The organism is Aurantimonas litoralis (genome assembly GCF_026153195.1).
Lineage (GTDB): Bacteria > Pseudomonadota > Alphaproteobacteria > Rhizobiales > Rhizobiaceae > Aurantimonas > Aurantimonas coralicida.
Genome location: NZ_JAPFBM010000009.1, coordinates 112284 through 167127, shown reverse-complemented (window position 1 = coordinate 167127; position 54844 = coordinate 112284). Strand labels below are relative to the sequence as shown.

Below are 54844 nucleotides of genomic sequence, written 5' to 3'. Positions count from 1 at the left end.
GGTCGCCAGGGTCACGCTGCGACAGGCCGCCGAGGCGCAGGCCGAGCACCAGCGCGCCGCCGACCGCGACGAGAGCGGCGATCATCAGCGTCTGCTGCCAGACCGGCCCGTCCGACGGCAGGGTCGAGACGATGCGGATCAGGGCGCCCGCAACGCCCAGCGCGAGCGCCTCGAACAGCCCGTCGAGACGCCGCGAGAACAACAGGGCGGCGACGCGGAAGGCGGCGACCAGCATCAGCGTCTGCCCCAGCAGCGCCAGCGCCGGCGTGCAGCGGATCATGTTGCCGAGGCTCGCGGCATCCACGACGCAGACGCTGTCGGTGAACAGCAGCATGTAGAGCTTGAGGATCAGCGCGATGGCAAGGCCCAGCCCCAGGAGCATCTGGCACACCACGAGGACGATCTGGGCCGGGCGCTCAAAGGCGCGATAGAGCGACAGGGCCGCCGGCGTGGCCTGGCGGGGTTCCACGTCGCGCTCGTCGTCGCGCCACCGCTCGTCCTGCATGCTTTCGCCCCTCCGTCCTGATACCGGCCAAGCGTCCTCGCCCGGTCGCATAGGCTCAAGCCCGGCGCGCGGCATGCCGTACCCAGGCGTCTGATAAATCGCCTCCGTTTGGCTAGTGGGCGGGAAGACCGGCACGCCTCCGCGTCCCGGCATCGCGCCACACGATCGCGCGATCAGCGGTATCGGCGCTGGTCCGGCGGAGGGTTCGGCGGGCATAATGATCGGGACGCGGTCGCCGCACATCGGCGGGCTGCGATCGAGGGAGTGGTGCCGGTTTGGGCTTGCGAGCGACGACAGATGCGGGACGCCGCTGCGCGGAGGGTATCGGCAGGCGCCCGGCGCGGTGCGCGACAGGCTGGCTGGCTCCGGCCGGCGCCTGGGGATGCCGCCTGCTCGCGGCAGGGATCGCGCTGACGATGACGACAGGGGCCGCTGTTTCAGCGCCGGCCTGTTCCGGGGAGCCGCGCTTGCAGACCAACGGCGTCAATCTGATCCGCACCGAGAATGCGCCCTTCGGGTCGCCGGCCAGCCGCGAGAGCCTTTCCCGGCTGGCGAAGCTCGGCGCCAACAACGTGGCGATCGTGCCGTTCCTCTGGCAGCCGGGGCCTGACGATCCGCAGATCGGGCTCGGGTCCGACATGAGCCTCGACGAGCTTCGCGTGGCGATCGCGGCGGCGCAGGCGGCGGGGCTCGACGCCTTCGTCAAGCCGCATGTGTGGGTGCCTGAGACATGGGCCGGCGCCATATCGATGCCCGACGATGCGGCGTGGACCACCTGGTTCGGCCATTACCGCACGGCGCTGATCGACATTGCCCAGGTGGCGGCGGATGCGGGCGCCACCTCCCTCGCCGTCGGCACCGAGCTGGTGCAATCCACCGGCCGGCCGGAATGGCCAGGGCTGATTGCGGAGATCAGGGCGATCTTCCCCGGCACGCTCGTCTATGTCGCCCACAATGCCGACGAGGCCGAGACGGTGCCGTTCTGGGCGCAGCTCGACCGGATCGGCGTCAGCCTCTATCCGCCGCTCGGCGCCGACGACGCACGTCAGGACTGGGCCGCAGCCATGGCCGACCAGCTTCGGCGTATCGCGGCCGTGTCACGAAAGAGCGGGCGGAAGGTCTGGGTGGCGGAGTATGGATTGCGGTCGGCCGTGGGCGCAGCGGCCAAGCCCTGGGAGAGCGCCGAGGAACGCGACGCGGCGCCCGACGACGTATTGCAGGCGACAGTGATCGCCGAATGGCATTGCCAGTTCGACCCGGCCGTCGTCGAAGGCGCCTGGGTCTGGCGGTGGTTCACCGATCCCGACGCCGGCGGGCGGGCCGACACCGATTTCACGGTGCAGGGGAAACTCACCGAAGGCGTGCTGTTCTGCCACTGGCGCGGCGGCTGCTGAGCCGCCGGACGGCTCAGAACCGGTGCCAGACAGCGGCGACGAGGCCGCGTTCGCGCAGGGCGTTCTCGCCGGCGATGGTGGCCACACCGCCGAGCTGCAGCGACCAGCTTTCATTGACGTCCCAGACGCCGCTGAGCTGCAGCTTGTGTTCGCTGCCGCTGACGAAGAACGATTTCTCGCTGCCGTCGCCGATCGAATTGAACGACTGAACCAGAAGCAGGAGATCGTCGGCCGGGCGGGTGCCGAAGGTCACGTCGGCCTTGAACTCGCTCGGCGGGTCGCCGAAGCGGGCGCGATAGCCGAGCTGGACGTCGAGGAAGGACGACCAGCTTCCGATGCCGAAGGAGCGGCCGTAGAGCATCCGCATGTCGAGCTCGGGATCGGTGTTGCCGATGGAGGCCGGATCGTCGTCGTCATAGGTGCCGGGAATGCGGGCGACAACCTGTCCCGACAATACCGAGACATCGTCGGACCACAGCCTGACGCGGCCGCCCAGCTCGGAATAGCCGAGCCCGAAGCGCGAGGCGTCGGTGGGCTGGCCGATATCGACCGACTGGATCTGCGGCTGCAGGATCGCCGTCACCGCGTCGGTGATGCCGTATTCGATCAGCGTGTTCAGCTCGAACTTGCGATAGTCGGGAATATCGACGGCGTTGCCATCGTCGTCGAAGCCCTTGGGCGAATCCGTATAGGTGCCCGAGACGATGATTTGACCGTGGCCCTTCGCCTGGGTCCAGGCGCCGGCATGCGCCGCGGCCGTACCGGCTCCAACAACCGCGGCGGCGAGCAGCGCCCGCAGGGCGACCGCGCCGATCATGGGACGAGCAGCGCGGTGCGGGTGACGACGCGGTCGCCGCCATCCTCGGCGGCGCGCTCGGCCGCGGCGATCGCGTCCGCGACCACGTCGCGCGGGGTCCGCTCGCGCCCGTCGGAAATGACCGTTCCGACGCTGAGCGTCGTGCCGGTGCCGGCGACGCCGGAGCGCGCGCGCGCGGCGAGCTCCGCCAGATCGGCCTCGGTGCAGTTCCTTGCAAAGGCGACGAAGATACCGTCGTCGTAATGCGCCAGATGATCGCCGATGCGGGCCGGCAGCGCCTGCAGGACGCGTGCGGTACTCTTGATCAGATCGCGCGCCGCCTGATCGCCATCGCGAACGCGCAGCCGGTCCAGATCGTCGATCTGCCAGGCCAGCGCCCCGAAGCGGGGCGCGTCGGCGGCGGGGGCTCGCTGGACCAGCGCCTCGAAGGTTTCCCAGCCGAGAAGACCGGTCAGCGGATCGACGAGGGTCATGTTGCCGGCGGCACTGCCGGCTTCCGGCTTGCGCCCGGTTTCCAGAAGCTCGGCCTCGCGGGCCTGGCGCAGATCGCGCTCGCCGCGCAGGCGGGCGATGCTGCGCACCCGCGCCAGGAGCTCGAGCCGATGGATCGGCTTGGTGACATAGTCGTTGGCGCCGGCGATGAAGGCCTGGGAGAGGGAGTCGGAATCGCTGAGGGAGCTGACCATCAGGATCGGCAGATCCTGGTGCCGGGCATCGGCGCGGATCCGCGCGCAGACCTCGATGCCGTCCATGCCCGGCATCATCACGTCGAGCAGCACGAGGTCGAAGGCGCCATCCGACCCGCTGCCGCCCTGCGCCAGACGATCCAGCCCCTCCTGCCCGGAGGTGACGAAGGTCAGATCCTCGTAGCCGCCGGAGGACAGGGTGACGGCCATGATGTCCCGGGCATCCTCGGAATCGTCGACCACCAGTATGCGCATCACTTCCCCCTTGAACGCGCCCGGCCCGTCCCGTCCCCGCTACAGCGCGGGCGCGGTGCGGGCCGCCGCGACCGCCCCTGTCTCATCCGGCAGGCTGCGGCTCCGGTTCCGGCCGGCGTGCATCGCGGACCAGTCTTTCATACACCCGCCATCCCTCGAAATGGTAAACGAGCCCATAATCGCGGGCACCGTTGCGGAAGAGTCGCGGAAACGCCTGGTTGATGCGATCGCGCACCACGATGTCGGCCGCCGGGTCGCGGACCGCGACGAAACGCGTCTGCAGCCGGGCCGCCAGGAGATCGAGTTCGAAGCGCGTCGAGCCCGGCACGACAAGGCCGGCACCGGTGCCGCGCAGCGCCACCAGCTCGGGATAGGCATTGGCGTCGACGAGGATCTCCGACCGGGAGGCGAGGAAGCCGGCGAGCTGCCCCAGCGGGGTCGGCGCGGCCTCGGACCGCCCGAGTGCGGCATCGCGCCACGCGGCGGTGTCGGCGGTCGGATTGTCGGCCAGCCAGAAGACGCTGCCGACGAGGCCGGCGGCGAGAAACAGGCTGGTGCGCATCATGCGCCGGCTGTTGCCCGAGGCAAAGATGGTGAAGGCGGCGGCAAGCCCGAGGACCGGCGCCAGCGCCACCGTCGGATCGAAGCGGGCGCCCAGGAGGCCCGACAGGGCAAATCCGAGGATCGGCAGGCTCAAAAGCGCGATCATCGGCACGAACAGCGCCGGATTGCGGCCGGCCCGCACGGTGGCGAAGATCAGGACCGGGGCGCACACCACCAGACCGCCGATCATGCGCAGGGCCGCCTGGCCCGGTGTCTGCGGCAGCGCATAGACGTCGAAGGGCGCGGCCAGCGTGCCGAGAAACGCCCAGGGCGCGTCGGCGAAGACCTGTCCGACATAGGCGAAAGCGAGGAAAGCGAAGCCGAGCGGGAAGAGCAGCGACAGATAGAGGCTGCCCGGCGTGCGCTCGATGAGATGCGGTGCGGAGGCCAGCGCCAGGAGCGGCAGGGCGGCCAGCGCGAGCGCGATGCCATAGGGGTGCGAGAAGGCCATCAGCGCCAGCGCGAAGGCCAGCGTCATCACGTTCGAGGCGGTCCCGTCCGCCCGCAGGCCGATGAAGCCGGCGGCGAACATGAAGACGGAGGTCACGAGCAGCACCAGGCCCGGCCCGTCGGCCAGTGCCCGCAGGAACAGCGGGTTGGCGACCAGAAGCAGGGTGATGATCGCGGTGGTTGCTCGCCCGATGCCGGCGCTGCCGAGGCTCGACGCGACGACGACCGCGAACAGGCCACCGGCCAGCGCGGCGGCCGTCAGGGCCGGCAGTTGCGACGGATCGCCGACGAGCGCGGTGCCCAGCGACAGGAGATAGGGCAGCGGCGGATAGGCCGTGGCGACCGCGCCGAAGCTGTCGCGCCCCTCGGCGGCGAGGATCGCCTGCCCCGAGGAGGCCAGCACGCCGGACGAGACATAGCCATGGGCGGCGGTCCACAGCAGCGCGGCGAGGCAGACCAGGAAGAAGACGGCCCAGATGGCGAGGAGGCGCAGGGCGGCGATCATGCCGCCACCGCCGTCGCCGCTTCGGGCTTCTCCCCGTCGGCGCTCTTGGCCTGTTCCAGCTCGTTGGCGGTGAACTTGGAAATGCCGTGCTGGGTCTTCTCCCAGTAGAACGGATTGACGATGAGCTGCCACAATCCCTTGTAGGCGGCGATCGAGGTCAGCACCCAGTACCAGACGACGGTGATGCCGTAGGGCGCGAGTTCGAGCCAGCCGCGGCGGAAGGGCGCGATCATCGTCAGGTAGATGAACAGGCCATTGCCGGCGAGGAGGTTCAGCAGGGCGAAATACAGGATCGTCTGCGGAAACAGCGCGTCGAAGCCGGTGGTCTCGGTCAGGAGCCAGCCGGCGAAGATCAGCCAGAAGATCGGGTTGAGCAGCCCCGACAACATGGTGCCGCCGATGAAGAAGACGAAGCCCGCCACGCCGAGCGGGCCAATGCTGCGGACGAGATGCAGCGGCCGGCGGGTGTGGACGAGGAAGGTCTGCATGTAGCCCTTGATCCAGCGCGAACGCTGCCGGATCCAGTTGCCGGTGTTGCAGTTGGCTTCCTCGAAGGTGGTGGAATCGATCACCCGGACCCGGTAGCCCTTCTGGGTCATGCGGATGCCGAGATCGGCGTCCTCGGTGACGTTGAACGGGTCCCAGGCGTGCAGTTCGCGCAGGACATCGATCTTGAAATGGTTCGAGGTGCCGCCGAGCGGGATCGGCACACCCAGACGCTCCAGGCCCGGCAGCATCAGGTCGAACCACAGCGCGTAGTCCAGCGTGAACATGCGCGTCAGCCAGTTTTCCTGCGCATTGTAGTAGTTCAGGCGGCACTGGATGCAGGCGGTGTTCGGCTCGCTCCGGCGGAAGGCGGCGACGACCTTGCGCAGCTGGTCCGGCTCCGGCTTGTCCTCGGCGTCGAAGATGACCAGGAGATCGCCGCGCGCGAATTTCAGCGCGTAATTGCAGGCCTTCGGCTTGGTCTGCGGCATCGAGGCGGGCACCCGGACGATCTCGAAGATGCCCTCCAGCCCCAGGGCCTTGGCCGCATCGATCGTCTCGTCGTCGGTCTCCTCCAGGACGATCTTGATGTCGAGCTTGGCCAGCGGATAGTCGAGATTGCGCAGGGCGTGGGCCAGGATCGGCAGCACTTCGGGCTCCCGGAACATCGGCACCAGGATCGTGTAGACCGGCAGGTCGGCCTCGCGCAGCAGCCGCGCGTCGACCTCGATGGTGCGGCGGCGCCGGGACTGGCCGAAGCCGCCATACCAGACGAGACCGGCCTTGAAGGCGAAATTGCCGAGATAGAACAGCGTCACGAGACAGTTGATGGCGATCAGCGTGCCGAGCGGAGCGAGATAGAAGCCGACGACCAGCAGCGTGAACAGGCCATAGGCGCCGACGATCTGATTGGTCGTGATGACCCGCTGGGCCGACATTTCCGGGTCGATCTCGGCGAGCTCGTAGACCGCCTGGTGGGACAGCTCCTCACGGAACACACGCTGCAGCGACCAGACGATGTCGAATTTCGACGTGACGACGAGGTCGAAGGCCGGTCCGAACTTGCGGCGCAGGAAGAGAATGACCTCCGGACCCGGCCGGGCCGTCGCGATCTGCAGCCGGCCGTTCACGCGGCGCCACGGCAGAACGAGGTTGCGAGCGCAGTCGTCATGGTCGGCCGGATCGAGCAGCGCATCGTCCGGCGGCTCGTCGATCAGGTTCACGAAGGGCAGATCGAAATGCTCGGCGACGGTCCGGTAGAGTTCGAGCGGCCGCGCCCAGGTGCGCGTCAACAGAACGTCGATCAGGCTGACATTCCAGGCTTCGGCGCGGGTGCGCGTCTCGTCCAGCTGGGCCAGCGTGATGAGCCGCTTCTGGACGAGACGGTTGCCGATCGCGACGTCGGTTGCGCTCAACGCCATCGCGGTCAGCCGGCCCGGCGACGCCGGTAGATGCGCGACAGGAGGGTGACGAAGACAAGCGTGCCGACGATCCAGAGCGCGCCGATGATCCACGGCCAGTATTGCCGCGCCAGATCCGTCAGCGAGAGGCGATCGGGATAGGTGACCTGAACCAGCTGGTCGCGCGTGGTCGAGAAGGCGAAGGCCAGGCCGGCCTCGTCGACGAGGGCGACGTCACCCCTGTCGAGGGCGACCGGCACGATCGGCGCGGCCGCGTCGCCGGACGCCGCATCGGCGTCGGGCCGGATCCAGAGGCCGGTGACATCGCCGGCCCGCACGATCTGCACGATGGTGTAGTCGTCGAGCCCGCCGATATCGAGCAGCGGATCGCCACCGGCATCGGTCAGCCGGACGCGCCCCTCGTCGAAGCGGACGGGGCTGTCGATCCCCTCCGGCAGCGCGTCCGCCACGAGGATGAACGGCGCCTGCGGCGCTTCACCGACCGGGCCGTAGCGCAGATCGAAGGGCGTCTCCGCCGAGATCAAGCCGGCGACCAGCGAGGCGGCGGCCGCTCCTTGGGACGAGCCGGCGGCGGCCTCGGGCATGAAGACCGTGACGCCGGAGCCGAAGGCCGAGGTTGCCTCGAAGAACTCCGCCGCCGGCCGGCCGAGCGCGGTCGTCTCGATGCTGCTCGTCGGCAGAAGCTGCACGGGAAATCCCTGCGGCGGGTTGGCGCAATCGCCGGTATCGGGCTGGCGCTGGGCCAAAACCCGCAATGCGTTCTCGCGGCCGGCGAGCCCGGCGGGAATCGATGCCGACAGGGTCACCGGATTGCCGCCCGGCGAGGTGGTGCTGGCCAGGAGGTAGTTGTTGAGGAAGGCGGCGATGGTGACGTTCGAGCCGCGGGTGTCGGTCGCCACCGCCAGATCGAGATGGAGCCGGGACGGGCGCATGCCGGCGGGCAATTGCGAACCGAGGAAGGCGGCGTCGAAGACGACCTGATCGACCAGGCTGGCGCTGGTGAGCGGGATGCCCAGATCGGCAAAGCTGGTCGCCGAAGCCGCGTCCTCGCCATCGTTTGCCGCCGCGACCGAAAGGGACGATCCGAGCGCCAGGGCCTGCCAGCGCGACGAGAGCAGCTCGGCGGCGGCCTGGGGACGATCGCCGCTGACCAGCAAGCCGGGCGCGTTGCCGAGCGACAGGACGGAGAGACCGCCTGCGCCGGCGAGCGCGGGGCCGGCATCGGCCGGCGGTTCGAAGCCGAGCGCAATCGTGCCGGTCGTCCACTGCGCGTCACCGGAGCCGTTCGCCCCCGCCGGATCGGCCGCGCGGTCGAAGGTGACACGGGCGTTGCGGGCGACGAGCGCCGCGTTGATGCGGATCAGCGCCGCCATCTCGGCTTCGCGCAGGTCGCGTTCGGGCATGCGAATGACGACGTCGTCCGGCATCATCGCAAGGACGCGGTCGATGGTGTCGAGCGCGGCCGGATTGAGCACCACCTCCAGCGCCGAACCGGGCAGGACCGACAGGAAGTCGCCGGCGACGCGCTGGTCGACGCAGCGATCCTCGGTGATCGCCCCGCTATAGCGCAGGGTCACCTTGACGAAGCCGTTCTCGATGCTCGCCGGATCGATGGCCTTCTCGACGGTGAAGCTCTCGTCCTCGTTGCCGAGCCCACGCGCGAAGACGATCTGGTCGCCGACCAGCACCTGCATGCTGCGCCGGCTGGCAAACGCACTCTGCGAGCGCAGCGACAGGCGCAGGACCATGTCCTGTGCGGCCTCCGCCACGACGGGGAAGAACAGTTCGCGCTCGCCGTTCAGCCCGGAGAATTGCAAACCCTCGTCGAAGCCGAGTTCGCCGAGGCCGATGACGCGTCGCACGCCCGCTGCGCGCGTTGCCGCGTCGTTCGTGGAGGCCGCGGTCCCGCTCGGCGCCGTCGCCGGTGCGCCCTGCACGGCCTGCCCGTTCTGGTCCGGCTGCCCCGCCGGTGCGGTCTGGGCCAGTGCGGTTCCGGAAGCGGCCGCACAAGCCATGACCGAGATCGCGACTGCGACCGTCTTGCGGGCAAGCATCATGAATATGTCTCGTTCTGTTCGTCCCGAAGCGTGCGAAGGTTTTCGAGGCCGTCCTCGACCTGTCGCTTCTCGTCGTCCGTCAGGCTGCGGTTTGTTTCGGCGGCCGGGGCGATCACCGCTTCAAGCCGCCGCGCCTGGGCGCCGATCTGCGGAAAGCCGAGGGTCGGCGCGTTGCCGGCCATGGCGTGAAGCGCCATGCGCAGGGAGACCACGGCCGCGGGGTCGGCGGTCGCCGTCGCCAGGGTCGTCTCGATCTCGGTCATCTGCCCCGGAAAGCGGGCATGGAACCGCTGGCCAAGCGCGAATATCCTGCTGCGGAAGTCATCCGTCCCCATGTCGCAGTATAACCTCGCCTTTCGATCACAAATATCGTGTGAACTCTTGGCTAATCCAGCCACGATGCGGCCCGTTGCTGGCATCACCGCAGAATTCGCGCGAATCCCTGCAGCGTCCGTCAGCACGTTTTCGGAGCTATCGGATATGGCGGGATCGGCAAGTCCGTAAATCTGGGGATTGACTTGTGCCGGCTGCGCACCGGTCGCATCCACCGCAAACCGGCGTGTGACGTGAACGAAAACGTGATGCCGGAATGCCTCACGATCCGGATCGCGATGGACCGTTTTCGCCTTCGGGTGTACCCTTGCGGCATGAGCGGCGGCGACGGGCCGGCAGGCGCTCAGGCCCGGCCGTTTCGCTTCATTCGACCACTTCTGAAAGGAGCTGGACGATGACGGCCGCACCAAGCATCCCGCATTCCGCAGAGACAATCGGCCCGGACATCCGCCGGATCGGCGCGGCCGATCTCGTCGCCTGCCTGAAGGCCGGCATCGCCGATTTCACGGCCCGGCCGACCCATTACGCCTTCCTGTGCCTGGTCTATCCGCTGATGGGCCTGGCGATCGGCGTCTGGGCGGCGGATCAGGACGTCCTGCCGCTGATCTTCCCGCTGGTCGCAGGGTTTGCCCTCATCGGCCCGGTGGCGGCGATCCCGCTCTACGAGATCAGCCGGCGGCGCGAGCGCGGGCTCGACGCAAGCTGGTCGGACGCCTTCGAGGTGCTGCGTTCGCCGGCACTGCCATCGATCCTCGGCCTGGCCAGCCTGCTGCTGCTGATCTTCGCGGCGTGGCTCTATGCGGCCCAGGCGATCTATATCTGGCTCTATGGCAGCCTGTTCGTGACGACGTCCTACGGCGCGTTTCTCGGCGAGCTGCTCACCACCACGCGCGGCTGGACGCTGATCGGCGTCGGCAATCTGGTCGGCCTCGGCTTCGCGCTCGTGACGCTGGCCATCACCGTCGTCTCGTTTCCTCTGCTGCTCGACCGCCATGGCGGCGTCGCCGAAGCGATGGCGACCTCCGTGCGGGTGATGCTGCACAATCCCGGCACGGTGCTTCTGTGGGGCCTGATGGTGGCGGGACTGGTCTTCGCCGGCTCGCTGCCGCTGCTGATCGGCCTGCCAATCGTGCTGCCGGTGCTGGGCCACGCCAGCTGGCACCTCTATCGCCGCGCGGTGGCGCCGGCCGACGACTGATCGCGCCGGGCAGCGGACAACGCGCGGCGGCGTTACGAAGCCGCCGCGACGGCCGTTTCGGTGATGACAGCCGAATCGCATCCGGCACCGGAGAAGGCGAAGACCTCCATGTCCTCGCCGACGCCGCGCAGCGGGAAGGTGCCGAGGCTTTCGAGGGCCGAACTGCAGCTCGCCCGCTCGGCGAAGGCCCGCGACAGGAGCACCGGCCGCTGCACCGTCTTGGTCAGGTTTTCCAAGCGCGCGGCGGCGTTGACCGCCGGGCCGATGACGGTGAAGTCCAGACGGTTGCGCGAGCCGATATTGCCGTACATCACGTCGCCGACATGGATGCCGACGCCATAGCGCAACGGCTCGCGGCCGGCCGCGACATGGCCGGCATTGAGGACATCCATCGCCTGCTGCGCTTCGGCCAGCGCCTTCAAAAGGTCGTCGCAGGCGGTCGGCCGGTCGAGGGGGAAGATCGCCAGCAGGCCGTCGCCGATGAATTTCAGGATCTCGCCGCCATGGCGCTCGACCGGCTCGCAGATCGCGTCGAAATAGCCGTTCAGGAGCTCGATCACGTCGTCGCGCGGCCACAGCTCGGAGATCCGGGTGAAGTCGCGAAGGTCGCAGACCATGATCGCGCCGGCGACCGTGGTGCCGCTGCCCCGGGTGATGGCGCCGGCGAGGATCTGGTCGCTGGCATGGGGGCCGACATAGGTTTCCAGGAGGGTGCGCGCGAGCCGGTTCTTCAGCCGGATCTCGCTGACCAGCGCAAAGGCCGGCAGCAAGTCGGCGAGGAAGGCGAGATCGGCGTCGGAGAAACCCTCCGGCGCATCACTGGCAAAGGACACGACATGGCGCCGGCCGAACGTGTGCTCCAGCGGCCAGGCGACATAGTCGGTCATGCCCTCGGCGCGAAGCTCGCCGAACAGGGAGTATTCGTCGGCGGCGGCCGGCTCGCGGGCAAGGCGCAGGCGCACTTCGCTGGCGCCGCCATGCACTGCGGCGATCGGGCTTTCGAGATATTCCGCCGTTTCCAGCGCACCGTGCTGATAGGTCTGGATGTCGGCATCAGGCGTATTGCGGCGCCACAGGATGCGCGCGCCCAGCCATTGCGGATGGTGGATGCGGAAATGCACCGTGGCGCGGGCCACCGGCAGCCCGCCCGCCCGCAGGCGGTCGCAGAGCTGCTGGAAGATGTCGTCGATGAACCGCTCGTCCTGGGTCTCGCGCACCAGCCAGTCGAGAAGCCGCGTGCGATGGAGCGGCCAGGTCCCGGTGTCGCAGGAATCGACCCGGCCTGCAGAGCGAGTGGGCTCCATCGTCATGTCCTCGAATATCTGGCGCTGATCCCCTTGGAATGGGGATGCCGGCGCCGCGGCGCAAGAGTGACAGGACGCCGCCGCCGGCAGTGTTGCCGGCCGGCACCGGCGGCCTCAGTCGCGCAGGCCGCTTCACGGTGCGGCGGCTCGAGACCCTGAAATTCTGGGGCATGGATGCGGGACGCGGAGGCATTGCCGCGACCGCCGCCACTGCCGATGATGGCGGCGCAGCGCGAGACGGGAATGCGGTGAACGAACCGTCGCCCGCGCCGCGCACAGATTCTCCGGGCGCGGCAATCCTGCCGGCACACCGGAAACCGGGAGTGACAACGCGTGTCCGAATTTCGTCGCGGGGCCCTCCGCCTTGCCCTCTGCACCGTCGTGCTTGCCGGATCCTCCGTCTCCGCGCCGGCCGGCCAGACCCCGCCGACGGTGGCCGTGCCCGTTTCATCGGACACCCCGGTCCGCATGGCGGCCAACGGGGTGCGGGAGATGGCCGAGCGTCGCTGCGGATGGCTGGCCAATCCGACACCGGCGAATTTCTGGCTGACGGACGCCGACGGCACCTGGAGCCTCTCCGAACAGGGCCGCGATCTCGGCAACCGGTTCCATGACATCTCCTGGCCGGAATTCGCCGCCGACCAATGGGTCGAGACGAATGGCTCCTACGGCTATGGATGCGCCTGTTTCGACGGGGTCGTCGATCACCGCAGCGCCAACGTGGTGCGGATCGACCGGCTGCAGCCGCGCCCGCTGAACGCCTGCCTCGCCGATCCCGCCCTGCCCTCGATCAACTGACGATCCGGCACCGGCCCGCCGCCATGGCGGGTGCCGGTCCAGTGCAGCGACAGCAGGTCCCCTCTCGAACGGAGCGTTCCCATGCAGAAGAGAGTGTTCGCGGCGCTCGTCGGCGCCGCCCTTTGCGCGTCGCCGGCACTCGCCGACGAAGCCTGGGTCCTGCCCGGTGGCGGCGAGGTCACCTGGGACGACGATGTCAACGGCGTCGCGGTGCTCAGCTATCCCGTCGGCCGCTCGCGGGAACGGGTGCGCCTGTATGTTCCGGGGCTGTCTGCGGCGATCGACGATCGCGGCACATTCCACGGCTACTGGATCGGTCCCAGCGGCGATTCCGACTGCGCCGCAACCCTGACCGGCCCCGACGGGACCCGGTCGGCGGCTTTCGGCCAGGCCATCATTACCTTCGACCAGCCCAGCTTTCCGTCCGGATGGTCCGTGCTGATCGGCCAGTGCTTCGACCCGCCTTCGGATGAGATGCGGGCGGATGCGATCTACGGCAACCAGATCGTCGTGCCGCGCAACTGAGGCGATGCGCTCCGAGGATGGACGCACAGGCCAAAGAGCGGGATGGACAGGCATTCCGCAGGTGCGGCGCCCCGCCTAGACTTGCCTGATACCGGACACCGGCTTCGACTGTTCCGTGCCGCTCGGCGCGGCATTCATGTCCTGCCCCACCCGAACGAGGCGACGACCATGACCTCCACCATCCGCGGTATTCTCGTGGTCGCCGGCCTGGCGCTGGCGTCGCCCGCGGCCGCGCAAGGCATCGTCGACGAATTCTGCACGACGATCACCGAGAACGACAAGTCGGCCTCCGACGGCTTCCAGTTGACGGATGCGGCCTCGATCCTGCGTCAGGATCGGGCCAATTTCCACAAATTCGGCTATCGCGACCGCGGCGATCAGGATGACAGCACGTTCGGCTCGAGCAGTGCCCGGGCCCAGATTCCCGCCATGCTCGACAATGGCCAGACCGACCCGAGCGTTCTGCGGGCCATCGTCCGGGGAACGCCGCGCATCTGCGTCGAGGTCTATCCCGGCTACCTCTACGTCTACGTCAATTGAGGCGCAAGGCGCCGGCTGGTGGCGCCGGACGTCCACGTTTCGACAGGTCTCCAGCCGATGAAATTCGTCACGCTCTGCGCCGCGGCCATTCTCGCATCGACCTTCTATGCCAGCGGCCCCGCTGCCGCACAGGCGCTCGATCCGTGGTGCGAGCAGCAGGCCCGGCTGACCTGCGGCGACCGGGACGGCGTCCTGAGCATGACGGACTGCAGCAGCGAGCCGGATTTCTGGTCCGGCATTCCGAACGAATGCGTCGGCGACCTGCAGACCATGGTCGAGATGGAGCGTGAAGCCGGCGTCGGCGGCGGGTCGGCATCCCAGCCCGTCGGCACGATGCTCGGCTTTTCCTATGGCGGCGTCCTGCGCGAAGGGCCGGGGATGGATTTCCGCAGGATCACCTCGCTGCGGGACGGCGACGAGATCGAGATCCTGGAAGACACCGGGATCTGGTTCGACGGCTACAAATGGTTCCGGGTCGCCACGGCGCGCGGCACCGGTTTCCATTGGGGCGGCATCTTCTGTCACGACGGCGGCGTCAGCGTCGACGGCATCCTGTCGAGCTGCAATTGAACCGCGACATCCGGCGCGGCGCCATTCGAGCCGTCCGCCGATCATCGCCTACCTCGAGGAAATCCGCATGAACCGCCCCGTTCTGATTGCCGCCTGCGTCGGCTTCACGCTCCTCGTCGGCGCCACGTCGATCGTCCTGGCCGAGACGCTTCTCGCCACCAGCATCACGGCCATGGCGATCACCGGCGATGTCGAGATGGACGATTTCAGCATGGTCTTCGCCGACGGGACCCGTCTCGATTTCGATGAGCTGGTGGGCGACAGCTTCGTGGTGGACGGCGAAATCGTCAACGCCTCGGTCTATTCCGTCGCGGCGCCCATGGATCCGGTGCTGCTCAACGGGAACCGGCTCTGCGGCTCGGGACCGGTGACCTATGTCGCAAGCTGGGGCAGCGACAACGACGTCGCGGTGGCCGTCTTCGACACCCAGGACATTCCCGGCAGCGACGCCGACATGTGCGCCCTCTATTATTACACCTACCCCAACTAGGTTCGCCGGTGCCGTCCCTCGCCTCGCGCCGCCCGGCCCGACCCAATTGATGGGTCCGAATAATTCATCCGCGCGCCGGGCCCTCGCCCGGCCGTTGGCGCTGACGACGCTGGCGCTCTACAGCCTTTATCTGACCGGCGAGTTCCTGGTTGCCGGCGCCCTGACCATGGCGTCCGACATCGGCATCAGCGCGCTGATGCTGGCCGCCTGCATCGCGCCGGTCGCCGGCCTTGCCGGACTGGTCTTCGCAACATCCGGCCGGCTTCGCGGCGCTCTTCTCGTCCTTCTCCTGATCTGCGCGGCCGGTGGCGCCGCACTCGACGCCCATGCCCTGCATTTCGCGGCGCCGGACGGCCAGAACGCCATCGTCATCGCCATGGTGGCCGTCTGGCAATTCGTCGTCCTGATCCTCGCCGGCGCCGCGGCACTGGTCATTCGGCGCGTCACGCGTCGCCGGTCCGCCGCCGCGCGCTGAGCGTTCGGGCGGCCGGTCCCCGGCACCCCTCCACGTCCCGATCGGTGCAGGCCGGTCACCCCTTCGGCATTTCGCCTCTGAGCCATTGCGATTGAACGGATTTTCCCCTTAGACACGATTGGGGGACGTTGCATGAGGCGGGGAGTGACCGGTGTCGACGAGTGAGGATGGGCGCGCACGACCCGACGTTCCCGTCCTGCGGTTTTCCAGCGACGCCTTCGCCCTGAAAGACCGTTTCGAAGCCTATCGCGATCTCTATGCCGGCGGCACCGAGGTGATCCGTCTCGGCACCGGCTTTGCCGCGCAGTTCGAGGCGCGACCGCTGGGCGAGCTGGTCATCTTCGAGCGCTGGCTGAACGACGTCGCCCATGAACGGTCGGCGCAGCGGATCCGGCAGGACGGGTTCGAACATTTCGTCATGCAGCTCAACCTGTCCGGCGTGCTGGTCGTCGAGACCGCCGACGGGGCCGCGACCGTCAGGCCGGGCGAGATCATCATCCTGGATACCGGGCGGCCCTACGGCAATCGCTGCGGGAATGCCCATGTCCTGACCTTCTCGGTGGCGCGATACGTCGTCGAGCGCGCCTATCTGGGCGGACAGGATCTGCATGGCCGCATTCTGGGCGCCGAGCGCGGCGCGCTCCTGGCGGATTTCATGGCGTCGCTGACCCGCAATGCCCGCACGCTGACGGCCGACGCCGTCAACGGCATGGTCGGCATCTTCTCCGAGCTCCTGACGATCACGCTACGCCAGGACGACGGCACCGCCAGCGCCGAGGCGCGGGGCAAGCTGAAGCTCGCCCAGGAGCTGATCGAGGAGGGGCTGTCGCGGCACGATCTCGACCCGGCCGTGATCGCCGCGAAGGCCGGCATTTCCCGCTCGCGGCTCTACGAGATGTTCAAGCCCCATGGCGGTGTCGCGAGCTACATCCGGCGGCGCCGGGTGCATCGCTTTCGCGCGCTGCTCAGCCAACGGCGCGACATGCGCAGCATCGCCGAACTCGCCTTCGCCTGCGGTTTTGCCAGCGAAAGCCATGCCAGCCGGACTTTTCGCGAGGTCTTCGCCATGCCGCCCGGACAATTCCGGCGACGCCAGGGTGGCCCCGCCTCGCCGGCTGCGGTGATGGCGGTGCCGGGACGCGACGGCTTCGCGCCCTGGGTCAGTTCGCTCAACATGCGGGCGCAAGCCTCAACTTCATGAAGCCTGTCATGCGGGCGGGGCCGAACGCGGCGTGGAACCTGGCGCTCGCCCTGGCCATGGTGCATCTGGTCTCCTCGCTCGACCGGCATCTCCTCAGCCTCGTCCTCAGTCCGATCAAGACAGAGCTCGGACTAAGCGACACCCAGCTCGGGTTCCTGCACGGCACGGCCTATGTCCTGCTCTATGCCGCCGCGATCGTCCCGCTCGGCTATCTGGTCGACCGGTTCGACCGGCGCCGCATCATCCAGGCGGGCATCCTCGCCTGGACCGTGGGAACGGTCGCCTGCGCGCTGGCGCAATCCTATCCGCAACTGGTGCTGGCGCGCATGCTGGTGGGCCTCGGCCAGGCGGCGCTCGTGCCGGCCGCGACCAGCCTCCTCGCCGACAGCTTCGCCGGCCGCGGGATCGGCAAGCCGATCGCCGTCTTCACCTCCGCCGCGACGTTCGGCCGGGGACTGGCGCTCCTCGGCGGTGGCGTGGCGCTCGGCTGGATCGGCCTGTGGGGGCCGGGCAGTCCCCTGGCGAGCCTTGCGCCCTGGCGCACCCTGCTGCTCCTCTCGCTGATCCTCAACCTCGTCGCCTTCGCTTGGCTTTCGGCCATGGACGAAACACCGCGCAGCCAGGGCAACGCGCCCCGCCCGCCGGGCATGTTCGCCGCCGCCGCCGGCCGCTGGGGAACGTATCTGGCCTATCTCGGGGCCTCGGCGGCGGCGATCCTGCTGGTCCAGGTCACGGCGGCATGGGGCCCAACATTGCTGGTCAGGGGCTTCGACCTGACCCCGGCCGCCAGCGGTCTCCTGTTCGGCCCGATCGTGGTCGGCTTCGGCCCGGCGGGAAACGTCTTCGGGGGCTGGGCGATCGATGCGCTGACACGGCGGGGGGTGCGTGCCCCGTCGGCCTGGGCCGCAATCGTCGCCCTGCCCGCGGCGCTGTTCGCCGGCGCGGTCTTCTGCCTCTCGGCCGACCTCGTTGTCGCGCTCTGCGCCCTTGCGGCGATCACCTTCTGCCTCGGTTTCACGACGCCGGCGGGGCTCGTGGCGATCCAGCGGATGACGCCGCCGGGCCTGCGCGGCCGGGCCACGGGCCTCTTCGTCCTCATCGTCACAATGGTCTCGCTGGGCCTCGGGCCGCTGACCGTCGGATGGTTCAGCGACCATGTCTTTACCGGCCCCGCCGGCCTGCGCCAGGCGATCCTCGCCGTCCTCGCCCTCGGCGCTTTGCTCGGAACGCTCTCGGCGCTTCAGGCGGCCAGGCTCGAGCGGTTGGCAGGAATGGACCTGCCGGGCGATGCCGGCGCCGGTACCGGCGCGCCCAACAGCGGGCGAAAACTTCGCGCCTGAACCGTCCCGGCGAAAAGCCTCCTGTGGCGCAAACTCCTGTATCTAATGGCTAAATACCGGGGATTTCACGCCTATGGGATACGGTGGTCGTGGTGATGATGCTCCCGGCTGAAGGCCTTCATTGACGTAAGTGTTCCTTACATGTCTATCTCAACCGGGCGGTGCAGTGCTCCCGCCCCAGTTGCGGGCCGCTCCATGTGCGGCGACCGGACCGACATCTCAAAACAATAAGGTGGAACGTCCATGGGTATGGGGCATATCGAGGTCGAGCTGCTGATCCACGAACACGCGCACAAGCCGATCACCGGCGAAGTGCTGGCGGTCGGGCGACAACATATTTCACCAAGCCCGGACGAGATTCTCGCGATGATGGCGCGGCACGGCGTGACGCCCGTGCGCACCGATTTCGAACCCGACACGTTGAACACGCATCATGGCGAGGGCGAGCATCCGATCCTCGACGCCTCGCTGTTCCGGGCGATGGGCAATGACAAGTACTTCGTCGCGGACATCAGCCCGTATGAAGGCGCCGACTACATCTTCGACGTCTGCGGCGAGGTGCCGGAAGAGCTGATCGGCCGGTTCGACTTCATCATCGACGGCGGCTCGCTCGACAACGTCTTCGATCCCCTGTCGATGGTCCGCAACATGACGAAGATGCTGCGCCCGGGCGGCCGGATGTTCATCTTCGCCTGGTCGAACGGTTTCCCGTCGGCCTATGTGAAGATCACGCCCGACTGGATCATGGATTATTGCCTGGTGAACGAGTTCACCGACGCCAAGGTCTATGCGTCGCGCTGCGACATGCCCTTCGACGATCCGAAGCTCGGGCAGAGCGTCGATCTCTTCCACTACCATCCCTATATCGACACGCCGAACGGGCCGGTGGCGGAAGCAGCCTATGTGCGCGTTCCGGGCTACGGATCGACCTATTGCATCGCCGAAAAGGGCGAAGACACGACGCATCACCGCATGGCCGTGCAGAAGCATTATCGCGGACAGGACGTGGAGCCGTATCTGACGTCGGCGAAGCGTTTCCATGAATCGACCCAACCGGCATTCTCACTGCCGGGCGCCGAGGTCCCGGACATGCCGCCGATCAGCGATCAGATCACGGTCCGGCCGGTGGCGCGGTTCGGCACGCCCAGCACGATCAGCCTGCCGGACGCCATCTTCAGGAGGCTCGACCAGATCGGGACCGATACCCGGCTTGCCCGGCTCGAGGCCCGGCTTCAGGCGGCCGAGGCGGGGCAGCGCGTGGGAGAGCTGTCGAACCGAATGTATTACGAGATCCAGGGCGTTGCGACCCAGCAATATGCACTCGAAATGCAGGTCGCGACGGTCTCGGACCGCACGTACAGCGAGTTTCAGAAACTCTCGCGCCAGCTTTACGAATATTCGGTGCAGCCTGCGACGCAGCCTTCGATTCCGGGGGTGCCGGGGCGTTTCCTGTCACGGGCACGCAGGGCGTTACTCCTGCTGGCCGGCCGGTAGATCGCGGCAGCCGGTTTCGAGCCTCTTTCGTTCGGCGCTGGCGGCAAAGGATAGCAGGGGCGCCCACGAACCCGTTGACTTCCAGCGGGATCAGCCTCGCCGGCCGCGCAGCCTTTGCGCGAGAAAAATCTGTCGTGCGAAACCCTGGAGATCGACCGCCGGCGATGGCTGCGGGCCGTAGAGGTGACGGTCCAGGCGCGCGAAGGCCGTCCGGGCGTCGGCGGGCAGTTCGCCGCGCGATCCCGACAGGCCGGCGGCAGCAGTCCGGGCAGCCCGGGCATCGTTGCGGGCGGCGGCCCGGCGTAGCGCCACGGCGTTGCGATCCGGCAGGAACCGGCGCAGGCGGCGGCCGATCTCGGCGGGCGAGACCAGGCGCCGGCCCGGCAGCGCCAGGAGCAAGACGAGGAAACAGCTTCCGAGCCCCGCCAGAAGCGGTGCATTGCGGGCGAGAAAGCCGGACCAGCCGCTGGCCTCGGGCTCCTCGGCGATCGCGGCGAAGGCGATGCGCTGGGATTTCAGCACCGCGTCGCGCATTTCCCGTGTCGTGGTATCGAACCAGGGAATGTGGAAGGCCTCCAGCCGGCCCGGCTGCGAGGAGACCGGCCGCATGCGCCATTGCCAGACGACGGTGGACACCGGCCCGTTTTCGGTCAGCTCGACGCTGCGCCGTTCGGGCGCGATGAAGGAGATCAGCCAGGGCGCGATCATCCGGGGCGGCGGCGGCAGCGAGCCGGGCGGCACCCCTTCGGCGACGATCGTCACGGTGCGCGTCGCGGTCTCGCCATTGGCCAGCATCGCCGGGTCCATGTCCCATTCGTCGCTGTAGCTCAGCGAGCGGGCCGGCAGCCACCAGCCGCCCTCGGTTGCCGGGCGCGGGACGGCGGTGATGGTAACGGGCTCGGAGACGACATTGTGGACGAAGCGCTCGCCATTGTTGGCGACCAGCGTCAGCCGGTGGGTGAAGGCGCCGACGGTCAGGTCGCCGCCGCGTTCGGGAAAGATCGCCAGCCGCCGCTCGAAGACGGTCAGCTGGCGGCCGTCGATGCGCTGGGTCGTCCAGCTGTCGCGGCCAAGCTGCATCCAGGAAAAATTGCGCAGATCCGGCTGGACCAGCGTCTCCAGCGCGATGGTCACGTCGTAGAGGCCGCGAATGGTGACCAGCACCATCTCGTCCTCATAGGGGTCTGCGGGCATCGCATCGACCACCACGGCCAGCCGCGCGTCGCGCGCCGGCACCTGCGGCGCCGCTCCGGCGGGGCCAGCCGCGGCAAAGAGGAGCAGCGACAGCGTGAGAAGAAGCCGTCCTACCATGCAGTGTCCTCCGGCGGGTTGGCCAGGCCGAGATCCTGCCGGCGCTGATGCTCGGCGCGCAGCCGCAGTTTCAGGAAGGCGCCGGGATCGTCGGGCAGCGTCGCCAGCCAATCCTCGCTGGCAACGACGCCTTGGCCGGTGCGCGGCCGCACGACGGAGCGCTGCTCGGCCAGGGTAAGCGCCTTGGGCACGTCGCGCTTGGTCGGCTGGGCGGCGGCGTCCTCGACCTCGATATTGGCGGCGATGCCGTCGATGTCGTTGGATTCACCGACCACCGGGTCGATGCGGGCGGCAACCAGGGCGCGATTGAAGCGGGCGTCGGCATCGGACGGATCGGCGAACAGCACGGCGTCGAAATAGGCGACGGCCTCCGCGTAGCGGCCGAGCGCGGCAAGCCCGACGCCGCGATTGTAGGTGGCCTCGGAGCCGGCCGCGCGAAACGCCAGATCAGCCTCTTCATAGCGACCCGCACGGTAGAGCGCGACGCCGCGCACCGCCGGCTCGGTGGTCAGGCTGGCGGCCCATCCCGGCAGACCGGTGGAAAGCGCCAGCCGGCCGAATGCGGCGGGGCCGGCGGCGAGCGCTGCGGCCGTGGCCACGACAAGCGCGAGGAATGGCAGGACCCAGCGCCGCATCACACGCTCCTGCGGAACAGGGCGAGCGCCGGAAACAGCGCCAGCACGAGGAGATAGCGGCCATAATCGGTGTAGTGCAGCACCGCGTAGTCGCCTTCCGCCAGCGCATCGGAGCGGCGCCGGCCGATCCCCTCCGCAACGGCGAGCGGCGCGGTGGCATCGGCGAAGAAGCCCTCGCCGGCGGCGGCAAGACGCTCCAGCCCCGCCGGATCGGGCGGGGGCATGTCGCCGGGCCGCACGCTCGGCGCGACATGGATCGCCGAGACGAAGGCGCCGGCGGCACGCAAGGCCGCGACTTCATCGAAGGCGGCGGGGCCCAGCCCCTCCCCGTCAGTGACCAGCACGACGTCGGCGCGCAGGATCTGCGCTTCCGCCAGCGTGCGGCGGGCCAGCGCCAGCGCCCGGTCGCTGCGGCTGCCGGGGTCGGGCACCGTCTCGCCGTCGAGGACGGCGACGATAGAGCCGAGCGCCGCCGGATCGGTGGTGAAGGCCGTCGCCACATAGGCTTCGCCGGCATAGACGATGAGGCTGACCGGCCGCGTTCCGGCCCGCTGCAGGACAAGCTGGGCGGCGGCTTCGGCGTCGTCGAGGCTGCCGCCCTCGGCGATGGAGCGCGACAGGTCCATGGCCACGACGATGCCGTCGAGATTGCGGAAGGTCGGCGCGCCGCTGTCGCGCTGGGCGGGGCCGACAAGGGCCAGCGCCACCAGGCCGGCGACGGCGATCGGCAAAAAGGCGTGGCGGGCGCTGCCCGGCACCAGCCGGCCCAGCCGCAACAGCGCCGCCATCAGGGCGGGGTCGACGGCGCGCTCCCAGCCGGCCAGCCCGCGCGACCGGCGGGCGAAGACGACGCCGGCCACGAGGGTCAGCGCCAGGACCGCCAGCCACCAGGGCCGCAGCAGCAGAAGATCGCCCGGCAGGCTCATGCGCCGCGCCTCCATCCGATGACGAGGCCGAGCGCGCAGAGGAAGCCGAAGCCGGCCGGCCATATCCAGTAGGAACTGTAGATTTCGGCCGCCGGCCGCTCGAAGGCGCTGGTCTCCAGCGAATCGATGGCGCGCGCCACCTGCCGCAGATCGTCGGTGGTGCGGACGCGGAAGGTCTCGCCGCCGCTGGTTTCGGCGATGGCTCTGAGGGTCGCCGTATCGACGGCGTCGCGGGATTTGGGGTCGCTCTCCAGATCCGCCGGCCCGAGCGCGATGGTGTGGACGCGGATGCCGAGCCGTTCGGCCAGCGACCCGGCATCGCGCGGCTGGACGGCGCCGGCATTGTTGACGCCGTCGGAGAGGAGAACGACGACGCGCGAGCGTGCATCGGAGCGGGCGAGCCGTTTCAGGGCGAGGCCCAGCCCGTCGCTGATCGCGGTGGACCGGCCGGAAATGCCGATCGTCGCCTGGTCGATGAGGTGGCCCACCGCCTCGACGTCGAAGGTCAGCGGCGCGGCGAAATAAGCGGTCTCGGCGAAGATCACCAGCCCGACACGGTCGCCGGCCCGGGCGCGCACGAAGTCGCGGGCCACCGCCTTCACGGCGTCGAGCCTCGAGACGGTCTTGCCGTCGAGGACGAAATCCTCCTGCTCCATGCTGCCCGACAGGTCGATGGCGAGGACGAGGTCGCGGCCGCTCGCCGGCAGAGCCTCGACGGCTTCGAGTTGCTGCGGTCCGGCCAGCGCCACGACCAGCGCGATCCAGGTGAGCGCCGGCAGAAGCTGGCGAACGCGGGCGCGCATGCCGTCCGCCGCCCCGGTGGCCAAGCGCACCGCGATGGAGCCGGGCACGACCAGCGCGCCGGTCGCGGCCTGGCGCGGCGGCAGGAGAAGCAGTGCGGCGAGTGGCAGCGGCAAGAGAAGCAGCGCGTAGGGGGTGGCGAAGCTCCACATGGTCATGCCCTCGCCCGCAAGCGCCGGCGGCCGCGGGCCATCGTCAGGATCGCCGCGTCGATGGCGTCGAGATCGGGCGTGGTGCCCGGCCGGTAGAGGGAGGCACCGATGTCTTCGCGCAGGATTGCGCCGGAATCGGGCCTGGTGCCTTGCCTCACCGGCCCGGCGTCGCGGCGCAGCCGGTCGATCAGCGCCGCCTGCCGGAACAGGCGATCCTCGGCCGGTAAAAGGCGCGCGGCAGCGATCTCGCGCCGGGCCATGGTCAGCGCGGTGTCGAGGCGGCGGGTGACGAGATGCAGCAGCGCCAGGAGCAGAAGCCCGGCGAGGATGCCGAGCGCCGCGGCAGCCAGCACTTCGGACCCGTCGAAGGCGGCGAAATCGGCGGGCAGCCGCACCGGACGCAGCCGGGCGACGAGATCAGGATCGGTCGACATCGTCGCGCTCCAAGGCCTCGGCCATCCTGTCGTATTCGGCATCAGCCGCCACGATGCGCACCTCCGCGCCGAGACGTTCCAGCCGTTCGCGGCGCGGGTCGGGCCTCGCGGCGGTGGCGGCGCCGGACACGAAGGCCCAGCGCAGGCCCGTCAGCCCGGCCGGCGCATCGCCGGACAGGAACGGATAGGCACCGCGCGGCGGGGCCTCCTCGAAAGCATCGCGCACCAGGATCGTGACGATCCGCGCCCGGCGGCGCAGGGCCAGCGCCAGACCGTCGAAATCCGTGCCCGGCACGTCGAGGCCGGTGGCGAGGAACAGCGTGCCGCCCCGCGGCACCAGACGGCCGGCGGGTTCCAGCAGCCGGTCGAGCGGCGCGTCGTCGAGATGGCCCGCGGCGGCGCGTTCCAGCGCGATGGCATGGGCGCGGGCGAGGCCGCCGGCAATCGCGGCCATGCCCTTCTCGCGGGCCTGCGGCGCGACATAAGCCGGCTCACCGAGGCCGAGGGCAAGCAGTCCGACCCGGCCGCCCGCCTGCACGACGCGCCATCCGGCCAGCATCAGCGCGTCGGCGGCCGCGACCGAGCGCAGGCGCCGGCGGGTGCCCCAGAGCATGGCCGGGCGGAAATCGGCGACCAGCAGCGCCGTCTTCTCGCGTTCGTCGCGGAAGGTGCGCACATGCGGCCGGCCGGTACGGGCCGTCGTCGCCGCGTCGAGATGGCGGCTGTCGTCGCCCTCCGAGAAGGGTCGCACGTCGACGATCTCCAGCCCGTTGCCGCGGCGCTTGCCGGCAAAGCCGCCGGGCCGGCCGGTCGGGGCCAGCCGCTGCTCGGGGATGTGCCGAACGTAATGGCGCAGCCGGAACAGCGCGTCGGCATCGACGGCGATGCCGGCCTGGTCCGCCGGCGGGACGATGCGGCTCATCAGAGCGGCTGGACGAGGTCGACGAGCCGGGCGACGAGGCTGCGCGCCGTGACGCCGTCGGCCGCGGCCCGCCAGGTCGGCACGATGCGGTGGGCGAGAATGTCCGGGGCGAGCTCGCTCACATCCTCCGGCACGGCGTAGTCGCGGCCACGCAGATAGGCGCGGGCCTTGGCCGATGCCGCCAGGGCCAGCGTGCCGCGCGGCGACACCGGATGCTCGATCGCCCTGCGGATGTCGGGGGCCGGCTGGTCCTCGCGCGTCGCCATGACGAGGCGCACGATGTAGTCCTTCAGCGCCGGCGCCAGATGCACCTTCGCTGCGGCCTGCCGGGCGGCGACGATCGCCGCGCTGGTCACCGGATGCGGCATCGCCGCCTCGGTGCCGCTCGCCTCGCGCTCGACGAGGTCGAGGATGGCAAGCTCGGAGCGCGCGTCGGGCATGTCGACGAGGACATGCATCAGGAAGCGGTCGAGCTGGGCCTCGGGCAGCGGGAACGTGCCCTCGTGCTCGATCGAGTTCTGGGTGGCGACCACCATGAAGGGATCGGGCAGCGCATAGGTCGTACCGCCTGCCGTCACCTGCCCTTCGGCCATCGCCTCGAGCAGGGCCGACTGCACCTTGGGCGGGGCGCGGTTGATCTCGTCGACGAGAACGAGGGAGTGGAACACCGGGCCCTGGACGAATTCGAAGACGCCCTTTTCGGGGCGGAAGACCTGGGTGCCGGTCAGGTCGGCCGGCATCAGGTCGGGCGTGCACTGGATGCGCGAGAAGGAGGATTCCAGCCCGTCGGCCAGCCGCTTGACGGCGCGGGTCTTGGCAAGGCCGGGGGCGCCCTCGATGAGGAGATGGCCGCCGGTCAGGAGCCCGATCATCAGGCGTTCGACAAGGGGCCGGTGGCCGATCAGGCCGGTCTCGACGGCCCGCTGCAGGGCCGAAAGGGCATGGGCGTCGCCGCCATCCGGCCCGTCGTTCGACAGAGCGGGTTCGGCGTCGCGCGAGACCGCGGTTGCATCCTGCATGGCACTCATATCCCGATAGATTCACGTCGGCGCCACGGGCCGGTGCCACTCCACCCGGACGCCGGCACTATGTCGGATGCATCGGGTCTTGGGTAGGGCATCACGCCCGGCCGCACACAGGCAATTTGCCCGATCGGCGGCGCCCCCCTTGCGGCGGGGCTCCGGCTTGGGCCTGATCGTCGGATCGACAGGGGAGCGAACGCCATGAGCCTGATGATGGGGCTGATCCTGCGGCTCTTCGGCGTCGCCTGCGTGTGCCTGGCCGGCGCGATCGTCTATGTCGTCGCCGATACCCAGGCGGCGATCCGGACCGAGCTGAAGGCGACCGAGACCCGCGTCGCCTTCCAGCTCGAACGCATCTACATGCTGGGCAGCGGCGGCGTGGAATCGACCCATATCGCCCGGCGCTCCATCGAGATCGTCTCGGTGATGACCCCCGGCACCTGCGTCGCCTTCACCGAGCGCGACGGCGGGACGCGCCGCTTGTGCTCGGGCTGGAACGCCTTCGGCTCGGTCGCCCCGGGCTGGTTCCGCGCGGCGCTGGCCGCGGGCTTCCGGCATCCGGCGGCGGTCGAACGCGAGGTGCGCATCTTCGGCGAGGACGGGCGGCGGCTGCGCACCAGCTTCGATCCGGTCGCCGCGGCCACGCGGATCTGGCAGCAGGTGCGGATCGCCGCGGCGCTTGCCCTGGCGCTGGCGGCCGCGATGATCGCCCTGTCGAGCCTTGCCATCGCCCATGCGCTGCTTCCCGTGCAGGCGATCGTCGACGGGCTGAAACGGCTGGAGATGGGCGACATCGGCAGCCGGCTGCCCTCCTTCCGCACCGCCGAGTTCCGCCGCCTCGCCATCGCCGTCAATCGCCTCGCCAGCCGGCTGGAACGCTCCACCGCCGAGCGCGCGGTCTTGATGCGCAAGCTGTTCGAGGTGCAGGAGGACGAGCGCCGGACGCTGGCCCGCGAACTGCACGACGAGTTCGGCCAGTGCCTGACCGCCGCCGGCGCCATGGCCGCGTCGCTGGAGGCGGCCTCGCCACAGGGGCGCGACGACATCGCCGAGGACGCCCGCGCGATCGGCCGCATGGTGAAGCGGATGATGGCGACGCTGCGCGGTGCCTTCGTCCGGCTTCGGCCGCCCGACCTCGACCAGCTCGGCCTCGAGCCGAGCCTTCGCACCATGCTGCATGGCTGGGAGGCGAGCCTTGGCGGGCGCACGCGTTTCGTCCTGGAAACCGAGGGCGACCTCGCCGGCCTCGACGATGCCGCGGCGCTGAACCTCTACCGGATCGTGCAGGAATGCCTGACCAATGCCGCCCGGCACGGCTCGGCCCGGCGGATCGTCGTGCGCGTCGTCCGCGACAGCGCCGGCGGCGCGCCGGGCGTCGAGCTGACCGTCATGGACGATGGCGGCGGACGGCCCGAGGCGCTGGAGCGGGGCACCGGCTTCGGCATCGCCGGCATCCGCGAGCGCATCGCGGCGCTGGGCGGCACGCTCTCCATCGGCGAGGCGCAGGGCGGCATCCGCGTGGCCGCGACCATTCCCACCGGGGCGCTGCGGCCATGAGCGCCGCTCGGATCATGCTGGTCGACGACCATCCGATCGTGCGCGAGGGCTATCGCCGGCTGATCGAGCGGCGGCCGGGCTATGCGGTGGTCGCCGAAGCGGCCGATGCCGGCGAGGCCTATCGCCTCTACCGCGAGACGACGCCCGACATCGTGGTGATGGACCTGACGCTGCCGGGCCCCGGCGGGATCGAGGCGACGCGGCACATCCGGCAATGGGACGGCGGCGCCCGCATCCTGATCTTCACCATGCACCAGGGCGCGGCCTTCGCGCTGAAGGCCTTCGAGGCCGGCGCGTCCGGCTATGTGACGAAGAGCAGCGATCCGGCCGAACTGGTGCAGGCCATCGAGGCGATCCTCGCCGGCCGGCGGGCGATGAGCCCGGACATCGCTCAGGAGATCGCCGAGGAACGGGTCGAGGGCCGCGCGACGGCGATCGCCGATCTCAGCCCGCGCGAGACCGAGATCCTGCGCATGCTCGCCTCGGGCATGACTTCCGACGAGATCGCCGCGGGGCTGTGCCTTAGCGTCAAGACGGTCCAGAACAACCACTACCAGATCAAGGCCAAGCTCGGCGCGCGCACCGACGCCCATCTGGTCTGGGTGGCGATCGAGGCCGGGCTGGTCCGCCGCTAGCGTGGAACCCCGATCGCCGGAAAGCCGGGCTCAGCCGGTCAGTTGCGTCGCCATGACGCCGACGATCAGCGCCGTCGAGGCGGCGCCGGGGTCGATATGGCCGAGCGAACGATCGCCGAGCCGGGCGGCGCGGCCCTTGGAAGCCCGCATCGCCTTGGTCGCCTCGGCGCCCTCCTCGGCGGCCCGGGCGGCCGCCTGGAAGCAGGCGGCCAGATCGTCGCCGCGCCCCGCCGCCTCGCCGATCGCCTCGGCCGCCGGCAGCCAGGCATCGACCATGGTCTTGTCGCCCCGCTCCGCCTTGCCGCGATCCTGGATCCCCTTGGCCATGGCGCAGAACGCCTCGACCATGGCGTCACGGTCGAGCTCCGGCTTGCCCTTGGCTGCCGCGCCGGCCCGCATGAAGGCGGTGGCATAGAGCGGCCCGGAGGACGCGCCGACGGCGTTGAGGAAGGTCTTGGCGGCGGTGTTGAAGACGACGGCCGGCTCGTTCTCGGCGGTGTCGAGCTGGCCCAGCGCCTCGCGGACGGCGGTGAAGCCGATCCCCATGGTGACGCCGTGGTCGGCATCGCCGATGACGCCGTCCAGCTCCGACAGATGGTCCTTGTGTTCCTCGATGGCATCGGCGATCGCGACGAACATCGCGACGAGATGCTGGGTGGTGATGGTCATGGGCATGGTCCGTATCGGGTTGGCGGGGTCCGGCGAGGCTTAGCCAGCACGGAACATCGCACAATCGCAAGGGTGGTCGAGGAGCTCGGTCAGCTCGTCGTCGAGCAGGATCAGCGTCACCGACATGCCGGCCATTTCAAGCGACGAGCAATAGGTGCCGACCCAGGTGGCGTGCACGTCGATGCCCTTGCGCTCGAGCCGCTCGTGCACCCGCCGGTTGATCACGTAGAGCTCCATCAGCGGCGTCGAGCCGAGCGAGTTGATCAGCACCGCGACCTTCGAGCCCTTCCTGGCCGGCATCTCGGCGAAGATCCGTTCCAGCATGTCGTCGGTCACGTCGTCGGCGGTGCGCAGCGGCTCGCGCGTCACGCCCGGCTCGCCATGGATGCCCATGCCGATTTCCATCTCGTCCGGGCCGATCTCGAAATTGTGCCGCAGGGTCTGGGGCAGCGAGCACGGCGCCAGCGCCACGCCGACGGTGAAGGTGTGGTCGTTGGCCTTGCGAGCGACGCGCTCGCACTCGTCCAGTGACCACATGTGATCGGCGGCCGCGCCGGCGATCTTGAAGATGAAGAAATTGCCGGCGACGCCGCGGCGCTTCTCCTTCTGGTCGAGCGGCGCCGAGGCGACGTCGTCGGTGGAGAGCACCGTGCGGACCTCGATGTCCTCCATCGCCGCCATCTCGGCCGCCATGTCGAAATTCATCACGTCGCCGGCGTAGTTGCCGTACATGTAGAGGACGCCGGCGCCGCCATCGACGGCCTTGGTGCATTCCAGGATCGGGTCCGGCGGCGGCGAGGCGAAGACGTTGCCGATGGCGCAGGCATCGGCGATGCCCTTGCCGACGAAGCCGACGAAGGACGGCTCGTGGCCCGAGCCGCCGCCGATGACGATCGCCACCTTGTCCTTGCGCGGGCCGTCGACGGCGATCACCGAGCGCGGACTGTGTTCGAGCTGGCGCACATGGTTGGGATGCGCCTTCACGATCCCGTCCAGCATCTCCTCGATGATGTTCTTCGGGTCGTTGATGAGCTTCTTGGTCTTCACTGGATTGCCTCCCTGTAGCTGTGTGCGTCTGGTTCCTCGCAGGGCGCCGAGCGACTCGGGCACCCCCTCCGCCTGCAGAATGCTGTGCGCCGTGGCCGCGTCGGTGATCAGGATATTCGCATAGCCCCCGCGCAGGGCCGCCAGGATGGCCGGCACCTTGCGTGCGCCGCCGGCCACGGCGATGCGCACCTTGATCGCGCTGATCTCCTCCAGCGTCAGCCCGATGGTGCGCGCATCCAGCGGCGCGCGCACCGGCACGCCGCGATCGTCGATGAAGCGCCCGGCGACGACCGCCGTCGCCCGGTGAAAGGCCGGATGCGCCAGTTCCTCCTGGCGCACCAGCCCGCTGGCGTGGATCGTGCTGTCGGGCCGGGTCGAGCAGATGCCGAAGACCACCTTGTCGGCCCGCCGCGCCATGTCGAACTGCTCGCGCAGCTGCGGCTCGTCCATCAGCACGTCGCGGACCGCGGCGCTGGAGACGACCGCCGGCGCGGTGATGTTGATCGAGCGGGCGCCGAGCGCCGTCGCCAGCTGCGAGGCGCAGAGTTCGGGGGTGAAATCCACCGGCGCCGAGGTGCCGCCGGTGAGCTGGATCACCGACAGGTCCGGAACCCGGCCCGGCCCCATGCGCCGCGCCAGCGCGATCATCGTGCGGCCCCAGGCGATGCCCAGCGTGTCGCCGGGCCGGATCAGCCGCTGCAGCACCCGCGCGCCGGTCTCGCCCAGCCGCTCGTCGAGGCCCTGATCGGTCTCGGCGCTGGGAATGACGATGCAGTCGCTGAGATTGAAGCGGTCCTTCATCGCCTGGGCGATCATCAGCTCGCTGAGCCGCGGCGTCTCCATCGACAGGGTGACGATACCGCGGGTGCGCGCCTCGGCCAGATAGCCGTTCACGGTGGCTCGCGAGACGCCCATCGCCTTGGCGATCTCGTTCTGGGTCATGCCGTCGCGGGCATAGAGCCAGCCGGCCCACAGCAGCGGATCGTCGCGGAACGGCAGCGGGACCGGGGTGGCGCCGGCAGTGGGCCGGCCGGAGGCGCTCTTGCGCGCTGTGGAGGTGTTCAAGGAAGCCATCTTGACATTTGTCTTATAGGATTTGAATATTGTCGCCAATAGGGTTTGCCAATCGCGATCCGACGGTCCTGGGAGGGATTCAGCCGTCGATGCCACGCGGTTGCACAGCAGCGCCGGAACGCCACGGGCCGCCGGCGGCCACTATTGCAACTGGGAGGAAACAGGCATGACGAATTCATTCGACAAACGGGCCGGCTCCGGACTGATGGTCCCGCGCCGCAGCCTTCTGAAAGGCGGCGCCGCCCTCGGGCTGTCGACCGTCCTCGGCGCTCCCTTCATCAACCGGCTGCACGCCCAGGAGAGCCATCCGCTCGCAGGCCAGTCGATCGAGATGAACATTCTCGGCATCGCCGGCTGGGTGCCGTCGTCGCTGGGCGTGAAGATGTCGCCGCTCTTCGCCGAATATGTGAAGGAGAAATACGGCTACGACGTCTCCTTCAACTTCCAGGAAGCGCCCTTCGCCGACCTGTTCCAGAAGGCCGCGACCTCGCTGGTCACGCGCAGCCAGGAATTCAACATCATCATTTCCGACAGCCAGTGGCTCGGCGCGCTCGCCCAGCCGGGCTGGATCCTGCAGCTGAACGACGTCATCGCGCAGAACCCGGCGCTCGACATCGACTGGTACTCGAAGACCGTCGTCGACACCTACATGACCTATCCCGACGGCAGCCAGAACATCTGGGGCCTGCCCCAGGAGGGCGACGTCGAGGCCCTGTTCGTGCGCAAGGACTGGCTCGACGACCCGAAGGAGCGCGAGGCGTTCAAGGCGAAGTACGATGTCGAGCTGCCCTCGACCTTCGAGGACTTCGAGAACCTGACGATGGACGAGTTCGAGAAGGTCGCCGACTTCTTCACCCGGCCGGACGAGCAGCGCTGGGGCTTTGCCCAGCAGTACAGCCGCGTCTACGACTTTGCGACCTGCGCCTTCAACAACTTCCTGTGGAGCCGCGGCGGCGAATTGTGGAATGCCGAGACCGGCCAGGTCGAGGGCGTCCTCAACACGCCGGAGAACGCGGCCTCGCTGGAAGAGTACAAGCGCTGGCTGAAATACTGCCCGCCGGGCGCCACCAATATCGGCATCGCCGAGGGCATCGACGTCTTCACCCAGGGCAAGGTCTTCGCGACCATCCAGTGGGCCGCCGTCGGCCCGGCGATGATCACCGAGGAACTGCAGGGCAAGGTGCTGGTCGTGCCGCCGCCCAAGCATCAGGCGCCGGGCGCCGAGCCCAAGCGGATCTACTCCATGGGCGGCCAGCCCTGGGTGATCAACGCCTTCAACGACGAGCAGAAGATGCGCGTCGCCATCGACTTCATGAACTGGTGGTACCAGCCCGAGACGGCACTGGAATTCGCCAAGCGCGGCGGCAACCCGTGCGACAAGGCGACCCTGTCGCGGGACGATTTCGACGACATCAACCCGTGGAACCGCACCTACAAGTTCATGCTCGAGGACGGTCGCTCGCAGGACTTCTGGCATGACCCGAAATATTCGGAAATGCTGTCGGTCCAGCAGGAGGGCTATTCCTCCTTCGTGACCGGCCAGTCGACGGACGCCCAGGCGGTGATGGACTACATCGCCTGCGCCCAGCAGCAGATCCTCTACGATTCCGGCACGGCGAAAGAAGCGCCGTCCGACAGCTGCGCGATGACCTCGCTGTAAGCAGGTCCACCGATCGGCCGGACGCGGAGCCCTTCCGCGTCCGGCCATCCAGTCCCAAGATCGAGGCCCGATAATGCCCCCCGTCCAGCAGCGTCGGCGGCCCTTTGCCCGCCTGTTCGACAACCGCGCCACGCTGATCCTCACGCTGCTGGCGCCGGTGATGATCTTCTTCATCGTGTTCAACACGATCCCGACGCTGTGGCTGCTCGGCCTGTCCTTCTACAATTTCTCGCTGACCAGCGGCATGCCGCCGGACTTCGTCGGCTTCCGCAATTTCTTCGCCATCCTCGCCAGCAAGAACGGCATCTGGTTCGACCTGTCGCGGACCTTCACCTTCGTCCTGTGCGGCGTCACCATCCAGACCCTTCTCGGCGCGATGCTGGGCTTCCTGTTCTGGGGGTCGAAGGACATGCCGGGCCGGCGCATCGCCCTGACCCTCCTGTTCGCGCCGATGGTACTGACGCCGGTGGCCTCGGGCACCTTCTTCCGCTTCATCTACGACCCGACCTTCGGCGTCTTGAACTATCTCGGCCGGGCGCTGTTCGACAGCGGGCCGATCGACTTCCTCGGCAATCCCGAGCTCGCCTTCTGGGCGGTGCTGGCGGTGGATTGCTGGATGTGGACGCCGTTCATGACGCTGATGACGCTGGCCGCGCTCGGCTCGGTGCCGAAGGCCGAACTGGAAGCCGCCGAGATCGACCGCGTGCCGTTCCTGCGGCGCCTGACCCTGGTCATCTGGCACCATGGCAAGTTCATCATGATGCTCGGCATCCTCCTGCGCACCATCGACAGCTTCAAGACGCTCGACCTGATTATCCCGATGACCAAGGGCGGGCCGGGCCAGACCACGCGGCTGGTGGCGCTGGAGCTGAACAAGCAGGCCTTCGAAAGCTTCAACATGGGCTGGTCGTCGGCCTATGCCGTCCTTCTCCTCCTGATATCGATCGCCATGACCAGCGCCTTCATCTTCGTCCTCAGCCTGCGTCGCCGCCGGGAGAACGGAGCATGAGCCGCCTGCGCGAATGGCTGTACTACGCCGCCCTTTGGCTGATCGCGCTGATCTTCTTCGCGCCGATCGCCTGGATCGTCATGTCGTCCTTCAAGACCCGCAGCGACATCCTGGCGGTGCCGCCGAAGCTGTTCTTCAAGCCGACGCTCGACAATTACGTCGACCTGTTCAACCGCGGCGAGATCTTCCTGCAGATCGCCAATTCGGTGGTGCTGTCGATCGGCGCCGTGCTGATCGCCGTCGTCGTGTCCTTCCTGGCCGCCTTCTGCTTCTCGCGGTTCCGGCCGAAGGGCACCGACTTCCTGATGTTCCTGCTCCTGTCGATCCGCATGCTGCCGGGGCCGGCGGTGATCCTGCCGGTGTTCCTGATGTATGTCGCCTTCGGCTGGAAGGATTCGCATCTCTGGCTGATGCTGTTCTACGCGATGTTCTCGATCCCCTTCTCGGTGTGGATCCTGAAGGGCTTTCTCGATGGTGTGTCGACCCGCTTCGACGAGACCGGCATCGTCAATGGCGGCTCGTGGTTCCACGTGATCTTTAAGGTGGTGATGCCGCAGGTCCGGCCCGGCCTGATCGCCGCCTTCATCTTCAACCTGATCTTCGTGTGGAACGAATATCTCTTCAACTTCATCATCGGCGGCGTGAATACCCAGAACATTCCCTACGCCCTGTCGGTCGGTACCTATTCCGACGGCGGCGTCAACTGGACGTTCATCTCCACCATGACCTCGGTCTACATCATCGTGCCGGTGGTCTTCATCTACATCTTCCAGAAATATCTGCTGGTCGGGATGACCTTCGGCACCGTGCGGGGAGAGGTCTGACCATGAAAGCCACCCGCACCTTTCCCGAACGGCTGGAGACGATCCTGATCTTCGGCCTTCTCGCCGGCATCCTGATGATCGCCCAGCGCTACAATCTGATGGTCTACAAGGTCGGCCTGTGCGTGCTGGTCGCCTCCACCCTGCTGCAGATCGCCGTCGGCAATCTACGCAAGGACGCCTCGGCCGGGGCCAGCCTGTTCTTCATCCTCAAGGTCCTTCTGGTCATCGCGGCCGTGTTCTCGGTCGGCATCCTGATGGTCCCGACATTCTCGCAACTCGGTCGCTGATCTCCATGTCGCTGCAGTTCCAAGGCATCACCAAGAGCTACGGCAAGACCGTCGCTCTCGACGCGCTGACCCTCGATGTCGCGCCGCAGAGCTTCACCGTCCTGTGCGGCCCGCCCCAATCCGGCAAGTCGACCCTGTTCCGCATTCTCGTCGGGCTGGAAAAGCCCGATGCCGGGCAGATCCTTCTGTCGGGCCGCGACATCGTCGGCGACCCGCCGGCCGAGCGGCCGATCGGCTACGTGCCGCAGAACTTCGCGCTCTACCCGCACCAGACGGTGGCCCAGAACATGGCCTATCCGCTGACGCTGGCGCGCTTTCCCAAGGACGAGATCGCGGCCCGGGTCGACCGCACTGCCGGCATCCTGTCGATCACGCATCTCCTCGCCAAGACGCCGGACCAGCTCTCGGGCGGCGAGAAGCAGCGCGTCGCCGTGGCGCGCGGCCTGTTGAAGGACGCCCAGATCTTCGTCCTCGACGATCCGCTGGTCGGCCTCGACTACAAATTGCGCGAACGGCTGATGGACGAGCTGAAATCGCTGCGCGAGGAGCTGAACGCCACCTTCCTCTATGCCACGTCGGATTCGCTGGAGGCGCTGACCATGGCGCAACGGCTGGCCGTCCTCGACCAGGGCCGGGTGATCCAGGACGGCGAGGTGACCGCGGTCTATCACCAGCCGTCCCAGGCCCGCTCGCTGGACCTCATCGGCTTTCCCAACGCCAATCTCTATTCCGGCAGCGTTGCCGACGGCACGGTCACGGCCGGGCCGCTGCGCCATCCCGCCACCGGCCTCGCCGAGGGCAGCGCCGTGATCGCCGGCATCCGGCCGGAGCATGTGCGGCTGAACCCGGAGGTCGACACCGCCGGCGCGATGCAGGCGCGGGTGACGCTGGTGGAAAATCTCGGCGGCGAGGCGGTGGTCTATCTCGATCTCGACGGCCACTCTCTGACCAGCGCGATCCCGCTGTTCGATCGCGCCCCGCCCGAATTCGACAGCACGGTCGGCGTGCGGATCGACCCGGCCGACATCCTGCTGTTCGACGGCACCAGCGGGCAGCGTCTGGCAGGTTCGCGATGACCGTGTCGCAGGCCCAACGCGTTCGAGCAGGACAGAACATCCATGGCTGAAATCGTCATCGAGCACGTCACCAAGCGCTTCGGCAGCTTCACCGCCGTCGACGACGTCCACATGACCTTCGCCGACGGCGAGGTCGCCTGCCTGCTCGGGCCCTCCGGCTGCGGCAAGACCACGCTGATGCGCATGCTGGCGGGGCTGGAGCGCCCGAGCGAGGGCCGCGTCCTCTTCGGCGGGCGCGACGTGACCCGCCTGCCGCCGCGCAAGCGCAATGTCGGAATGGTCTTCCAGTATCCGGTCATGTACCCGACCCTGTCGGTGGCCGAGAACCTGGAACTGCCGATGCGCCACGACCGCAGCGTCTCGACTGCCGAGCGCAAGCGCCGCGTCGACGAGGTGCTGGACGTCCTCGACCTGCGGCCGCTGGCCGGCGCCTTCATCGAGCAGCTCGACGCCGGCAGCCGCCAGAAGGTCGCCGTCGGCCGGGCCGTGGCCCGCCAGTCCGAGATCGTCCTGTTCGACGAGCCGACCACCAATGTCGAGGTCAACGCCAAGCTGCAGCTCATCCGCGCCTTCAAGCGGGTCACCAAGCGGCTGAAGCAGACCATCGTCTACGTGACCCACGACCAGACCGAGGCGATGACGCTGGCCGACCGGATCGCCCTGATGAAGGACGGCCGGATCATGCAGTACGACCGCCCGCAGATGCTCTATGGCCAGCCCACCACCGAGTTCGGCGGCTGGTTCCTCGGCAATCCCGGCATGAACTTCATTCCCGCCGAACTCGACAGCCGCGGCATCCACGCGCCGATCCTCTCCGAACCGCTGCCGGCCCCGGCCAGCCCGCCGCGCGGCCAGCTCACCCTCGGCATCCGGCCGGAACTGGTGCGCATGACCGGCGCGCCGACCGAAGGCAGCGTCGGCGCCATCCTCGTCGACCAGGCGATCGGCATTGCCGGCCGCTACCTGACCAAGGCGAAGATCGGCGAGACCGTGGTGAAGGTGAACACCGACGGCCGGCCGCCGGCGGCGCTCGGCGGCGCCGTGCATCTGTCGGTGCCGCGCGACCGGCTGATGCTGTTTGCCGACGGCAACCGCGTCTCCTGACAGGGGAAGGGACGACCATGCGCTACGATGTCTCCGTCGTCGGGCTCTACATCCTCGACATTCTCGGCCGCCCCGTCAGCCGCATCCCGGATCGCGGCAATGTCGAGTTCATCGACGAGATCCGCCTGACCGTCGCCGGCACCGCCGGGGGCGTAGTGGTCAACACCGCCAAGCTCGGCCTGAACAGCCTGGCCGTCGGCGCCGTCGGCAATGACGAGAAGGCCGATTTCGTCCTCGGCGCGATGGACCGGCTCGGCATCGACATCTCCGCCATGCAGCGGCTCGACGGCATTCCGACCTCGGCAACGATCCTGAACATTCGGCCGAACGGCGAACGCCCGGCCCTGCACATGCGCGGCGCCTCGGACCATTTCGACGTTCCGCCGCGCCTCTACGACCAGATCTTCGACGCGCCGATCCTGCATCTGGGCGGCACCGGCCTCCTGAAGACCCTCGACGGCGAACGCAGCCGGCTGCTGCTTGAAGAAGCCAAGCGCCGTGGCTGCACGGTGACCTTCGACCTCATCGCCGCCAGTGCGCAGACCGCCGGTCTGGTGCTGCCGCTGTTACCGGCCATCGACTATTTCATGCCCTCGATCGAGGAGGCCCGCGACATGTCGGGCCAGACGACGCCGGCCGACTGCGCCGCCTTCTATCTCGACCGGGGCGCGCAAACCTGCGTCTTCACCCTCGGCGGCGAGGGCGCCTATTACGCCGCCGCCGACGGCACGCGCCTGCATGTGCCGGCCTACGACATCGACGTGGTCGACACGACCGGCTGCGGCGATGCCTTCGACGCCGGCTTCATCACCGCGCTGACCCACCGGATGGACCCGGAAGCCGCCATCGATTTCGCCCAGGGGGTTGCGGCGCTGGTGGCCAGCGGCCTCGGCTCGGATGCCGGCGTCGTGTCCTTCAACCATACGAAGGAACGCGTCGCGGCGTTGCAGGCGGGGCGCCGCAAGGGCTGATCGCCCGAAAAAGGCCGGCGCCATCGCGGCGCGGCTCGGCCCGCCATGATGATCGCGGCGCGCAATATCAGACCTGTCGCCCCGCCCGTTCCCGCGCCATGCGGCTTGCACGCGCGCGTCGGCGGTGCTTTATCTCCACCTGTTCTCAGGGCGGGGTGAAAGTCCCCACCGGCGGTATGCGGCGGTTGCCGCGAGCCCGCGAGCGCCCTTCGGCTTCGAAGGGGTCAGCAGATCAGGTGCGATGCCTGAGCCGACGGTCACAGTCCGGATGAGAGAGAACGTACGCAATGCGCGCCGGGCGACAGCCCTCGCGTATCCGCGTCCGTGATCGCCTTGGGTGACGTGTCCGTTGCGAAGGAGATCACACCATGGCACCCACCCGATACGCATTCATCAAGGCCAACTGGCATGCCGACATCGTGTCGCGCGCCCTCGAAGGCTTCACCCAGATCATTCCGGCCGACCAGGTCGACGTCTTCGACGTGCCCGGCGCTTTCGAGATGCCGCTGATGGCCCGCGATCTCGCGATGACCGGTCGCTACAAGGCGGTCGCCGCCGCGGCCCTCGTCGTCGATGGCGGCATCTACCGGCATGACTTCGTCGCCCAGGCCGTGGTCGACGGGCTGATGCGCGCCGGCCTCGACAGCGGCGTGCCGGTCCTGTCGGTGTCGCTGACGCCGCATCACTACCAGGAGACCGTCCATCACGAGGCGATCTTCCGCGAGCACTTCGTCACCAAGGGCCGCGAGGCGGCCGAGGCGGCGCTGATGATCGTCAAGACGCGCCAGTCGATCGAGAAGCCTGCCGCCGCCATCCACCGCGTCGCCTGATCGGGGCGACGTCCGGCCTCGGACGATGATCGTGCGACCGGAAGGCGCGACCCAGGGCGCGCAGACGATTGCAGTCGGCGCGCCGGCGTGGCTACGCTGTCACGGCCCCGCCGCATGCGGGGCGGCGGGTCACACATGGGCGGCACAGGGGGATCGGACGCAGGAATGAATGCCACGGACTTTCCGGCCGACGCGCCCGAGGCCCCGGACGATCTCGACGCTGCGTTCCCCTTCGACCTGCCACCCCTCGTCGAAGGCGATCCCGTGGATGTCGTCATTCTCGGCGCCGGGGTGAACGGCGCCGGGCTCTTCCGCGATCTCTGCGCGCAAGGCGTCGGTTGCCTGATCGTGGATCGGGGCGATTTCGGCGGTGGCGCCAGCGCGGCCGGCGCGCGGCTGATCGAGGGCGGGCTCGCCGAGCTGGAGATCGGCGATCTCGCCGGCGCCAGACAGGCCGCCACCGAGCGCAACCGCCTCCTGAAGAACGCTCCGCATTACGTCCACATGCTGCCGGTGCTGTTTCCGGTCTTCTCCTGGCTTGGCGGACTGGGTGCGGCGCTGGCGACGCTTCTCGGCACGCCCACGGTCCCGCGCCAACGCGGTGCGATCCTCGCCCGGCTCGGCCTAGCCCTTCACGATCGTTCTGCCGCCGCGCCCGTCGACACGCCGCGCCATCAGCTTCTGAGCCGGCAGGCGGCAGGGGCGACGTGTCCCGAGCTGGCGACGGGCGTCGTCGCCGCCGGCCTCTACCAGGACGCGCGAATTACGGCGCCCGAGCGGCTGGTCTACGAGCTGGTGAAGGACGGGCTGGACGCCTGTCCCGAGTCCCGGGCCGCCAACTGGACGAGCCTCGTCTCCTGCCTTGGCGGAAATCTCTCCTTCGAGAGCGAGGACGGCACGGATTTCGTCGTGCGCCCAACGCTGGTGGTCAATGCCGCGGGTCCCTGGATCGACGAGGTCAACGCCGCTCTCGGCGCGCCCCAGGCCCAAGTCGCCGGGCGACGGCAGAGCCACATCCTGCTCGACCACGAGGCGCTGCGCCGCCAGCTCGATGGCCGGGTGCTGCGCTTCGAGATGGCGGGCGATGGCCGGGTCCTGACCGCGCAGGACTATCTCGGCCGGGTGCTCGTCGGGGCGACGGACGCCCCCACCGACGATCCGGACGAGGCGCGTTGCCCGGACGAGGACATCGCGGCGCTGCTCGATGCCCTGCGTGCCGTCCTGCCGGATCTCGACTTTGCGGCCGATCAGGTGGTCTGCACCTATGCAAGGACCGTTCCGTCGCCGGCGCCGGACGAGGCGACCGGCCGAACGCCGCGCCCTGCCGGGTCGATCCCCGTCATGGAGGCCGACGAGGACCGGCCCTTCCCGATCCTGTCGCTGGTCGGCGGTCGGTTCACCACCTATCGCCAGTTCGCCGAAACCGCGACCGACGCGATCCTTCGGCGTCTGCAGCGCAGCCGGGTCCAGTCGACCGAGCACATGGCGATCGGCGGCGGCCGCAACTATCCGGGCAATCCCCTGGCGCGGTCGGTGTGGCTCGCCGAGGCCTCGGTGGCGACATGGCTCGACGAACCGCGGCTGGAGACCCTGCTTGAGCGCTACGGCACGACGGCCCTCTCAATCGCCCATCACATCTGCGATCATGTCGATGCCGACCGGCTGCCGGATGCCCGCTCGGTGAGCCTTCGCGAAATCGACTGGATCGCCCGCAACGAGGATGTGGTGCGGCTGGAGGACATCGTCCTGCGGCGCCTGAATCTCGGTGTCGCCGGCCTGTTCACGGCGCGCGACATCGAGGCCGTCGCCATCGTCGCGGCGAGCGCGCTGAAATGGTCGCCGGAACGGCGGGCGGCGGAGATCGAGGCGGTGACGGCGCTGCTCCGCGACACGCGCCGCATGCGGATCTGAGGATTTGCGCGGCGCATCCGGGACGCGCCGCGCAGGTCGAGCCGATCAGGCGCCGTGATATTTGGCGTCGAGGGCGTCGATCGCCTTCACATTGTCGGCCGAGCGGCCGTTGGGGTCGAATTCGCAGGCCAGATACGCCTCGGCGATGCTCTTGGCGAGCTCGGAGCCGACCACGCGGGCGCCCATGGTGATGATCTGGGCGTTGTTGGACAGGGCCGCGCGTTCGGCCGAATAGGTGTCGTGGGTCTGGGCGGCGCGGATGCCGGGCACCTTGTTGGCCGACAGGCAGACGCCGATGCCGGTGCCGCAGCACAGGATGGCGCGGTCGTAGGTGCCGTCCAGAATGCCGCTGGCAACCCGGTCGGACAGGTCGGCATAGAACTTCTCGGCGCCTTCGGGCGGATTGCTGACCTCGGAGACCTCGAGGCCGGCCTTGCCGGTCAGATGCTCGGCAAGGACCTTGGCGAGGGGGGCTCCGGCGCTGTCGCCGGCGATCGCGAGTTTCATGGGACGTCCTTTCTTCAGATGGTGGCGGCGCAGCGGGATAGGATGTCGAGATAACCCTCGACGTTCCAGGCCGACCGCCCGATGAACAGCCCGTCGATATGGGGACAGGCGATGAGTTCGGCGCAATTGCCGGGATTGACGCTACCGCCGTAGAGGCACGGCAGCCGGCGTCCGGTGATCTCCTCGGTCGCCGCGATGATGCGCGCCTGGCGTTCGTCGGCATAGTCGGGCGCGGCGGGCGTACCGCCCTCGCCGATCGCCCAGACCGGCTCGTAGGCGAAGAGGATCGGGGCGGCCTTCTGATCCTCGGAGAGCTTTGACAGGGCGCCCTCGACCTCGCGCCGCAGCACTGCGTCGGCACGGCCCGAGGCCTTGTCCTCCGCGCTCTCGCCGATGCAGATCAGCGGGATCAGGCTATGGCGGATGGCGGCCTCGGTCTTCAGCCCGACCGTCTCGTCGGTCTCGCCGAAATGCGCCCGGCGCTCCGAATGGCCGAGCTCGACCATGTCGGCCCCGCAATCGGTGAGCATCGGCGCGGAGATCTCGCCGGTCCAGGCGCCCTCGTCCGCCCAATGCATGTTCTGGGCGCCGACCTTGACGTCGGTGCCGGCGAGAATCGTCTTCACCTCGCGCACAGCGGTGAAGGGCGGAATGACGAAACGCTGGATGCGATCGTCGCCGGGCGCCTGTGCGAGCTGTTCGGCGAAATGCCGTGCCGCGCCCAGCGTCTTGTTCATCTTCCAGCTCGTGCCGATCCAGAAATGCGGTGCTTCGGCCATCACGCGTCGTCCTCTGCCAGATACAATCGAATGCCGTCCTCTTCGAGCGCGGCGGCCTGTTCGCGGGGCAGGGCCTGCGACGTCACCACCCCGTCGAAGACGCCGAGATCGGTGAAGAGATGCAGGGCGGTACGCCCGAACTTGAAATGATCGACCATCAAATAGCTCTCAGCCGACGAGGCGATCATCCGCCGCTTGACCGCCAGCACCTCCTGGTCCTGATGGAACGCCGTCCGGCCCTCGATCGAGGAGCTCGACAGCAGCACCACGTCGGCCCGCAGCGAGGCCAGCGCCGTCTCCGTCACCACGCCGAAGAAGCCGTTGAACTTCTTCGAATAATTCCCGCCGAGCGCAATCAGTTCGATCCCTGCCTCGCCGGCAAGGCCGCTGATCACCGCCATGTTGTTGGTGACCACGATCAGCGGGCGCTTCTCGCGCAGGAACGGCACCAGGCTTCCCGCCGTCGAGCCGTCGTCGACCATGACGCACATGCCGGGCTGGACGAAATCTGCCGCCCGTGCCGCGATCGCTTGCTTCTCCGCCGCGGCCATGCGCGCCCGGTAGCGGAAATCGCTCTCGAACTGGCCGCTGGCCTCGATCGTCGCGCCGCCGCGGGTGCGGCGCAGGAGACCGTCAGCCTCCAGCTCGTCGAGATCGCGGTGGATGGTCATCTTCGAGACGCCGAAATGCAGCGCCAGGCGATCCAGCGTCGCCGCGCCTTCCTCGACGAGGATATCGACGATGCCGCGCCTGCGATCGTCCCGTTTCACGATGACCTGACCTTCCCGACCGACCGCGCCGGTTCAGCTTCGATGTAACAGGCCGCGGGAAATTCGCAACACCTCTCGTGTGATTTTGTTATCTTCGATTGTGGCATGGTAGACTTGGTTCGCCTTCGCGTCTCCAGGCCCGCGCTCCCCGCAGCAGGCGAACCCGCCGGCATCCCGGCGAATGCTTGGCAGGTGGCCGGCCTTCGGCGTAGAACCGCAGCGATCCGGACCGCGTGCCCGTGGCGCAGCCGGATCGGCCGACCCCCGCGCCCGTCCCGACGGCGCCCGATGGACCTTGAGGAGCGTTTCGCCATGACCATGTCCCTGCCTTCCAAGGTCCGCATCGTCGAGGTCGGTCCGCGCGACGGCCTGCAGAACGAGCCGAAATACCTGCCGACCAACCAGAAGATCGAACTCGTGCGGCGCCTGGCGGCGGCCGGCCTGACCGAGATCGAGGTGACGTCCTTCACCCATCCCAAATGGATCCCGAACCTCGCCGACGCGGAAGAGGTGACCCGCGCCGTCGCCGATCTGCCCATCACGCCCTTCGCGCTGATCCCCAACCGCCGCGGGCTCGACCGGGCGATGGCCGCCGGAGCGAAGGGCGTAACGCTGGTCGTCTCGGTGACCGATGCCCACAACACCGCCAATCTCAACCGCACCACCGAGGCCTCGGTCACCGAATTGCTGGAGCTGGAGGCCGAGGCCCGGCAGGCCGGCCTGAAGACCCGCGTCTCGCTGTCGGTAGTGTTCGGCTGTCCCTTCGACGGTGCCGTCGCGCCGGAGCATGTCGCCCAGATCGCCAGCCGCTTCGTCGAGGCCGGGGCGCCGCGCATCGGGCTTTGCGACACGATTGGCGTCGCCAATCCGGCGCAGGTCCATGCCCTGTCGACGCTGATGCTGACCCGGTTCCCGGACACCGAGTTCGAGCTGCATCTGCACGACACGCGCGGCCAGGCGCTGGCCAACACGCTGGCCGGCCTGCAGGCGGGCATCCGGTCCTTCGACGCGGCGGTGGGGGGCCTTGGCGGCTGCCCCTACGCGCCGGGCGCGACCGGCAATTCGGCGACCGAGGACGTGGTGGCGATGCTGCATGCCATGGATGTGGCGACCGGCGTCGATCCGGCGGGCCTCCTCGAGGCGGCGGCCCTTCTCGCCGACTGGCGCGACACGCCGCTGGACAGCGCCGCCTGGCGGATCGCTCGGTCCGACGGCGCGGCCTGCGGCCCGCGCCAGCGCCTGAGCGTCTGCCGGAAACGGATGTGACGGCCCGGCGAATGGCCGCCTCAGGCCGTCAGGCGTCCTCGGTCAGCCGTGATCGTTCCGGACAGGCCGCATCGGCGCCGTAGAGCACGACGCGGTTGCGGCCGGCCTGCTTGGCCAGATACAGCGCCTCGTCGGCACGTTTCTGCAATTGTTGCGGCGTGACGTCGCCGTCGCCCGGCTCCAGTGCCGCGACGCCGATGCTGATCGTCACCTGGGGCGAGACCTGCGACCCCGGATTGGCGAGCCCGGCATCGGCGATGCTGCGGCGGATTCGCTCCGCGGTGGCGAGCGCCGCCTGCGTATCGACGCCGCGCAGGAGAACCAGGAACTCCTCGCCGCCGTAACGGGCGACCTTGTCGCCGTCCCGCCGCACGCAATCGCCGATGAGCCTGGCCACTTCGATCAGGCAGCGATCGCCCTCGCCATGGCCGAGACGGTCGTTGAGGTTCTTGAAGTCGTCGATGTCGCACATCAGCAGGGCGCCGGAGACCCGCGTCCGCGGAGCGCTCCACAGCGCGTCGAGGATCTCCGTCATCCAGCGCCGGTTGGCCACGCCGGTCAGGGGATCGGTCCGGGCGAGTTCCTCGAGCCGGTCGTTCGCGGCGGCGAGTTCCGCCACGCGGGTCTTGTCGCGCAGGTCGAGAAGAAACGCCTTCTGGGCCAGAAGCGTCATGCTGCGCCGGGCCACCACGGTCGCGCCGATGCCGCAGGCGAAGAACAGCGTCCACGCCAGGGCACTGCCGGTTCCCAGATCCGGATTGCGGAGCTGGAAGATGCAGTAGAGACAGACGGTGATGGCGGCGATCGCCGCCGTCCAGCGCAGCGGGATGCCGAAGATGATGATGGCCGAGATCGCCACCACCATCATGATGTTCAGATAGCGTTCGTGATAGCCGCCGCCCGCCGCCTCGCCGATCAGCGCGACGCCCAGGAGGATGACCCCCATCCCGACGACCAGGGCGACGCGCTGCAGGCGCTGGGCCCGGGGCTTGCGCCAGATCAGGAAGACCGCGATGGCCACCGGCGACAGGACCGCGCCGGGCACGAGCATCGACAGGGTCACGGCCGGCGGCAGCGTCAACCAGGACAGCGTCAGCATCAGGACGTTGAGGAGAGCGACCCAGATCATCCAGGCCCGGATGATCTTGGCGGACTGGGACCAGATGCGATCGCGGAAGAGCTTGCCGATCTCGCCGTCCAGGCGGATGTCGCGTGTCCGCATGGCCAGCAATTGCTCGACATCGGTGATCACGGGCCGCGAGCCGTAGAACCGGACGCGCGCAAGCGGGCCGGATCGTCGCTTCGGAACGGACGCGGGCGGAACGGTCATGCGCGGCACATTGGTGATGTCTCCTGCGCCGAGCTTCGCAGACAAGCGTAAAAGCAAGATTGCCATATCATACCGGATCAGCCTCTTTGCCGGCCCGGCGGGGGACTTCGGCGCCGGGCGACATCGCGGCGATTGACGGGCCGTCGCCGCTCGACCATCGTCGCCCGCATGACCACGATCCTCGACCTCACCGGGCTGAAATGCCCGCTTCCGGCCTTGAAGACCCGCAAGGCGCTCGGCGGCATCGCGCCGGGCGAGCGCTTGGAAGTGCGCTGCACCGATCCGCTGGCGGTGATCGACATTCCCAATCTGGTCGCCGAGATGGGCTACCGGCTCGCGGCCACCGAACGCGAGGGCGAGCGCAGCGTCTTCGTGATCGAGAAATCGGCCCCGACCGCCGCCGCCTGACCGGCCTGCCGAACGCTCTCCCGCAGTGACAGGCGGCAACGGATGGCATCGTCCGGCACCCCGTGAAGCCCGGGAAAGCCGCCTGCGACAAAGACGGGAACTTGTCCCGTTGCCGATCGTAAGGACGCCGGGCTAGCGTCACTGCAACGGTCGTCTCCCGGCTTCCTGCCCCTCCCAAAGGCAGCGGGGCCGGGGCGACCGGGTCCAGTTTTCCCGCGGTCCCGGAACGGAGGCCGATCCGCGGGTCATCCGTCCATCGCCGGTTGCGACGGCCCGGTCAGACGGGCACGGACAGGCGCGCCACGGATCGGCGGGCGACGGGAAAAACACGGCTCGCGGGGACGGGTCGGCATGGCGTATGGTCGGCCGCCCCTGAGGGCCGCCGAGACAGACGCAGACGGGGCCTGCCCCGCCGGGAGGAAAGATGAGACGACTGACCCTGACGGCGCTCGCCGCCACGCTCGCTCTGTCGGCGAGCCCTGCCTTTGCCTACAAGATCTTCGTGTCGAACGAGAAGGGCAACGACATCACGGTGCTCGACTCGGCCGATTTCGCCGTCGTCGACACCTTCGAGGTCGGCCAGCGGCCGCGCGGCATCGCCGTCAGCCCCGACGGCAAGCATCTCTATGTCTGCGCCAGCGACAGCGACACGATCCAGGTCTACGACACCGAGACCTACGAATTCATCCGCACCCTGCCGTCGGGCCCCGACCCGGAACTCCTGGTCGTTTCGGCGACCGGCGACCGGCTCTATGCTGCCAATGAGGACGACAATCTCGTCACCGTCATCGATCTGGAAACCGGCGCAAGGCTGGCCGAGATCCCGGTCGGCGTCGAGCCGGAAGGCATGGGCATCTCGCCCGATGGCGCGATCATCGTGAACACCTCCGAAACCACCAACATGGCGCATTTCATCGATCGGGAGACCCACCGCATCGTCGCCAATGTGCTGGTGGATTCGCGGCCGCGCTTCGCCCAGTACAAGAGCGACGGGTCGGAGGTCTGGGTGACCGCCGAGATCGGCGGCACGGTCAGCGTGATCGACGCCGACACCAAGGAGATCAAGAAGAAGATCACCTTCGAGATTCCCGGCATCCGCTCAGAGGCGATCCAGCCGGTGGGCGTGCGGATCACCGACGACGGCTCCAAGGCCTATGTGGCGCTCGGACCCGCCAACCGGATCGCGGTGATCGACGGCAACACCTACGAGGTGCTGGACTATCTGCTGGTCGGCCAGCGGGTGTGGCAGCTCGCCTTCTCGCCGGACCAGACGCATCTGTTCACCACCAACGGCATTTCCAACGATATCTCGATCATCGACGTGGCGGCCGACAAGGTCATCAAGTCGGTGCAGGTGGGACGCGAGCCCTGGGGCGTGGCCGTGGCGGGGGACGAATAGCCGGCCGCGCGTCGCGGGGAGGATCTGAAGGGCTGCTTCCCGCAGCCATGTTTTGGGGAGAGAGAGAATGAAACCAGTCTGGCTATCGCTGATGGCGGCCTTCCTGGCCTTTGCGCCGGCGACCGTCGCCGCCGCGCAGGACAGCGGCAATGCGTCCGTCACCGCCGATGACGACGACGATGATGATGATGACGACGATGACGACGCCCATGGCGGCGCCATGGTGCCGCCGGCCAGCGAACTGGAGATGATGCCGGGCTCGGAAATGATGCCGGCCAGCGCCCTCAACGGCGACCAGATCGGCCTGCCGCCGCTGTCGCTCTCCTCGCAGATCATCACGCCCCTGACGATCGGCTCCAGTGACGATCCCTATGCGGTCAGCGCCAAGGATTTCGTCCTGCGCGCCGGCCAGCCCTATCGCTGGGACATCGTCTCGGATGGCGGCGTCGAGTACAAGTTCCATGCCCCGGCCTTCTTCCGAAGCGTCTGGAACAACCAGATCGTCATTGAGGATCGCGAGATCCACATGAACGGCGCGCCGGCCTGGCTGGAATTCGACGCCAAGGGCCCGATCACCGTGCAGTTCCAGACCATCCGTCCGGGTCGCTACGACTGGTATGTCGAGGGGCTGGACGAGAAGGAAGGCATGAAGGGCACGATCACGGTCGTTCCCTGATCCGCACCTTTGTGAACGATCACGGGCAGCCCGCCCCGCCGGTCCGGCGGGCGGGTTGCCGGTGTTTTAGCGGGTGTTTTCTCCGAGCCCTCGCGGTAAGATCGGGCGGGCGCACAGATTGCAACGGATGACGATGGTTTCAGCCACCAAGCCGCATGAGCCAGGGGTCGCTGCCCTTTCCGTCGCCCATGTCAGCCATGCCTATGGGGCCCGCAAGGCGCTCGACGACGTGTCCTTCACGGTGCCGCAGGGTTCCTTCACCGCGCTGCTCGGCCCCAATGGCGCCGGCAAGTCGACGCTGTTCTCGCTGGTGACGCGCCTGTTCAACGTGCGCGAGGGCCGGATCGACATTCTCGGCTGGCCGCTCGACCGTCATCCCGGCGAGGCGCTGCGCCGGCTGGGCGTGGTATTCCAGGCCCGCACCCTCGATCTGGAACTGTCGATCGGCCAGAACCTGACCTATCACGCCGCGCTGCACGGCATGTCCCGCGTCGCAGCCCGGCAGCGCATCGCGGAAATCCTGCAGGGCTCGGAGTTGATCGACCGGCTGGGCGACAAGGCCCGCAGCCTGTCCGGCGGCCAGCTGCGCCGCGTCGAGATCGTGCGCGCCTTCATGCACCGGCCCCGCCTGATCCTGCTCGACGAGCCGACGGTCGGGCTCGACATCCGCTCGCGCGCCGAGATCGTCGCGGAGGTCCGCCGGCTCGTCGCCGACGAGGGCGTCAGCGTCCTGTGGGCGACGCACCTGATCGACGAGATCGACGAAAGCGACCGGGTTGTCGTTTTGCATCACGGCAAGGTGCTGGCCGAAGGCCGGGTGCCGGACGTCGTGGCGGCGGAAAGCGCCGGCTCGATCCGCGACGCCTTCTCGCGGCTCACGGGGCTGGCGACGCCGAAGGTGGAACCGGAGACGATGCCATGAGCGCCACGCCCGACATGGCCGGCCGCGAGCCGGCCCGCGGCTTTCCGCTCGCGGCCTATGCGATCTGCCTGCGCGGCATCGTCGGGCGCGAGGCGCTGCGCTTCCTGCACCAGCGCGAGCGCTTCGTCTCGGCCCTGGTGCGACCGCTCCTGTGGCTGTTCATCTTTGCCGCCGGCTTCCGGCAGGTGCTCGGCGTGTCGATCACCGCGCCCTACCAGACCTACATTCTCTACGAGGTCTACATCACGCCGGGGCTGGTCGGCATGATCCTCCTGTTCAACGGCATGCAATCGTCGCTCTCGATGGTCTACGACCGGGAGACCGGGACGATGAAGACGCTCTTGGTCTCGCCGCTGCCGCGCTGGTTCCTGCTGGTCGCCAAGCTCGGCGCCGGCGTCGCCGTGGGCATCCTGCAGGTCTACGTCTTCTTCGCCATCGCCTGGTTCTGGGAGGTGCAGCCGCACTGGTCGGGTTATCTCTATGTGCTGCCGGCGCTGATCATCAGCGGCCTGATGCTCGGCTCGCTGGGCATGCTGCTGTCGTCGCTGGTGCAGCAGCTGGAGAATTTCGCCGGGGTGATGAACTTCGTGATCTTCCCGATGTATTTCGCCTCCTCGGCGCTCTACCCGCTGTGGCGGGTGCAGGAATCGAGCCCGCTCCTCTACCAGATCTGCCTGTTCAACCCGTTCACCCACGCCGTCGAGCTGGTGCGCTTCGCGCTGTACGGCCAGCTCAACGCCCCGGCGCTGGCGATCGTCGTCGGCTGCACGATCGTCTTCCTCGGCGGCGCGATCATCTCCTACGACCCACAGCGCGGGCTGATCAGCCGCAAGCGCCAGCAATAGGCGGTGTGCGGCGGCGGCCGATGCCGGGCCGCCATCGCGCGCCGCGATACAGGGAGGATTCTCATGTTCGTCCGTCTCACCGCCCGCCGCTCGGTAGTTGCCGCCGTGTCGCTGCTGGCACTGGCGACTGTCATTGGCGCCGGCAGCGCAGTAGCGCAGGACGGCGCGTCGCCGCGCGCCGTGCCGGAGGGCTTCGTCGTGCCGGGCCCCGCCCCCACCAATGCCCCGCCGGCCGATGTAGCGTCGCCAGAGGGAAGCGCTGCGGAGACGGACGGGGAGCCGGCTGCCGGTGATGGCGCGCCGGCCGATCCGATGAGCTTTGCGCGCGGCGGCGAAAAGGGCACCACCGACTGGCCCTGCGTCCAGCGGCGGGTGGAATCGATCACCCCGGCGCAGATCTGGGCGGGACCCGATCTCGCCTTGGCCGACACGGTCGAGCGGACAGCCGAGATGCGGGCGCTGATCGACCGGGTGGTGGCACGGCGCCTGCCGCTGGAGGAGGCCGAAGCGCTGGTCCGGGCGCATGTCGCCGACCTGCCGGAGGCCGAGCGCGAGGCCGCCGCCACGGCGCTGTTCGTCGACATGCTGGCGCGGCTGAACAACGAGCGCAGCGAGGTGATGGGCGGCATCGAGCGCTACGGCGCCAAGCAGAAGGCGCTGGCGGCCAAGCTGCGGGCGCAGTCGGCCGACTTCGCCGAGGTGCAGCGCGACCCCGCATCCAGCAACAACGACATCGAGAACGCCCGGCAGGCGCTGCTGTGGGACACGCGCATCTTCAACGAGCGCCGGGAGTCGCTGACCTATGTCTGCGAGGTGCCGATCCTGATCGAACAGCGGGCCTTCGGGCTGGCGCGGGCCATCGCCGGCGCGCTGTAGGACTGCACTTCCCGACGAGGGTCGCGGCCGTCAGGCCGCGACCATGTCCGATTCCGGGGTCTTGGCGCCTGTCATCAGCGCCACGGCATCGTTCATCGAGGCGGTCTTCGGGTCGATGACGCAGAGCCGCTTGCCGAGGCGGTGGACATGGATCCGGTCGGCGACCTCGAAGACATGCGGCATGTTGTGCGAGATCAGGACGATCGGCATGCCGCGCGAACGCACGTCCTGGATCAGCTCCAGCACCTTGCGCGATTCCTTGACGCCGAGGGCCGCCGTCGGCTCGTCGAGGATCAGCACCTTGGAGCCGAAGGCCGCGGCGCGCGCCACTGCGACGCCCTGGCGCTGGCCGCCCGACAGGGTCTCGACCGCCTGGCCGATGTTCTGGATGGTCATCAGGCCGAGTTCGGAGAGCTTGTCGCGGGCGATCCGCTCCATGGCGGTGCGGTCGAGCATCCGCAGATATTTGCCCATGAAACCCGGTTTGCGGATTTCCCGGCCGAGGAACATGTTGTCGGCGATCGACAGCGCCGGCGACAGTGCGAGGTTCTGGTACACCGTCTCGATGCCAGCATCGCGCGCTTGCATGGGCGAGGTGAAGCGCACCGGCTCGCCGTTCAGGCGGATCTCGCCCTCGTCGATGCTGACGGCGCCGGAGATCGCCTTGATCAGCGAGGACTTGCCGGCGCCATTGTCGCCGATCACGGCGAGGATCTCGCCGGGATAGAGATCGAAATCGGCGTGATCGAGGGCGGTGACGCGGCCGTAGTTCTTGACGATGCCGCGTGCCGAGAGGACGGGTGTCTGGGACGTGCTCATGCGGAGACCTTCCTGATCCACTGGTCGATCGCGACCGCGAGAATGATCAGCCAGCCCGTGGCGAAGAGCTGCCACAGGACGTCGACGCCGGCGAGGCGCAGGCCGGAATTGAAGACGCCGACGATCAGGGCGCCGATCATCGGTCCGATGATCGAGCCACGTCCGCCGAAGAGCGAGATGCCGCCGATCACCACGGCGGTGATGGATTCCAGATTGGCCTCGAAGAAGGAGGTCGGGCTGACCGAGCCGACGCGGCCGATCGAGGCCCAGGCCGCCAGGGCGCAGATGAAGCCCGAGACCATGTAGACCGAGATCAGCGTCCGGTCGGTGCGGATGCCCGACAGTTCCGCCGCTTCCTTGTCGTCGCCGATGGCGTAGACATGCCGGCCCCAGGCGGTGCGGTTGAGGACGAACCAGAGCACCACGAAGATCACGACCATCAGAACCACGCCCCAGGTCAGGACCGCGCCGCCGATGTTGAAGCGCTCGCCGAACAGCTTCAGCAGCGGGGCCTCGGCATCCAGCGTCTGGCTGCGGATCGTCTCGCGATTGGAGAAATAATAGTTCAGCGCCAGGAAGACGTTCCAGGTGCCGAGGGTGGTGATGAAGGGCGGCAGCCGCACCTTGGTCACCAGGATGCCGTTCAGAAGGCCGGTCAGCGTGCCGACCACAAAGCCGGAAAGGATCGCGAGCGGCACCGGCAGCCCGGCCTCGACGCTGAGCCGTCCCATGATCACCGAGATCATCACCATCACCGCGGCGACCGACAGGTCGATGCCGGCGGTCAGGATGACGAGGCTCTGGGCGGCGGCGAGAATGCCGACGATCGCCACCTGCTGCATGATCAGCGACAGGTTGAAGGCGGAGAAGAAATTGTTGGAGACCACGCCGAAGACGGCGACCGACAGGAGCAGCACGATCACCGGCACCATGGTCGGCGCGCCGTGAAGGAAATGCTGGGCCGCGTCGAGCGGGCCGCGCGAGCGGCGCTCGAAGGCGGCGACCGTCACGTCGCTGTCCTTCAGGGAGGATTCGAAATCCGCTCCCCGGCTGGTCGGATCACTCATGTCGTCTCACTCCGGTCGGCCCTGCCATGCCCCTGCATCGGGCCGGCTCGGCGAAGGTGGAAGCGGGTTTGCAGGGATGGAAAGGGGCGGCCCGAAGGCCGCCCGTTCGTCCATCATCCCCAGCAGCGATCGAGGCCTTCGGCCACGCTGATCGACTCCACACCGTCCACCGGCGCGTCGGTCACCAGGTTGACGCCGGTGTCGAAGAAGTCGAGCCCTTCGGTCGGCTGCGGCACGGTGCCGTCCTTGGCATACTGGGCGATCGCCTCGATGCCCTTGGCCGCCATGTCCAGCGGATATTGCTGGGAGGTGGCGCCGATGACGCCCTCTTCGACGTTCTTGACGCCAGGGCAGCCGCCGTCGACGGAAACGATCAGGACGTTCTCCTCCATGCCGAAGGACTTCAGCGCCTCATAGGCGCCGGCCGCGGCCGGTTCGTTGATCGTGTAGACGACGTTGATGCCCGAATCCTTCTGGAGCAGGCTTTCCATCGCGGTGCGGCCGCCTTCCTCGTTGCCGGCGGTCACGTCGTGGCCGACGATGCGCGGATCGTCCTCGTCGCCGATCGTCGCCTCGTCCTTCACGTCGACGCCGAAGCCCTTGAGGAAGCCCTGGTCACGCAGGACGTCGACCGACGGCGCGGCCGGCGACAGGTCGAGCAGCGCGATCTTGGCGTCGGCGGCCTTGTCGCCCATCGTCGCCTTGGCCCACTGGCCGATCAGCAGGCCGGCCTTGAAATTGTCGGTGGCGAAGGTCGCGTCGGCCGCGTCGATCGGCTCCAGCGGCGTGTCGAGGGCGATCACCAGAACGCCGTTGTCACGAGCCCGCTTGACCACGTCGGTGATCGCCTTGGTGTCGGAGGCGGCGATCAGGATGCCCTTGGCGCCGGCCGCGATGCAGCTCTCGACCGCCTGGACTTGGGTCTCGTGGTCGCCATCGACCTTGCCGGCATAGCTGGACAGCTCGATGCCGAGTTCCTCGGCCTTGGCCGTGGCGCCTTCCTTCATCTTGACGAAGAACGGGTTGATGTCGGTCTTGGTGATCAGGCAGGCGCTGGTCTTGGCGTCCTGCGCGGCGGCCGGCGTGGCGAGGGCCGCGAGGCCGACAATGGCGGTGGATGCGAGTAGCGTACGGAATGTCACGTTGAGAACCTCCCAGAACCGTCGGCCGATGCCGACATTGCGCGCCGTGAAACGCGGCGGGCCGGCCTCCTCGCTAGCCCCGTCGACCTTACGAAACACCAAGCCGAGAACGCTGTCAACGATAATAAATCACGTTGATTTATTTATTGACGGCGGCATGGATCGATGCAACGCTCCGGCCGTTGCGCGCCATGTCGGAATATGGGTCGCCGTACGGTCGCGTCGACCGGGCGGCGCCATCGAAGCGCACGCAGGGAGGATGCATGGACCCCCAGGCCGACGGCGTTCCCGCCGACTTTCCGCCGATCTCCGGCCGCATGCGGGGATCCAACCAGTCCGGGCTGCGCGCCCATAACGAGCGCACCGTCCTCAGCCTGATCCGTCAGCACGGCGAGCTCGCCAAGGCCGAGATCGCCCGCCGCACCGGCCTTTCGGCGCAGACTGCATCTGTCATCATGCGGGCGCTCGAGGCGGAGGAACTGGTGCTGCGGGACATGCCGCGGCGCGGCCGGGTCGGCCAGCCTTCGATCCCGATGCGGCTCAATCCATCCGGGGCCTTCGCCTTCGGCCTGAAGATCGGCCGCCGCTCGGTCGAACTCGTGCTGATGGATTTCCTCGGCGTGGTGCGGGCGCGCGAACGGCTGACCTATGCCTACCCGGACGTCGACCTCGTCCTCGATTTCGTGCGGGAGGCGCAGCCGCGCGTCGCCAGCGCGATCGACGCCCGGCTGCGCCTGCGGATCGTCGGCCTCGGCGTCGCCATGCCCTACGAAATGTGGTCCTGGGCCGAGGAGATCGGCGCGCCGGCCGAACGCATGGACGCCTGGCGCCGGGTCGACATCGTCGCCGAGCTCGTCGCGATCACCGGCCTGCCGGTCAATCTGGCCAATGACGCGACGGCGGCCTGCGCCGCCGAGAACGTCTTCGGCGCAACGACCTCGCTGGACTATGTCTATTTCTTCGTCGGCGCCTTTGTCGGCGGCGGGATCGTCATGGGCGGCGACCTCGTCACCGGTCGCACCGGCAATGCCGGCGCGCTGGGCTCGATGCCGGTGCCGCGCGCCGCCCGCGAAGGGGTGGCAGGCGTCCGGCTGGACGGCTTCGAGCAGCTGATCAACTTCGCCTCGATCCATGTCTTGGAAAAGATGATCGCGGCCGAGGGCGGCGAGCCGCTGGTCCTGTGGAAGGATGCCGGCGCGTGGGACGAACTCGGCGCCGTCCTCGACCACTGGCTGGGCATCGCCGCGCGCGGCCTCGCCTATGCCATCGTCTCCGCCAGCGCGGTCTATGATTTCGAATGCGCGGTCATCGACGGCGGCTTTCCCGAGAACGTGCGGGCACGGCTGGTCGAGGCGACCCAGAGGGCTATGGTGCGGCTCAGGCGCCAGGGCCTGACCCCCCTCGATATCCGGGCCGGGACGATGGGCGCCAGCGCCCGCGAGATCGGCTCGGCGAGCCTGCCGTTCTTCGCGCGGTTCCTGCTCGACCACCGGGGGCTGTCCGCCGAGGCAGCGTGAGGGCGGCAACACGAGTCACGGGGAAATTGATCGGCCGGACGCGTCGCAACCTTGCCTCAATGCGCCATGATGATAGACACGTCAGCAGGGAATACCCCCTGCCCTCGGAGGAGCGCGAGCCGGTTCGCTCCCGCATCTCTCCTCGTTTTCCCGCCAGCCGCCCGATCCGCGATCGGTCGATGGCGCTCGGTCGGCGAGGGCACCCCAGCTTGGATAC

The 54844-nt window shown here is 68.6% G+C and carries 54 protein-coding genes and 1 riboswitch (1 of these 55 running past the window's edge); of the genes, 30 read left to right on the top strand and 24 right to left on the bottom strand.

Annotation, left to right across the window (positions count from 1 at the left end; genetic code table 11):
• On the bottom strand, positions 1-505 hold the 5' portion of the coding sequence (locus N7I30_RS17650) for a hypothetical protein (protein WP_498640563.1). It extends 8 nt beyond the left edge of the window; only the first 505 of its 513 coding nucleotides appear in the window; the start codon lies at positions 503-505; its stop codon lies beyond the left edge, outside the window.
• A 467-nt stretch (positions 506-972) separates the two neighbouring features.
• Here N7I30_RS17650 and N7I30_RS17645 point away from each other — a divergent pair, with 467 nt between their 5' ends.
• A complete protein-coding gene (locus tag N7I30_RS17645) occupies positions 973-1899 on the top strand; it encodes a glycoside hydrolase family 113 (RefSeq protein WP_498640561.1) in 927 nt (308 codons plus the stop codon).
• A gap of 13 nt (positions 1900-1912) precedes the next feature.
• Here the strand turns inward: N7I30_RS17645 and N7I30_RS17640 are convergent, their stop codons facing one another.
• The 6 genes from N7I30_RS17640 to N7I30_RS17615 form a co-directional block, all read right to left on the bottom strand.
• A complete protein-coding gene (locus N7I30_RS17640; RefSeq protein WP_498640559.1) occupies positions 1913-2716 on the bottom strand; it encodes a hypothetical protein in 804 nt (267 codons plus the stop codon).
• A complete protein-coding gene (locus N7I30_RS17635; RefSeq protein WP_498640557.1) occupies positions 2713-3657 on the bottom strand; it encodes a response regulator in 945 nt (314 codons plus the stop codon). Before N7I30_RS17635 ends, N7I30_RS17640 begins: the two co-directional genes overlap by 4 nt.
• Before the next feature lie 82 nt (positions 3658-3739).
• Positions 3740-5215, bottom strand: coding sequence for a hypothetical protein (locus N7I30_RS17630; RefSeq protein ID WP_498640555.1), 1476 nt, complete (start codon positions 5213-5215; stop codon positions 3740-3742).
• Complete coding sequence (locus N7I30_RS17625) at positions 5212-7122, bottom strand: glycosyltransferase family 2 protein (protein ID WP_498640553.1); 1911 nt, start codon at positions 7120-7122, stop codon at positions 5212-5214. Before N7I30_RS17625 ends, N7I30_RS17630 begins: the two co-directional genes overlap by 4 nt.
• Positions 7123-7127: 5 nt before the next feature.
• Positions 7128-9179: a hypothetical protein gene (locus tag N7I30_RS17620; protein ID WP_498640551.1), complete on the bottom strand. Its 2052-nt coding sequence runs from the start codon at positions 9177-9179 to the stop codon at positions 7128-7130.
• Complete coding sequence (locus N7I30_RS17615; protein WP_498640616.1) at positions 9176-9919, bottom strand: Hpt domain-containing protein; 744 nt, start codon at positions 9917-9919, stop codon at positions 9176-9178. Before N7I30_RS17615 ends, N7I30_RS17620 begins: the two co-directional genes overlap by 4 nt.
• Here N7I30_RS17615 and N7I30_RS17610 point away from each other — a divergent pair.
• Positions 9907-10710 carry a DUF2189 domain-containing protein gene (locus tag N7I30_RS17610; RefSeq protein ID WP_498640549.1) on the top strand — a complete coding sequence of 268 codons (804 nt, stop codon included), beginning with the start codon at positions 9907-9909 and terminating at the stop codon, positions 10708-10710. The genes N7I30_RS17615 and N7I30_RS17610 overlap by 13 nt on opposite strands.
• 32 nt (positions 10711-10742) lie before the next feature.
• Here N7I30_RS17610 and N7I30_RS17605 read toward each other — a convergent pair whose 3' ends face one another.
• Entirely contained in the window at positions 10743-12020 is a 1278-nt protein-coding gene (locus N7I30_RS17605) for an adenylate/guanylate cyclase domain-containing protein (RefSeq protein WP_188075380.1), read from the bottom strand.
• A gap of 327 nt (positions 12021-12347) precedes the next feature.
• Here N7I30_RS17605 and N7I30_RS17600 point away from each other — a divergent pair, with 327 nt between their 5' ends.
• From N7I30_RS17600 to N7I30_RS17560, 9 genes are all read left to right on the top strand, one after another.
• Positions 12348-12812: a DUF4087 domain-containing protein gene (locus N7I30_RS17600; protein WP_498640546.1), complete on the top strand. Its 465-nt coding sequence runs from the start codon at positions 12348-12350 to the stop codon at positions 12810-12812.
• Positions 12813-12905: 93 nt separating this feature from the next.
• On the top strand, positions 12906-13337 hold the full coding sequence (locus N7I30_RS17595; protein WP_498640544.1) for a hypothetical protein: 432 nt from the start codon (positions 12906-12908) through the stop codon (positions 13335-13337).
• 168 nt (positions 13338-13505) lie between these two features.
• Entirely contained in the window at positions 13506-13877 is a 372-nt protein-coding gene (locus N7I30_RS17590) for a hypothetical protein (protein ID WP_188075382.1), read from the top strand.
• Between the two features lie 57 nt (positions 13878-13934).
• A complete protein-coding gene (locus tag N7I30_RS17585) occupies positions 13935-14447 on the top strand; it encodes a hypothetical protein (protein WP_498640542.1) in 513 nt (170 codons plus the stop codon).
• A gap of 67 nt (positions 14448-14514) precedes the next feature.
• Positions 14515-14937 carry a hypothetical protein gene (locus N7I30_RS17580; RefSeq protein ID WP_498640540.1) on the top strand — a complete coding sequence of 141 codons (423 nt, stop codon included), beginning with the start codon at positions 14515-14517 and terminating at the stop codon, positions 14935-14937.
• A gap of 49 nt (positions 14938-14986) precedes the next feature.
• Positions 14987-15412 (top strand): hypothetical protein, encoded by a 426-nt coding sequence (locus N7I30_RS17575; RefSeq protein WP_498640538.1) that lies wholly within the window; start codon positions 14987-14989, stop codon positions 15410-15412.
• 151 nt (positions 15413-15563) lie between these two features.
• On the top strand, positions 15564-16613 hold the full coding sequence (locus N7I30_RS17570; RefSeq protein ID WP_498640536.1) for a helix-turn-helix domain-containing protein: 1050 nt from the start codon (positions 15564-15566) through the stop codon (positions 16611-16613).
• On the top strand, positions 16610-17953 hold the full coding sequence (locus N7I30_RS17565) for an MFS transporter (protein ID WP_498640534.1): 1344 nt from the start codon (positions 16610-16612) through the stop codon (positions 17951-17953). Before N7I30_RS17570 ends, N7I30_RS17565 begins: the two co-directional genes overlap by 4 nt.
• A gap of 243 nt (positions 17954-18196) precedes the next feature.
• Complete coding sequence (locus N7I30_RS17560) at positions 18197-19447, top strand: class I SAM-dependent methyltransferase (RefSeq protein ID WP_498640532.1); 1251 nt, start codon at positions 18197-18199, stop codon at positions 19445-19447.
• A gap of 90 nt (positions 19448-19537) precedes the next feature.
• Here the strand turns inward: N7I30_RS17560 and N7I30_RS17555 are convergent, their stop codons facing one another.
• The 7 genes from N7I30_RS17555 to N7I30_RS17525 are packed head-to-tail and all read right to left on the bottom strand — an operon-like array spanning position 19538 to position 25647.
• A complete protein-coding gene (locus N7I30_RS17555; protein WP_498640530.1) occupies positions 19538-20758 on the bottom strand; it encodes a hypothetical protein in 1221 nt (406 codons plus the stop codon).
• On the bottom strand, positions 20752-21393 hold the full coding sequence (locus N7I30_RS17550) for a tetratricopeptide repeat protein (RefSeq protein ID WP_498640529.1): 642 nt from the start codon (positions 21391-21393) through the stop codon (positions 20752-20754). The genes N7I30_RS17555 and N7I30_RS17550 overlap by 7 nt, the downstream gene beginning before the upstream one ends.
• Complete coding sequence (locus N7I30_RS17545; RefSeq protein WP_498640527.1) at positions 21393-22319, bottom strand: vWA domain-containing protein; 927 nt, start codon at positions 22317-22319, stop codon at positions 21393-21395. Before N7I30_RS17545 ends, N7I30_RS17550 begins: the two co-directional genes overlap by 1 nt.
• Positions 22316-23278: a VWA domain-containing protein gene (locus tag N7I30_RS17540; protein ID WP_498640524.1), complete on the bottom strand. Its 963-nt coding sequence runs from the start codon at positions 23276-23278 to the stop codon at positions 22316-22318. Before N7I30_RS17540 ends, N7I30_RS17545 begins: the two co-directional genes overlap by 4 nt.
• Complete coding sequence (locus N7I30_RS17535; protein WP_498640522.1) at positions 23275-23706, bottom strand: hypothetical protein; 432 nt, start codon at positions 23704-23706, stop codon at positions 23275-23277. The genes N7I30_RS17540 and N7I30_RS17535 overlap by 4 nt, the downstream gene beginning before the upstream one ends.
• A complete protein-coding gene (locus N7I30_RS17530; protein ID WP_498640520.1) occupies positions 23690-24628 on the bottom strand; it encodes a DUF58 domain-containing protein in 939 nt (312 codons plus the stop codon). Before N7I30_RS17530 ends, N7I30_RS17535 begins: the two co-directional genes overlap by 17 nt.
• A complete protein-coding gene (locus tag N7I30_RS17525; RefSeq protein ID WP_498640518.1) occupies positions 24628-25647 on the bottom strand; it encodes an AAA family ATPase in 1020 nt (339 codons plus the stop codon). Before N7I30_RS17525 ends, N7I30_RS17530 begins: the two co-directional genes overlap by 1 nt.
• A 204-nt stretch (positions 25648-25851) precedes the next feature.
• Between N7I30_RS17525 and N7I30_RS17520 the strand changes: the two genes are divergently transcribed.
• The gene (locus N7I30_RS17520; protein WP_228241275.1) at positions 25852-27207 is read left to right on the top strand and encodes an ATP-binding protein; all 1356 of its coding nucleotides are present in this window, start codon (positions 25852-25854) and stop codon (positions 27205-27207) included.
• Positions 27204-27842, top strand: a complete 639-nt coding sequence (locus N7I30_RS17515; RefSeq protein ID WP_475363192.1) for a response regulator — start codon at positions 27204-27206, stop codon at positions 27840-27842. The genes N7I30_RS17520 and N7I30_RS17515 overlap by 4 nt, the downstream gene beginning before the upstream one ends.
• Before the next feature lie 30 nt (positions 27843-27872).
• Here N7I30_RS17515 and dhaL read toward each other — a convergent pair whose 3' ends face one another.
• Positions 27873-28511 carry a dihydroxyacetone kinase subunit DhaL gene (dhaL, locus tag N7I30_RS17510; RefSeq protein WP_024350927.1) on the bottom strand — a complete coding sequence of 213 codons (639 nt, stop codon included), beginning with the start codon at positions 28509-28511 and terminating at the stop codon, positions 27873-27875.
• A gap of 39 nt (positions 28512-28550) precedes the next feature.
• Positions 28551-30632, bottom strand: coding sequence for a bifunctional sugar-binding transcriptional regulator/dihydroxyacetone kinase subunit DhaK (locus N7I30_RS17505; protein ID WP_498640514.1), 2082 nt, complete (start codon positions 30630-30632; stop codon positions 28551-28553).
• 166 nt (positions 30633-30798) lie between these two features.
• Between N7I30_RS17505 and N7I30_RS17500 the strand changes: the two genes are divergently transcribed.
• From N7I30_RS17500 to N7I30_RS17460, 9 genes are all read left to right on the top strand, one after another.
• Positions 30799-32292: an ABC transporter substrate-binding protein gene (locus N7I30_RS17500; RefSeq protein WP_024350928.1), complete on the top strand. Its 1494-nt coding sequence runs from the start codon at positions 30799-30801 to the stop codon at positions 32290-32292.
• A 73-nt stretch (positions 32293-32365) separates the two neighbouring features.
• Positions 32366-33301: a carbohydrate ABC transporter permease gene (locus N7I30_RS17495; protein ID WP_009211305.1), complete on the top strand. Its 936-nt coding sequence runs from the start codon at positions 32366-32368 to the stop codon at positions 33299-33301.
• The gene (locus N7I30_RS17490) at positions 33298-34125 is read left to right on the top strand and encodes a carbohydrate ABC transporter permease (protein WP_024350929.1); all 828 of its coding nucleotides are present in this window, start codon (positions 33298-33300) and stop codon (positions 34123-34125) included. Before N7I30_RS17495 ends, N7I30_RS17490 begins: the two co-directional genes overlap by 4 nt.
• Before the next feature lie 2 nt (positions 34126-34127).
• A complete protein-coding gene (locus N7I30_RS17485) occupies positions 34128-34412 on the top strand; it encodes a hypothetical protein (RefSeq protein ID WP_024350930.1) in 285 nt (94 codons plus the stop codon).
• Between the two features lie 5 nt (positions 34413-34417).
• Positions 34418-35488 (top strand): ABC transporter ATP-binding protein, encoded by a 1071-nt coding sequence (locus N7I30_RS17480; protein WP_498640510.1) that lies wholly within the window; start codon positions 34418-34420, stop codon positions 35486-35488.
• Positions 35489-35530: 42 nt separating this feature from the next.
• Positions 35531-36592 (top strand): ABC transporter ATP-binding protein, encoded by a 1062-nt coding sequence (locus N7I30_RS17475; protein WP_498640508.1) that lies wholly within the window; start codon positions 35531-35533, stop codon positions 36590-36592.
• Between the two features lie 17 nt (positions 36593-36609).
• The gene (locus N7I30_RS17470; protein ID WP_498640506.1) at positions 36610-37563 is read left to right on the top strand and encodes a carbohydrate kinase family protein; all 954 of its coding nucleotides are present in this window, start codon (positions 36610-36612) and stop codon (positions 37561-37563) included.
• Positions 37564-37700: 137 nt separating this feature from the next.
• Positions 37701-37847, top strand: a riboswitch (FMN riboswitch).
• Between the two features lie 84 nt (positions 37848-37931).
• On the top strand, positions 37932-38393 hold the full coding sequence (locus tag N7I30_RS17465; RefSeq protein WP_498640505.1) for a 6,7-dimethyl-8-ribityllumazine synthase: 462 nt from the start codon (positions 37932-37934) through the stop codon (positions 38391-38393).
• A gap of 165 nt (positions 38394-38558) precedes the next feature.
• Positions 38559-40304, top strand: a complete 1746-nt coding sequence (locus N7I30_RS17460; RefSeq protein ID WP_498640503.1) for a glycerol-3-phosphate dehydrogenase/oxidase — start codon at positions 38559-38561, stop codon at positions 40302-40304.
• A 45-nt stretch (positions 40305-40349) separates the two neighbouring features.
• Here N7I30_RS17460 and derI read toward each other — a convergent pair whose 3' ends face one another.
• From derI to N7I30_RS17445, 3 genes are read right to left on the bottom strand one after another with little or no spacing between them, the layout of a single operon-like run.
• A complete protein-coding gene (gene derI, locus N7I30_RS17455; RefSeq protein WP_498640501.1) occupies positions 40350-40811 on the bottom strand; it encodes a D-erythrulose-4-phosphate isomerase in 462 nt (153 codons plus the stop codon).
• Positions 40812-40825: 14 nt separating this feature from the next.
• Positions 40826-41590 (bottom strand): triose-phosphate isomerase, encoded by a 765-nt coding sequence (locus tag N7I30_RS17450; protein ID WP_498640499.1) that lies wholly within the window; start codon positions 41588-41590, stop codon positions 40826-40828.
• Positions 41590-42360, bottom strand: coding sequence for a DeoR/GlpR family DNA-binding transcription regulator (locus N7I30_RS17445; RefSeq protein ID WP_498640497.1), 771 nt, complete (start codon positions 42358-42360; stop codon positions 41590-41592). The genes N7I30_RS17450 and N7I30_RS17445 overlap by 1 nt, the downstream gene beginning before the upstream one ends.
• A 312-nt stretch (positions 42361-42672) precedes the next feature.
• Here N7I30_RS17445 and N7I30_RS17440 point away from each other — a divergent pair, with 312 nt between their 5' ends.
• On the top strand, positions 42673-43626 hold the full coding sequence (locus tag N7I30_RS17440; RefSeq protein WP_498640495.1) for a hydroxymethylglutaryl-CoA lyase: 954 nt from the start codon (positions 42673-42675) through the stop codon (positions 43624-43626).
• Between the two features lie 28 nt (positions 43627-43654).
• Here N7I30_RS17440 and N7I30_RS17435 read toward each other — a convergent pair whose 3' ends face one another.
• Complete coding sequence (locus N7I30_RS17435; protein WP_498640493.1) at positions 43655-44956, bottom strand: GGDEF domain-containing protein; 1302 nt, start codon at positions 44954-44956, stop codon at positions 43655-43657.
• Between the two features lie 132 nt (positions 44957-45088).
• Between N7I30_RS17435 and N7I30_RS17430 the strand changes: the two genes are divergently transcribed.
• The 6 genes from N7I30_RS17430 to N7I30_RS17405 all read left to right on the top strand — a co-directional run bounded on the left by N7I30_RS17430 (position 45089) and on the right by N7I30_RS17405 (position 50082).
• Positions 45089-45364, top strand: coding sequence for a sulfurtransferase TusA family protein (locus N7I30_RS17430; RefSeq protein ID WP_498640491.1), 276 nt, complete (start codon positions 45089-45091; stop codon positions 45362-45364).
• Positions 45365-45788: 424 nt separating this feature from the next.
• Positions 45789-46763: a YVTN family beta-propeller repeat protein gene (locus tag N7I30_RS17425; RefSeq protein ID WP_024350942.1), complete on the top strand. Its 975-nt coding sequence runs from the start codon at positions 45789-45791 to the stop codon at positions 46761-46763.
• 67 nt (positions 46764-46830) lie between these two features.
• The gene (locus N7I30_RS17420; RefSeq protein WP_498640489.1) at positions 46831-47439 is read left to right on the top strand and encodes a cupredoxin domain-containing protein; all 609 of its coding nucleotides are present in this window, start codon (positions 46831-46833) and stop codon (positions 47437-47439) included.
• 133 nt (positions 47440-47572) lie between these two features.
• Complete coding sequence (locus N7I30_RS17415; protein WP_498640614.1) at positions 47573-48361, top strand: ABC transporter ATP-binding protein; 789 nt, start codon at positions 47573-47575, stop codon at positions 48359-48361.
• Positions 48358-49206 carry an ABC transporter permease gene (locus N7I30_RS17410; RefSeq protein WP_024350945.1) on the top strand — a complete coding sequence of 283 codons (849 nt, stop codon included), beginning with the start codon at positions 48358-48360 and terminating at the stop codon, positions 49204-49206. Before N7I30_RS17415 ends, N7I30_RS17410 begins: the two co-directional genes overlap by 4 nt.
• 63 nt (positions 49207-49269) lie before the next feature.
• Positions 49270-50082, top strand: a complete 813-nt coding sequence (locus tag N7I30_RS17405; protein WP_498640487.1) for a hypothetical protein — start codon at positions 49270-49272, stop codon at positions 50080-50082.
• Positions 50083-50112: 30 nt separating this feature from the next.
• Here the strand turns inward: N7I30_RS17405 and N7I30_RS17400 are convergent, their stop codons facing one another.
• The 3 genes from N7I30_RS17400 to N7I30_RS17390 all read right to left on the bottom strand — a co-directional run bounded on the left by N7I30_RS17400 (position 50113) and on the right by N7I30_RS17390 (position 53110).
• The gene (locus N7I30_RS17400; RefSeq protein ID WP_498640485.1) at positions 50113-50901 is read right to left on the bottom strand and encodes an ATP-binding cassette domain-containing protein; all 789 of its coding nucleotides are present in this window, start codon (positions 50899-50901) and stop codon (positions 50113-50115) included.
• Complete coding sequence (locus N7I30_RS17395) at positions 50898-51968, bottom strand: ABC transporter permease (protein ID WP_009211325.1); 1071 nt, start codon at positions 51966-51968, stop codon at positions 50898-50900. Before N7I30_RS17395 ends, N7I30_RS17400 begins: the two co-directional genes overlap by 4 nt.
• 113 nt (positions 51969-52081) lie before the next feature.
• Positions 52082-53110, bottom strand: coding sequence for a sugar ABC transporter substrate-binding protein (locus N7I30_RS17390; RefSeq protein WP_228241322.1), 1029 nt, complete (start codon positions 53108-53110; stop codon positions 52082-52084).
• A gap of 263 nt (positions 53111-53373) precedes the next feature.
• Here N7I30_RS17390 and N7I30_RS17385 point away from each other — a divergent pair, with 263 nt between their 5' ends.
• On the top strand, positions 53374-54627 hold the full coding sequence (locus N7I30_RS17385) for an ROK family transcriptional regulator (RefSeq protein ID WP_498640482.1): 1254 nt from the start codon (positions 53374-53376) through the stop codon (positions 54625-54627).
• Positions 54628-54844: the final 217 nt, after the last annotated feature.

What these genes read in the sequence shown, in the direction of transcription:
- N7I30_RS17485 (WP_024350930.1), top strand. Translation starts at nt 34,128, where the DNA reads ATGAAAGCCACCCGCACCTTTCCCGAACGGCTGGAGACGATCCTGATC.
- N7I30_RS17545 (WP_498640527.1), bottom strand. Translation starts at nt 22,319, where the DNA reads ATGAGCCTGCCGGGCGATCTTCTGCTGCTGCGGCCCTGGTGGCTGGCG.
- N7I30_RS17515 (WP_475363192.1), top strand. Translation starts at nt 27,204, where the DNA reads ATGAGCGCCGCTCGGATCATGCTGGTCGACGACCATCCGATCGTGCGC.
- N7I30_RS17385 (WP_498640482.1), top strand. Translation starts at nt 53,374, where the DNA reads ATGGACCCCCAGGCCGACGGCGTTCCCGCCGACTTTCCGCCGATCTCC.
- N7I30_RS17420 (WP_498640489.1), top strand. Translation starts at nt 46,831, where the DNA reads ATGAAACCAGTCTGGCTATCGCTGATGGCGGCCTTCCTGGCCTTTGCG.
- N7I30_RS17395 (WP_009211325.1), bottom strand. Translation starts at nt 51,968, where the DNA reads ATGAGTGATCCGACCAGCCGGGGAGCGGATTTCGAATCCTCCCTGAAG.
- N7I30_RS17480 (WP_498640510.1), top strand. Translation starts at nt 34,418, where the DNA reads ATGTCGCTGCAGTTCCAAGGCATCACCAAGAGCTACGGCAAGACCGTC.
- N7I30_RS17440 (WP_498640495.1), top strand. Translation starts at nt 42,673, where the DNA reads ATGACCATGTCCCTGCCTTCCAAGGTCCGCATCGTCGAGGTCGGTCCG.
- N7I30_RS17460 (WP_498640503.1), top strand. Translation starts at nt 38,559, where the DNA reads ATGAATGCCACGGACTTTCCGGCCGACGCGCCCGAGGCCCCGGACGAT.
- N7I30_RS17435 (WP_498640493.1), bottom strand. Translation starts at nt 44,956, where the DNA reads ATGACCGTTCCGCCCGCGTCCGTTCCGAAGCGACGATCCGGCCCGCTT.
- N7I30_RS17550 (WP_498640529.1), bottom strand. Translation starts at nt 21,393, where the DNA reads ATGCGGCGCTGGGTCCTGCCATTCCTCGCGCTTGTCGTGGCCACGGCC.
- N7I30_RS17565 (WP_498640534.1), top strand. Translation starts at nt 16,610, where the DNA reads ATGAAGCCTGTCATGCGGGCGGGGCCGAACGCGGCGTGGAACCTGGCG.
- N7I30_RS17640 (WP_498640559.1), bottom strand. Translation starts at nt 2,716, where the DNA reads ATGATCGGCGCGGTCGCCCTGCGGGCGCTGCTCGCCGCCGCGGTTGTT.
- N7I30_RS17470 (WP_498640506.1), top strand. Translation starts at nt 36,610, where the DNA reads ATGCGCTACGATGTCTCCGTCGTCGGGCTCTACATCCTCGACATTCTC.
- N7I30_RS17555 (WP_498640530.1), bottom strand. Translation starts at nt 20,758, where the DNA reads ATGGTAGGACGGCTTCTTCTCACGCTGTCGCTGCTCCTCTTTGCCGCG.
- N7I30_RS17585 (WP_498640542.1), top strand. Translation starts at nt 13,935, where the DNA reads ATGAAATTCGTCACGCTCTGCGCCGCGGCCATTCTCGCATCGACCTTC.
- N7I30_RS17630 (WP_498640555.1), bottom strand. Translation starts at nt 5,215, where the DNA reads ATGATCGCCGCCCTGCGCCTCCTCGCCATCTGGGCCGTCTTCTTCCTG.
- N7I30_RS17415 (WP_498640614.1), top strand. Translation starts at nt 47,573, where the DNA reads ATGGTTTCAGCCACCAAGCCGCATGAGCCAGGGGTCGCTGCCCTTTCC.
- N7I30_RS17520 (WP_228241275.1), top strand. Translation starts at nt 25,852, where the DNA reads ATGAGCCTGATGATGGGGCTGATCCTGCGGCTCTTCGGCGTCGCCTGC.
- N7I30_RS17490 (WP_024350929.1), top strand. Translation starts at nt 33,298, where the DNA reads ATGAGCCGCCTGCGCGAATGGCTGTACTACGCCGCCCTTTGGCTGATC.
- dhaL (WP_024350927.1), bottom strand. Translation starts at nt 28,511, where the DNA reads ATGACCATCACCACCCAGCATCTCGTCGCGATGTTCGTCGCGATCGCC.
- N7I30_RS17590 (WP_188075382.1), top strand. Translation starts at nt 13,506, where the DNA reads ATGACCTCCACCATCCGCGGTATTCTCGTGGTCGCCGGCCTGGCGCTG.
- N7I30_RS17635 (WP_498640557.1), bottom strand. Translation starts at nt 3,657, where the DNA reads ATGCGCATACTGGTGGTCGACGATTCCGAGGATGCCCGGGACATCATG.
- N7I30_RS17465 (WP_498640505.1), top strand. Translation starts at nt 37,932, where the DNA reads ATGGCACCCACCCGATACGCATTCATCAAGGCCAACTGGCATGCCGAC.
- N7I30_RS17535 (WP_498640522.1), bottom strand. Translation starts at nt 23,706, where the DNA reads ATGTCGACCGATCCTGATCTCGTCGCCCGGCTGCGTCCGGTGCGGCTG.
- N7I30_RS17530 (WP_498640520.1), bottom strand. Translation starts at nt 24,628, where the DNA reads ATGAGCCGCATCGTCCCGCCGGCGGACCAGGCCGGCATCGCCGTCGAT.
- N7I30_RS17475 (WP_498640508.1), top strand. Translation starts at nt 35,531, where the DNA reads ATGGCTGAAATCGTCATCGAGCACGTCACCAAGCGCTTCGGCAGCTTC.
- N7I30_RS17495 (WP_009211305.1), top strand. Translation starts at nt 32,366, where the DNA reads ATGCCCCCCGTCCAGCAGCGTCGGCGGCCCTTTGCCCGCCTGTTCGAC.
- N7I30_RS17405 (WP_498640487.1), top strand. Translation starts at nt 49,270, where the DNA reads ATGTTCGTCCGTCTCACCGCCCGCCGCTCGGTAGTTGCCGCCGTGTCG.
- derI (WP_498640501.1), bottom strand. Translation starts at nt 40,811, where the DNA reads ATGAAACTCGCGATCGCCGGCGACAGCGCCGGAGCCCCCCTCGCCAAG.
- N7I30_RS17625 (WP_498640553.1), bottom strand. Translation starts at nt 7,122, where the DNA reads ATGGCGTTGAGCGCAACCGACGTCGCGATCGGCAACCGTCTCGTCCAG.
- N7I30_RS17580 (WP_498640540.1), top strand. Translation starts at nt 14,515, where the DNA reads ATGAACCGCCCCGTTCTGATTGCCGCCTGCGTCGGCTTCACGCTCCTC.
- N7I30_RS17605 (WP_188075380.1), bottom strand. Translation starts at nt 12,020, where the DNA reads ATGACGATGGAGCCCACTCGCTCTGCAGGCCGGGTCGATTCCTGCGAC.
- N7I30_RS17620 (WP_498640551.1), bottom strand. Translation starts at nt 9,179, where the DNA reads ATGATGCTTGCCCGCAAGACGGTCGCAGTCGCGATCTCGGTCATGGCT.
- N7I30_RS17505 (WP_498640514.1), bottom strand. Translation starts at nt 30,632, where the DNA reads ATGGCTTCCTTGAACACCTCCACAGCGCGCAAGAGCGCCTCCGGCCGG.
- N7I30_RS17450 (WP_498640499.1), bottom strand. Translation starts at nt 41,590, where the DNA reads ATGGCCGAAGCACCGCATTTCTGGATCGGCACGAGCTGGAAGATGAAC.
- N7I30_RS17425 (WP_024350942.1), top strand. Translation starts at nt 45,789, where the DNA reads ATGAGACGACTGACCCTGACGGCGCTCGCCGCCACGCTCGCTCTGTCG.
- N7I30_RS17525 (WP_498640518.1), bottom strand. Translation starts at nt 25,647, where the DNA reads ATGCAGGATGCAACCGCGGTCTCGCGCGACGCCGAACCCGCTCTGTCG.
- N7I30_RS17610 (WP_498640549.1), top strand. Translation starts at nt 9,907, where the DNA reads ATGACGGCCGCACCAAGCATCCCGCATTCCGCAGAGACAATCGGCCCG.
- N7I30_RS17560 (WP_498640532.1), top strand. Translation starts at nt 18,197, where the DNA reads ATGGGTATGGGGCATATCGAGGTCGAGCTGCTGATCCACGAACACGCG.
- N7I30_RS17410 (WP_024350945.1), top strand. Translation starts at nt 48,358, where the DNA reads ATGAGCGCCACGCCCGACATGGCCGGCCGCGAGCCGGCCCGCGGCTTT.
- N7I30_RS17500 (WP_024350928.1), top strand. Translation starts at nt 30,799, where the DNA reads ATGACGAATTCATTCGACAAACGGGCCGGCTCCGGACTGATGGTCCCG.
- N7I30_RS17400 (WP_498640485.1), bottom strand. Translation starts at nt 50,901, where the DNA reads ATGAGCACGTCCCAGACACCCGTCCTCTCGGCACGCGGCATCGTCAAG.
- N7I30_RS17575 (WP_498640538.1), top strand. Translation starts at nt 14,987, where the DNA reads ATGGGTCCGAATAATTCATCCGCGCGCCGGGCCCTCGCCCGGCCGTTG.
- N7I30_RS17540 (WP_498640524.1), bottom strand. Translation starts at nt 23,278, where the DNA reads ATGACCATGTGGAGCTTCGCCACCCCCTACGCGCTGCTTCTCTTGCCG.